Origin of the sequence: Klebsiella sp. GW_Kp182 (genome assembly GCF_040062275.1) — a bacterium.
GTDB lineage: Bacteria > Pseudomonadota > Gammaproteobacteria > Enterobacterales > Enterobacteriaceae > Klebsiella > Klebsiella michiganensis.
In genome coordinates, this window is sequence record NZ_JBEAFQ010000002.1 from 1 (window position 1) to 57,671 (window position 57,671).

The 57,671-nt window shown below is 59.4% G+C and carries 48 protein-coding genes, 1 pseudogene and 1 riboswitch (1 of these 50 running past the window's edge); of the genes and pseudogenes, 28 read left to right on the top strand and 21 right to left on the bottom strand.

Annotated features, from left to right (window positions below):
• Both ABLU88_RS02160 and ABLU88_RS02165 read right to left on the bottom strand, forming a co-directional pair.
• Window positions 1–157: pseudogene (locus ABLU88_RS02160) on the bottom strand (IS110 family transposase); the annotation flags it as partial.
• Between the two features lie 210 nt (window positions 158–367).
• Window positions 368–1,126 carry a MerR family transcriptional regulator gene (locus ABLU88_RS02165; RefSeq protein WP_047723253.1) on the bottom strand — a complete coding sequence of 253 codons (759 nt, stop codon included), beginning with the start codon at window positions 1,124–1,126 and terminating at the stop codon, window positions 368–370.
• Window positions 1,127–1,336: 210 nt separating this feature from the next.
• On the opposite strand from ABLU88_RS02165, the gene ABLU88_RS02170 reads away from it, so the two are divergent.
• Genes ABLU88_RS02170 through ABLU88_RS02180 form a run of 3 tightly spaced genes read left to right on the top strand, consistent with a single transcriptional unit; the run spans window position 1,337 to window position 4,259 of the window.
• Window positions 1,337–3,025, top strand: coding sequence for a sensor histidine kinase (locus ABLU88_RS02170; RefSeq protein ID WP_004852614.1), 1,689 nt, complete (start codon window positions 1,337–1,339; stop codon window positions 3,023–3,025).
• Window positions 3,019–3,738, top strand: coding sequence for a two-component system response regulator BtsR (gene btsR / locus ABLU88_RS02175; RefSeq protein ID WP_004852613.1), 720 nt, complete (start codon window positions 3,019–3,021; stop codon window positions 3,736–3,738). Before ABLU88_RS02170 ends, btsR begins: the two co-directional genes overlap by 7 nt.
• Window positions 3,739–3,791: 53 nt before the next feature.
• Window positions 3,792–4,259 carry a DUF1456 family protein gene (locus ABLU88_RS02180; RefSeq protein WP_049082656.1) on the top strand — a complete coding sequence of 156 codons (468 nt, stop codon included), beginning with the start codon at window positions 3,792–3,794 and terminating at the stop codon, window positions 4,257–4,259.
• A 98-nt stretch (window positions 4,260–4,357) separates the two neighbouring features.
• Here ABLU88_RS02180 and ABLU88_RS02185 read toward each other — a convergent pair whose 3' ends face one another.
• Together ABLU88_RS02185 and metG are read right to left on the bottom strand one after the other, a co-directional pair.
• On the bottom strand, window positions 4,358–4,825 hold the full coding sequence (locus ABLU88_RS02185) for a YehR family lipoprotein (protein WP_014230129.1): 468 nt from the start codon (window positions 4,823–4,825) through the stop codon (window positions 4,358–4,360).
• A 200-nt stretch (window positions 4,826–5,025) separates the two neighbouring features.
• Complete coding sequence (gene metG, locus ABLU88_RS02190) at window positions 5,026–7,059, bottom strand: methionine--tRNA ligase (RefSeq protein ID WP_348836140.1); 2,034 nt, start codon at window positions 7,057–7,059, stop codon at window positions 5,026–5,028.
• 151 nt (window positions 7,060–7,210) lie between these two features.
• Between metG and apbC the strand changes: the two genes are divergently transcribed.
• Both apbC and ABLU88_RS02200 read left to right on the top strand, forming a co-directional pair.
• Window positions 7,211–8,320: an iron-sulfur cluster carrier protein ApbC gene (gene apbC, locus ABLU88_RS02195; RefSeq protein ID WP_004103811.1), complete on the top strand. Its 1,110-nt coding sequence runs from the start codon at window positions 7,211–7,213 to the stop codon at window positions 8,318–8,320.
• 349 nt (window positions 8,321–8,669) lie between these two features.
• Window positions 8,670–8,999, top strand: coding sequence for a hypothetical protein (locus tag ABLU88_RS02200; RefSeq protein ID WP_004852607.1), 330 nt, complete (start codon window positions 8,670–8,672; stop codon window positions 8,997–8,999).
• 54 nt (window positions 9,000–9,053) lie between these two features.
• Here ABLU88_RS02200 and ABLU88_RS02205 read toward each other — a convergent pair whose 3' ends face one another.
• Window positions 9,054–9,371 (bottom strand): RcnB family protein, encoded by a 318-nt coding sequence (locus ABLU88_RS02205; RefSeq protein ID WP_004852605.1) that lies wholly within the window; start codon window positions 9,369–9,371, stop codon window positions 9,054–9,056.
• A gap of 169 nt (window positions 9,372–9,540) precedes the next feature.
• Between ABLU88_RS02205 and ABLU88_RS02210 the strand changes: the two genes are divergently transcribed.
• The gene (locus tag ABLU88_RS02210; RefSeq protein WP_014839036.1) at window positions 9,541–10,461 is read left to right on the top strand and encodes a LysR family transcriptional regulator; all 921 of its coding nucleotides are present in this window, start codon (window positions 9,541–9,543) and stop codon (window positions 10,459–10,461) included.
• A 137-nt stretch (window positions 10,462–10,598) separates the two neighbouring features.
• Here the strand turns inward: ABLU88_RS02210 and ABLU88_RS02215 are convergent, their stop codons facing one another.
• A complete protein-coding gene (locus ABLU88_RS02215) occupies window positions 10,599–11,942 on the bottom strand; it encodes an NCS2 family permease (RefSeq protein ID WP_047723259.1) in 1,344 nt (447 codons plus the stop codon).
• A gap of 2 nt (window positions 11,943–11,944) precedes the next feature.
• On the bottom strand, window positions 11,945–13,756 hold the full coding sequence (locus tag ABLU88_RS02220; RefSeq protein ID WP_275050790.1) for an adenine deaminase C-terminal domain-containing protein: 1,812 nt from the start codon (window positions 13,754–13,756) through the stop codon (window positions 11,945–11,947).
• 120 nt (window positions 13,757–13,876) lie between these two features.
• Between ABLU88_RS02220 and ABLU88_RS02225 the strand changes: the two genes are divergently transcribed.
• A complete protein-coding gene (locus ABLU88_RS02225) occupies window positions 13,877–14,791 on the top strand; it encodes a LysR family transcriptional regulator (RefSeq protein ID WP_162557628.1) in 915 nt (304 codons plus the stop codon).
• A 57-nt stretch (window positions 14,792–14,848) separates the two neighbouring features.
• On the opposite strand, the gene ABLU88_RS02230 is transcribed toward ABLU88_RS02225, so the two are convergent.
• Window positions 14,849–16,825 carry an alkyl sulfatase dimerization domain-containing protein gene (locus tag ABLU88_RS02230; RefSeq protein ID WP_014230122.1) on the bottom strand — a complete coding sequence of 659 codons (1,977 nt, stop codon included), beginning with the start codon at window positions 16,823–16,825 and terminating at the stop codon, window positions 14,849–14,851.
• A 232-nt stretch (window positions 16,826–17,057) separates the two neighbouring features.
• Window positions 17,058–17,154, top strand: a riboswitch (TPP riboswitch).
• A 34-nt stretch (window positions 17,155–17,188) separates the two neighbouring features.
• Here ABLU88_RS02230 and thiM point away from each other — a divergent pair.
• The 3 genes from thiM to fbaB all read left to right on the top strand — a co-directional run bounded on the left by thiM (window position 17,189) and on the right by fbaB (window position 19,960).
• Window positions 17,189–17,962, top strand: coding sequence for a hydroxyethylthiazole kinase (thiM, locus tag ABLU88_RS02235; protein ID WP_004852591.1), 774 nt, complete (start codon window positions 17,189–17,191; stop codon window positions 17,960–17,962).
• Entirely contained in the window at window positions 17,959–18,759 is an 801-nt protein-coding gene (thiD, locus tag ABLU88_RS02240; RefSeq protein ID WP_004852589.1) for a bifunctional hydroxymethylpyrimidine kinase/phosphomethylpyrimidine kinase, read from the top strand. Before thiM ends, thiD begins: the two co-directional genes overlap by 4 nt.
• Window positions 18,760–18,907: 148 nt before the next feature.
• Window positions 18,908–19,960, top strand: coding sequence for a class I fructose-bisphosphate aldolase (gene fbaB, locus ABLU88_RS02245; protein ID WP_004103793.1), 1,053 nt, complete (start codon window positions 18,908–18,910; stop codon window positions 19,958–19,960).
• Between the two features lie 94 nt (window positions 19,961–20,054).
• On the opposite strand, the gene ABLU88_RS02250 is transcribed toward fbaB, so the two are convergent.
• Together ABLU88_RS02250 and ABLU88_RS02255 are read right to left on the bottom strand one after the other, a co-directional pair.
• Window positions 20,055–21,662 carry an FGGY-family carbohydrate kinase gene (locus ABLU88_RS02250; RefSeq protein WP_046877539.1) on the bottom strand — a complete coding sequence of 536 codons (1,608 nt, stop codon included), beginning with the start codon at window positions 21,660–21,662 and terminating at the stop codon, window positions 20,055–20,057.
• Between the two features lie 30 nt (window positions 21,663–21,692).
• On the bottom strand, window positions 21,693–22,442 hold the full coding sequence (locus ABLU88_RS02255) for an SDR family oxidoreductase (protein ID WP_004852583.1): 750 nt from the start codon (window positions 22,440–22,442) through the stop codon (window positions 21,693–21,695).
• Window positions 22,443–22,700: 258 nt separating this feature from the next.
• Between ABLU88_RS02255 and ABLU88_RS02260 the strand changes: the two genes are divergently transcribed.
• On the top strand, window positions 22,701–23,702 hold the full coding sequence (locus ABLU88_RS02260) for a LacI family DNA-binding transcriptional regulator (RefSeq protein WP_025107794.1): 1,002 nt from the start codon (window positions 22,701–22,703) through the stop codon (window positions 23,700–23,702).
• 14 nt (window positions 23,703–23,716) lie between these two features.
• On the opposite strand, the gene ABLU88_RS02265 is transcribed toward ABLU88_RS02260, so the two are convergent.
• Window positions 23,717–24,658 (bottom strand): sugar-binding domain-containing protein, encoded by a 942-nt coding sequence (locus ABLU88_RS02265; protein ID WP_014839020.1) that lies wholly within the window; start codon window positions 24,656–24,658, stop codon window positions 23,717–23,719.
• 206 nt (window positions 24,659–24,864) lie between these two features.
• Here ABLU88_RS02265 and dalD point away from each other — a divergent pair, with 206 nt between their 5' ends.
• The 12 genes from dalD to ABLU88_RS02325 all read left to right on the top strand — a co-directional run bounded on the left by dalD (window position 24,865) and on the right by ABLU88_RS02325 (window position 38,188).
• A complete protein-coding gene (gene dalD, locus ABLU88_RS02270; RefSeq protein ID WP_032693709.1) occupies window positions 24,865–26,232 on the top strand; it encodes a D-arabinitol 4-dehydrogenase in 1,368 nt (455 codons plus the stop codon).
• 9 nt (window positions 26,233–26,241) lie between these two features.
• Complete coding sequence (xylB, locus tag ABLU88_RS02275) at window positions 26,242–27,705, top strand: xylulokinase (RefSeq protein ID WP_042945703.1); 1,464 nt, start codon at window positions 26,242–26,244, stop codon at window positions 27,703–27,705.
• A gap of 69 nt (window positions 27,706–27,774) precedes the next feature.
• Window positions 27,775–29,052 carry a D-arabinitol transporter gene (gene dalT, locus ABLU88_RS02280; protein WP_025107791.1) on the top strand — a complete coding sequence of 426 codons (1,278 nt, stop codon included), beginning with the start codon at window positions 27,775–27,777 and terminating at the stop codon, window positions 29,050–29,052.
• 48 nt (window positions 29,053–29,100) lie between these two features.
• Window positions 29,101–29,763, top strand: coding sequence for an HAD-IA family hydrolase (locus tag ABLU88_RS02285; RefSeq protein ID WP_316539936.1), 663 nt, complete (start codon window positions 29,101–29,103; stop codon window positions 29,761–29,763).
• Window positions 29,764–30,062: 299 nt separating this feature from the next.
• Complete coding sequence (locus ABLU88_RS02290; RefSeq protein ID WP_032693712.1) at window positions 30,063–31,217, top strand: mandelate racemase family protein; 1,155 nt, start codon at window positions 30,063–30,065, stop codon at window positions 31,215–31,217.
• 119 nt (window positions 31,218–31,336) lie between these two features.
• Window positions 31,337–32,959, top strand: a complete 1,623-nt coding sequence (locus ABLU88_RS02295) for an ABC transporter substrate-binding protein (RefSeq protein WP_128334766.1) — start codon at window positions 31,337–31,339, stop codon at window positions 32,957–32,959.
• On the top strand, window positions 32,956–33,993 hold the full coding sequence (locus ABLU88_RS02300; protein ID WP_032719862.1) for an ABC transporter permease: 1,038 nt from the start codon (window positions 32,956–32,958) through the stop codon (window positions 33,991–33,993). The genes ABLU88_RS02295 and ABLU88_RS02300 overlap by 4 nt, the downstream gene beginning before the upstream one ends.
• Window positions 33,990–34,895 (top strand): ABC transporter permease, encoded by a 906-nt coding sequence (locus ABLU88_RS02305; RefSeq protein ID WP_025107786.1) that lies wholly within the window; start codon window positions 33,990–33,992, stop codon window positions 34,893–34,895. Before ABLU88_RS02300 ends, ABLU88_RS02305 begins: the two co-directional genes overlap by 4 nt.
• A complete protein-coding gene (locus ABLU88_RS02310; protein ID WP_049102831.1) occupies window positions 34,867–35,730 on the top strand; it encodes an ABC transporter ATP-binding protein in 864 nt (287 codons plus the stop codon). The genes ABLU88_RS02305 and ABLU88_RS02310 overlap by 29 nt, the downstream gene beginning before the upstream one ends.
• A gap of 10 nt (window positions 35,731–35,740) precedes the next feature.
• A complete protein-coding gene (locus tag ABLU88_RS02315; protein WP_014230105.1) occupies window positions 35,741–36,514 on the top strand; it encodes an ABC transporter ATP-binding protein in 774 nt (257 codons plus the stop codon).
• Window positions 36,515–36,930: 416 nt separating this feature from the next.
• Window positions 36,931–37,731, top strand: a complete 801-nt coding sequence (locus ABLU88_RS02320) for a winged helix-turn-helix domain-containing protein (protein ID WP_032719859.1) — start codon at window positions 36,931–36,933, stop codon at window positions 37,729–37,731.
• Window positions 37,718–38,188 (top strand): hypothetical protein, encoded by a 471-nt coding sequence (locus tag ABLU88_RS02325; protein WP_016946930.1) that lies wholly within the window; start codon window positions 37,718–37,720, stop codon window positions 38,186–38,188. Before ABLU88_RS02320 ends, ABLU88_RS02325 begins: the two co-directional genes overlap by 14 nt.
• Here the strand turns inward: ABLU88_RS02325 and yegS are convergent, their stop codons facing one another.
• The 8 genes from yegS to ABLU88_RS02365 all read right to left on the bottom strand — a co-directional run bounded on the left by yegS (window position 38,189) and on the right by ABLU88_RS02365 (window position 52,138).
• Window positions 38,189–39,082 carry a lipid kinase YegS gene (yegS, locus tag ABLU88_RS02330; protein WP_009654032.1) on the bottom strand — a complete coding sequence of 298 codons (894 nt, stop codon included), beginning with the start codon at window positions 39,080–39,082 and terminating at the stop codon, window positions 38,189–38,191.
• 244 nt (window positions 39,083–39,326) lie between these two features.
• Window positions 39,327–40,688, bottom strand: a complete 1,362-nt coding sequence (gene yegQ, locus ABLU88_RS02335; protein ID WP_025107782.1) for a tRNA 5-hydroxyuridine modification protein YegQ — start codon at window positions 40,686–40,688, stop codon at window positions 39,327–39,329.
• A gap of 328 nt (window positions 40,689–41,016) precedes the next feature.
• Window positions 41,017–41,739: a two-component system response regulator BaeR gene (gene baeR / locus ABLU88_RS02340; RefSeq protein ID WP_014230101.1), complete on the bottom strand. Its 723-nt coding sequence runs from the start codon at window positions 41,737–41,739 to the stop codon at window positions 41,017–41,019.
• Entirely contained in the window at window positions 41,736–43,271 is a 1,536-nt protein-coding gene (baeS, locus tag ABLU88_RS02345; protein WP_016946933.1) for a two-component system sensor histidine kinase BaeS, read from the bottom strand. The genes baeR and baeS overlap by 4 nt, the downstream gene beginning before the upstream one ends.
• Window positions 43,268–44,683 (bottom strand): MFS transporter, encoded by a 1,416-nt coding sequence (locus tag ABLU88_RS02350; protein ID WP_014230099.1) that lies wholly within the window; start codon window positions 44,681–44,683, stop codon window positions 43,268–43,270. Before ABLU88_RS02350 ends, baeS begins: the two co-directional genes overlap by 4 nt.
• 1 nt (window position 44,684) lies before the next feature.
• Complete coding sequence (mdtC, locus tag ABLU88_RS02355) at window positions 44,685–47,762, bottom strand: multidrug efflux RND transporter permease subunit MdtC (protein WP_016946935.1); 3,078 nt, start codon at window positions 47,760–47,762, stop codon at window positions 44,685–44,687.
• Window positions 47,763–50,885: an MdtB/MuxB family multidrug efflux RND transporter permease subunit gene (locus ABLU88_RS02360; protein WP_014838976.1), complete on the bottom strand. Its 3,123-nt coding sequence runs from the start codon at window positions 50,883–50,885 to the stop codon at window positions 47,763–47,765.
• Window positions 50,885–52,138 carry an MdtA/MuxA family multidrug efflux RND transporter periplasmic adaptor subunit gene (locus ABLU88_RS02365; RefSeq protein WP_046877532.1) on the bottom strand — a complete coding sequence of 418 codons (1,254 nt, stop codon included), beginning with the start codon at window positions 52,136–52,138 and terminating at the stop codon, window positions 50,885–50,887. Before ABLU88_RS02365 ends, ABLU88_RS02360 begins: the two co-directional genes overlap by 1 nt.
• A gap of 383 nt (window positions 52,139–52,521) precedes the next feature.
• On the opposite strand from ABLU88_RS02365, the gene ABLU88_RS02370 reads away from it, so the two are divergent.
• From ABLU88_RS02370 to ABLU88_RS02385, 4 genes are all read left to right on the top strand, one after another.
• On the top strand, window positions 52,522–53,283 hold the full coding sequence (locus tag ABLU88_RS02370; protein ID WP_046877531.1) for an arginine deiminase family protein: 762 nt from the start codon (window positions 52,522–52,524) through the stop codon (window positions 53,281–53,283).
• A gap of 28 nt (window positions 53,284–53,311) precedes the next feature.
• Window positions 53,312–54,085, top strand: a complete 774-nt coding sequence (locus tag ABLU88_RS02375; protein WP_014838973.1) for an ABC transporter substrate-binding protein — start codon at window positions 53,312–53,314, stop codon at window positions 54,083–54,085.
• A gap of 64 nt (window positions 54,086–54,149) precedes the next feature.
• Window positions 54,150–54,842, top strand: a complete 693-nt coding sequence (locus ABLU88_RS02380; protein WP_016946939.1) for an ABC transporter permease subunit — start codon at window positions 54,150–54,152, stop codon at window positions 54,840–54,842.
• Window positions 54,839–55,564, top strand: a complete 726-nt coding sequence (locus tag ABLU88_RS02385) for an ABC transporter permease subunit (protein ID WP_014230092.1) — start codon at window positions 54,839–54,841, stop codon at window positions 55,562–55,564. Before ABLU88_RS02380 ends, ABLU88_RS02385 begins: the two co-directional genes overlap by 4 nt.
• Here ABLU88_RS02385 and ABLU88_RS02390 read toward each other — a convergent pair whose 3' ends face one another.
• Window positions 55,565–56,020 carry an Lrp/AsnC family transcriptional regulator gene (locus ABLU88_RS02390; protein WP_029505532.1) on the bottom strand — a complete coding sequence of 152 codons (456 nt, stop codon included), beginning with the start codon at window positions 56,018–56,020 and terminating at the stop codon, window positions 55,565–55,567. It abuts the gene before it with no gap.
• A gap of 14 nt (window positions 56,021–56,034) precedes the next feature.
• Here ABLU88_RS02390 and ABLU88_RS02395 point away from each other — a divergent pair, with 14 nt between their 5' ends.
• The gene (locus tag ABLU88_RS02395; protein ID WP_049082629.1) at window positions 56,035–57,153 is read left to right on the top strand and encodes a succinylglutamate desuccinylase/aspartoacylase family protein; all 1,119 of its coding nucleotides are present in this window, start codon (window positions 56,035–56,037) and stop codon (window positions 57,151–57,153) included.
• Window positions 57,154–57,160: 7 nt separating this feature from the next.
• Here the strand turns inward: ABLU88_RS02395 and ABLU88_RS02400 are convergent, their stop codons facing one another.
• Window positions 57,161–57,671 carry the 3' portion of a proline iminopeptidase-family hydrolase gene (locus ABLU88_RS02400; RefSeq protein ID WP_047723287.1) on the bottom strand. 386 nt of this gene lie beyond the right edge of the window, so 511 of the gene's 897 nt are visible here — the last part of the coding sequence; its start codon lies off the right edge, out of view — the gene reads right to left on this strand; the stop codon is at window positions 57,161–57,163.

Genomic DNA, 57,671 nt, shown 5'->3' on the forward strand with positions numbered 1-57,671 from the left:
TCACGTCATGGCCGCGAAGCCAGCGGACCAGCGCTTCGTGTCCGGAGAGGGTATTATCAAATTTTTTACAACGATGCCGGCCATCAGGGCGAAGAATATCGACATCCAGTTTAGCTTTGGCGACATCAATACCGATGAAGTGGAGTTCATTTTCCATAGTGAAACCAACCTTGCAAATACGGGTTACCGGTGAAAGCCGGTCCATGATACTGTCCGGTTTATCACATGAGAAAGAACGGCGGTCCGGTGCAAAGGATCTACGGAACAGGCGCGAAAGCCTAAGCCCGGACACGGCATCCGGACCGCCATCAGAGAGAACTGGCCGGTTCTTTCTGACGGAGTAATCATACAAGCCCGGACAGGCGCGTCAGGCGCCGCCTCCGGGAGACGTGGCGGTGGCGTGATTCAGCCAGATAATCTGGCCCTGCTGCTCCCAGAGGCGCATTTGATTGACCTGGGCGCTACAGGGCGCTTCTCCACACCAGACCATCAGCGTACTCTCCGGGAAAAGCTCCGGTCGGAGCTGGTTCAGCGAATGGGCGAGAATGTCCACCCGCCAGCCCTGTTCGCTGGCTATCCAGCCCTCCAGCCATAGCCGGGTGATATCATTCACATTCCAGCCGATAATCAGCGCATGGCTGCCGGGATATTTTGCCGTGGATGAAAGAGTGCGGGCGATATGATTAATCAGAATACCATCAAGGATGCCCCGCAGCGCCAGCAGCGTGGGCTGCGGGCTAAGCAGGCGCTGGCGTAATGGATTAATCAGATTCTTCACCAGAATTTGCGCTGACTCGCTGTGGTTGCGCTCCTTAAGCCACATACGCAGGCGATGATAGCTACCGTTTTGCAGATAACCGAGCAAAATTTCCTGCTGCTTGCGCCAGCCGTCGGCCACCTCCTGCTCATTATCCATCAGCAGCGTTTTCACTTTCCCCACCTGCACGCCGGAGTCAATCCAGCGTTTAATTTCGCGAATCCGGTCTATCTCATATTCGTTGAACAGGCGGTGGCCGCCGTCGGTACGCTGGGGTTTCAGTAATCCGTAGCGCCGCTGCCAGGCGCGTAACGTCACGGGATTGATATCGCAAAGCTGGGCCACTTCGCCGATTGTATAAAGCGCCATTTTCTCCTCCCGCTGTGTTCTCCTCCATTAACTGTAGAAGCTGTTTGCCGAAGCGGGAATTTTTGTCTGTTTTTTGTACAGATTTGAGCCGGCGAGACGCGAAGAAATGTGATCCTGAACATGAATTATCATTTTCATGTATTGCTTCAAAGAAAGTTATAAGCAAGCAGTGTATGTTACGCGCTTTCAAATGAAGTGTGGTCTGCGGGTATGTACGAGTTTGATCTGGTGTTGCTGCTGCTTCAGCAGATGTGCGTGTTTTTGGTCATTGCGTGGCTGATGAGCAAAACGCGGCTGTTCATCCCGTTAATGCAGGTCACCGTCCGGCTGCCGCATAAGCTCCTGTGCTACGTAACCTTCTCCATTTTCTGCATCCTCGGTACCTACTTCGGGCTGCATATCGAAGACTCGATCGCCAATACGCGCGCCATCGGCGCGGTGATGGGGGGCCTGCTGGGCGGGCCGGTGGTTGGCGGCCTGGTGGGGCTGACCGGCGGGCTTCACCGCTACTCGCTGGGCGGCATGACCGCGCTGAGCTGTATGGTATCAACCATCGTAGAAGGGCTACTCGGCGGGCTGGTACACAGTATTCTGGTCAAACGCGGGCGGCCGGACAAAGTCTTCAGCCCGCTCACCGCCGGCGCGATCACCTTTTTCGCCGAGATGGTGCAGATGCTGATTATTCTGCTTATCGCTCGCCCGTTCGAAGATGCCCTGCATCTGGTACAAAGCATCGCCGCGCCCATGATGGTCACCAACACCGTCGGGGCGGCGCTATTTATGCGCATCCTGCTGGATAAGCGAGCGATGTTTGAAAAATACACCTCGGCCTTTTCGGCTACGGCGCTGAAGGTCGCCGCTTCGACGGAGGGGATCCTGCGCCAGGGGTTCAACGAAGAGAACAGCATGAAGGTCGCGCAGGTGCTGATCCAGGAGCTGGATATCGGCGCGGTGGCGATAACCGATCGCGACAAGCTGCTGGCGTTTACCGGGATCGGCGACGATCACCACCTCCCGGGCAAACCCATCTCTTCGCTCTATACCCAAAAGGCGATCGATACCGGCGAAGTCGTTTACGCCGACGGCAACGAGGTGCCTTACCGCTGCTCGATTCATCCGAACTGCAAGCTGGGCTCGACGCTGGTTATCCCGCTGCGCGGCGAAAATCAGCGGGTCATCGGTACCATTAAACTCTATGAAGCGAAAAACCGCCTGTTTAGCTCCATCAACCGCACGCTGGGGGAGGGAATTGCGCAGCTGCTGTCGGCGCAGATCCTGGCCGGACAGTATGAGCGGCAAAAGGCGCTGCTGACGCAGTCGGAAATCAAGCTGCTGCACGCCCAGGTGAACCCGCACTTCCTGTTCAACGCGCTGAATACGCTAAAAGCGGTGATTCGCCGCGATAGCGACCAGGCCGGGCAGCTGGTGCAGTATCTGTCGACCTTTTTCCGCAAAAATCTGAAGCGGCCAGCGGAGATCGTGACCCTGGCCGATGAGATTGAACATGTGAACGCCTATTTGCAGATTGAGAAAGCGCGTTTTCAGACCAATTTGCAGATTCATATGCTGGTGCCCGAGGCGCTGGGGCAGCATCAGCTACCGGCGTTTACCCTGCAGCCAATCGTCGAAAACGCGATTAAACACGGGACTTCGCAGCACCTTGGGGTGGGCGAAATCACCATCCGCGCCAGTCAGCAAGAGCGCTGGCTGCAGCTGGATATTGAAGATAATGCCGGGCTGTATCAGGACAAACCCAGCGCCAGCGGGCTGGGCATGAACCTGGTCGACCGCAGACTGCGGGCGCGCTTTGGCACCGACTGCGGGATCACCGTAACCTGCGAGCCGGAATGTTTTACCCGCGTCACGCTGAGACTGCCTCTGGAGGAAAGCGCATGTTAAAAGTATTAATTGTCGACGACGAGCCGCTGGCGCGTGAAAACCTGCGTATTTTGCTGGAGACCCAGCCTGATATTGAGATCGTTGGCGAATGCGGGAATGCCGTCGAGGCGATTGGCGCGGTACATAAGCTGCGCCCGGACGTGCTGTTTCTGGATATCCAGATGCCGCGCATCAGCGGTCTGGAGATGGTCGGCATGCTCGATCCGCAGCATCGGCCCTATATCGTCTTCCTTACCGCGTTTGACGAGTACGCGGTGAAGGCCTTTGAAGAGCATGCGTTTGATTATTTACTGAAGCCGATTGAGTCCGCCCGGCTGGAAAAAACGCTGTTTCGCCTGCGCCAGGAGCGTAGCCTGCAGGATATGACCGTACTCGACGATACCCAGCAGGCGCTGAAGTATATTCCCTGCACCGGACACAGCCGGATCTGGCTACTGCAGATGGAAGACGTGGCCTTCGTCAGCAGCCGGATGAGCGGGATTTACGTGACCGACCGCGAAGGGAAAGAGGGCTTTACCGAGCTCACCCTGCGCACGCTCGAGAGCCGAACGCCGCTGCTGCGCTGCCATCGTCAGTACCTGGTCAACATGTCCCATCTCAAGGAGATCCGCTTTGAGGAGAACGGCCAGGCGGAGCTGCTGATGCGCGCCGGGCAAACGGTGCCGGTCAGCCGCCGCTACCTGAAGAGCCTGAAAGAGGCGATTGGGCTGTAAAACGGCGGAATCGTGATAGACTTAGCGGCAGATTTTTTCATCATGAAGGCAATATGATCAGTAACGATATTCTCCGTAGCCTGCGCTACACCCTGAAAACCAATAACAGCGGCCTGGTTCGTATTTTTGCCCTGGCGGATGCGCCGGTCAGCGCGGAACAGCTGGTTCCCTGGCTGAAAAAAGAAGACGAAGAGGGGTTTGCGCGCTGCCCGGATATCGTGCTGTCGAATTTCCTCAACGGCCTGATTTACGACAAACGCGGTAAAGATGCGTCCGCGCCGCCGCTGGCGGTCGAACGCCGGGTGAATAATAACATCGTGCTGAAAAAGCTGCGTATTGCCTTCTCCCTGAAGACGGATGATATTCTCGCTATCCTCACCCAGCAGAAATTCCGCGTCTCGATGCCGGAAATCACCGCCATGATGCGCGCCCCGGATCATAAAAACTTCCGCGAATGCGGCGACCAGTTCCTGCGCTACTTTTTGCGCGGACTGACCGAGCGCGAACACGCGAAATCCTGATATGCCTCCCCGGCTTGCGCTGCGCTGAGCCGGGCTACTGAATGCGCGGCTCCGTAGCCCGGCTCAGCGCAGCGCAAGCCGGGAGTAGTCCGCACCAGTCAGGGCTGTTTCACTTCTTTAAAACCCTGCGATTTCAGCAATTTCTCCGACTCGCTCAGCGAAATGAACTTTTGTGAACAGTCGGAAAAACTGGCCCCCGGCAAGTGACACAGCTCGCTGATTTTAGCCTGATTAAAGTCGATGGAGAGGTGTTCCTGCGCGACGTTCTCTTTATAGTCGACGCTGTGGGTAACGCCTTTGATTTTGCTGTAGGCCGCGCCGATAGGGTCGATGACCTTGCGCGCCTGCTCTTCGTTACTTACCCCGAGTGATTGATAGGGGATAGTATTCTCAGCGTCCTGGCGGGTGACGACATCGCCTTTGTAGTGATAGATGTAGGTCAGATCAACGCCGTTGATCGTATTGTTAAACGTTTTGACCTCATCTTTGTTATTATCGCAGCCGACAAGCGCAGCCATCAATAGCGTGGCGCCCAGAGCGGCGGTCATCCTGCGGTTAAATTTCATTATCATTCCTTGTTAATCAATCATCATCTCTAATTGTATACAGCATTGGGCGATGGTGCCGGGCGTATCCTCGGACGTCGCCGTTTCGCGCTTATGCCAGCGTTTTCTTCTTTCTGCGCCAGCACCCGGCGGGCGATGTCGTCGACAATATCGTGGCGCTCTAAAAAAAAAGCGCTGCCGGAGCAGCGCTTTATACAGCCTTACTTGACCTGCTGGCCCGGCTGAGCCCCGCTGTCCGGGCTGAGCAGGAAGATATCTTTCCCACCAGGACCTGCGGCCATCACCATGCCTTCAGAGATGCCGAAGCGCATTTTGCGCGGCGCCAGGTTAGCGACCATCACCGTCAGGCGGCCAATCAGCGCCTGCGGATCAGGGTAGGCGGAGCGGATGCCGGAGAAGACGTTACGCTTCTCGCCGCCGAGATCCAGCGTCAGGCGCAGCAGCTTATCGGAACCGTCGACTAACTCGGCGTTTTCAATCAGCGCGATGCGCATATCCACTTTGGCGAAATCGTCAAAGGTGATAGTTTCCTGAATCGGATCGTCCGCCAGCGGACCGGTGACCGGCGCTGACAGCGCCTTCACTTCTTCTTTCGACGCTTCGACCAGCGCCTCAACCTGCTTCATTTCGATGCGGTTATACAGCGCTTTAAAGGCGTTAACCTTGTGACCGAGCAGCGGCTGCTGGATAGCATCCCAGCTCAGTTCGCCGTTGAGGAACGCTTCGGCGCGGGCGGCCAACTGCGGCAGAACCGGCTTCAGCCAGGTCATCAGCACGCGGAACATATTCAGGCCCATGGTGCAGATGGCCTGCAGATCGGCGTCGCGGCCTTCCTGTTTGGCGACCACCCACGGCGCCTGCTCGTCAACGTAGCGGTTTGCCACGTCGGCCAGCGCCATGATTTCGCGGATGGCTTTCCCGAACTCGCGGCTGTCCCACGCATCGCCAATGCTTGCTGCCGCATCGGTGAAGGTTTTATACAGCTGAGGATCGGCCAGCTCGGCGGACAGCATACCGTCGAAACGCTTGTTGATGAAACCGGCGTTACGCGAGGCAAGGTTAACCACCTTGTTGACGATATCGGCGTTGACGCGCTGCACGAAGTCTTCCAGGTTCAGGTCGATATCATCGATACGTGACGAGAGCTTGGCGGTGTAGTAGTAGCGCAGGCTGTCGGCGTCAAAATGATTCAGCCAGGTGCTGGCCTTAATAAAGGTACCGCGCGACTTGGACATCTTGGCGCCGTTGACCGTCACGTAGCCGTGAACGAACAGGTTGGTCGGTTTGCGGAAGCTGCTGCCTTCCAGCATCGCCGGCCAGAACAGGCTGTGGAAGTAAACGATGTCTTTGCCGATAAAGTGGTACAGCTCGGCAGTAGAGTCTTTCTTCCAGTACTCTTCGAAGCTGGTGGCGTCGCCGCGCTTGTTGCACAGGTTCTTAAAGGAGCCCATGTAACCGATCGGCGCATCCAGCCAGACGTAGAAGTATTTACCCGGCGCGTTCGGGATTTCGAAGCCGAAGTACGGGGCATCGCGGGAGATATCCCACTGCTGCAGGCCGGACTCGAACCACTCCTGCATTTTATTCGCCACCTGCTCCTGCAGCGCGCCGCTGCGGGTCCACGCCTGAAGCATTTCGCTGAACGACGGCAGGTCGAAGAAGAAGTGCTCGGACTCGCGCATCACCGGCGTCGCGCCGGATACCACCGATTTCGGCTCGATAAGCTCGGTCGGGCTGTAGGTCGCGCCGCACACTTCGCAGTTATCGCCGTACTGATCCGGTGATTTACACTTCGGACAGGTGCCTTTCACAAAGCGGTCCGGCAGGAACATGCCTTTTTCCGGATCGTAAAGCTGAGAGATGGTACGGTTTTTGATAAAACCGTTCTCTTTCAGGCGCGTGTAGATGAGCTCCGACAGCTCGCGGTTTTCATCGCTGTGCGTGGAGTGGTAGTTGTCGTAGCTGATGTCGAAGCCAGCAAAATCGGTCTGATGCTCCTGACTCATTTCGCCAATCATCTGCTCCGGAGTAATTCCGAGCTGCTGCGCTTTCAGCATGATCGGGGTGCCGTGGGCGTCGTCGGCGCAGATGAAGTTGACTTCGTGGCCGCGCATTCGCTGGTAACGGACCCAGACATCAGCCTGGATGTGCTCCAGCATGTGGCCGAGGTGGATTGAGCCGTTTGCGTACGGCAGCGCGCACGTTACCAGAATTTTCTTCGCGACTTGAGTCATAGTGGGCATTACATCTTCTATTGTAAAAAGGGGTTTTGATGTTACCGCAAAGGCAATAATTTGGTAAGCCCAAAGCTTATGGTGGGGGAATTATTCCCTTTAAGGTAAACTTAACGCACAAGATTCAACTCACAATAACAAAGGAGTCGGGATGAGTTCGCAATCCCAGGCCAAATCCCCCGAGCGTCTGCGCGCGATGGTCGCCGGGACCCTGGCTAATTTCCAGCACCCAACCCTGAAACATAACCTCACTACGCTGAAGGCGCTGCATCACGTCGCCTGGCTGGACGAGACCGTGCACATTGAAATTCAGATGCCGTTCGTCTGGAACAGCGCGTTTGAAGCGCTGAAGGAGCAGTGCAGCGCCGAGCTGCTGCGCATTACCGGCGCCAAAGCCATTGACTGGAAGCTGACGCACAGCATCGCCACGCTTCAGCGGGTAAAAAATCAGCCGGGCATCAACGGCGTGAAAAACATTATCGCCATCAGCTCCGGCAAGGGCGGGGTGGGTAAATCGTCGACGGCGGTCAACCTCGCGCTGGCGCTGGCGGCGGAAGGTGCGAAAGTCGGCATTCTGGATGCCGATATTTACGGGCCGTCGATTCCGACCATGCTCGGCGCGGAAGATCAGCGTCCGACTTCGCCGGACGGCACCCATATGGCGCCGATTATGAAATTCGGTCTCGCTACCAACTCCATCGGTTATCTGGTGACCGACGACAACGCCATGGTGTGGCGCGGCCCGATGGCCAGCAAGGCGCTGATGCAGATGCTGCAGGAAACGCTGTGGCCGGATCTCGATTATCTGGTACTGGATATGCCGCCGGGCACCGGTGATATTCAGCTGACGCTGGCGCAAAACATTCCGGTCACCGGCGCGGTCGTCGTCACCACGCCGCAGGATATTGCCCTGATCGACGCCAAAAAAGGCATCGTGATGTTTGAAAAAGTCGAGGTACCGGTGCTAGGTATCGTGGAAAACATGAGCATGCATATCTGCAGCAACTGCGGACACCACGAGCCGATTTTCGGTACCGGCGGCGCGCAGAAGCTGGCGGAGAAATATCATACCCAGCTGCTGGGCCAGCTGCCGCTGCATATCACTCTGCGCGAAGACCTCGACAAAGGGACGCCGACGGTGGTTGCGCGTCCGGAAAGCGAGTTTACCGAGACCTACCGCCAGCTGGCCGACCGCGTCGCGGCGCAGCTGTACTGGCAGGGGGAAGTCATTCCCGGAGAGATAGCCTTCCGCGCGGTCTAATCTCCTCACTATCCTGAGCCGCCCGGCGTTTTTCGCCGTGCGGTTTTTTATTTTTTCCGTCCCCGGTTTTCTACCGAGGAGATAATCACCGCGCGAATAATATTGCTGTTAAATATTATTTATTTTTATTCACATTTAGCGATATTGAGATTAATCAATAAAACATATTGCTAACATTGTTTTCCTCTGGCGGTTGTGCGAGCTTTAATAGCAAAGAAGTAACGATTTTAATTCGCCGTGATGAGATTTAATTTTGGCTTTTTATTTGGCGAAACGTGGATGTTATCAGTAATACGTATATAAAAACGATGGAAGGAAAGTATAGCCGTACACATTTCCGGAGTGCATGATGAATAATATTGCTCTAATCGTTAAGTTACGAGAACTACTGGTTATTTTTATGCATACGCGCTCGCTGCCGGAGAAAGCAGCAGACGCGTTGCGTTATTGCCAGGAGCATCTCCCGATAGCTGAGATTCCGATTGGCGCTTATGGTGAGTACAGTGATATTTTTGAACAGATTGTTTTTTTATCGGATGACAAGAGTCGTACGGCCCCGGATGATTTACTGCGTAGCGGCGGCGATCTGATATTAAGTATTTTAATGCTCTATGAGCAGGTTGCTTCATATATTGCCGTCGAGGAATTTATGCAAAAACAGAACCGCTTTAACGAATAGCGCTTTGCCACAAAAAAACGCCAGCGGCAGGGAGAGCGCGCTGGCGTTCAGCTTTTAGCGATGGTAGAAAATCTCGCCATCATAAATTTTGAGGATTTTCCCCTCGGTTTCGGTAATCAGCACGTAGCTTCCGCCCATATAGGTCCAGCGGGTCCCGGCATCCGGCGCAGGCAAATTGCGCTGCTGCCACTGCTTGATGTTGTATTCTGGCGTGAGGTAAAGCGGCGGGACGGTATCGCCGATGTGAAATTGTTTGAAGTCCGCGGTGACCCCATCCAGCTCATATTTCTGTATACCTTCGCCGGTCGCCGCCCACGCGCCGCTGGCGCAGGCCAACAGTACGCCCAGAAGCATCATTTTTGTTTTACGCATAATTTCCCCATTATTATCCTGGACACAAAATCGCAGCCTCGTATGATTCCTGATACGTCAAGGGATTGGCAAGCGTTGGTTTGGTTAAAAGTGTAAGCAAACGGTGATGCAGCGCCGTTTTTCATCGGCGCGCGCCTGTTTTGAGAATAATCCGGGTTGAGGAGTGTGTATGTTCCGGCTGGAAGATCTGGCATTGTTTGTCCGCGCTGCGGCGTTAAGCAGCTTCAGCGATGCGGCGCGAGAGGCCGGGCTGCAGCCCGCGCAGGTGAGCGCGGCGATCAAGCGTCTGGAAACGACGCTGAATATCCGTCTTTTTGCCCGTTCGACGCGGAGTTTACGCCTGACGCCGGAAGGCGAAACCTGGCTGCCCTATGCCACGCAGATGCTTGATACGCTGCACGCGGGGCTGCAAAAAATCAGCACGCCGGATGACGAAGTACGCGGTACGTTACAAATTGCCGTTCCGTCCGACCTGGGGCGCAACTTGCTTCTGCGCGTGTTTCGCGCTTTTCGCCAGCGCCATCCCGCGCTGCGCCTGCGGATACTGTTTTCCGATCATCGGACCGATGTATTTAAAGATCCGGTGGACGTGGCGTTTCGCTACGGCGATAACGACGATGCCTCGTTTATTTCCCTGCCCGTCGCGCCGGAGAACCGCCGGATGCTGGTGGCCTCGCCCGGCTGGATAGCCGAACACGGCGAACCGAAGACGCTGGAAGATTTGGCCCGGCACAATGCGCTGACCTACGTGCTGCGCGGCAGGGCGTTCGATCGCTGGCCGCTGAGCCTGGACGGGAAGGTCCATTACGTGCAGGTTGCCGGCGCTATCGTGAGCGATGATGCGGAGGTGATTCGCCGCCTGGCGGTTGCCGGGGAGGGGATCGCGTTCAAATCTGAACTCGACGTCGGGGATGATATCCGTGAAGGGCGGCTCCAGGTGCTGTTGCCGAAGTATCAGGGCGACGTGGTGCCGCTGAATATGATTTGCCCGCACCGCAAGCAGCTTTCGCCTGCGGTACGGTTGCTGTATGAGGCGGTGAAAGAGGCGTGCGAAGCGGTTCATTCCCGCGCGCCCTCTGCGGGCCGCTAGCGCCGACTCGGGAATGGTACTGGGGTGATAAATCGGCGTGGCTTGTTCCCGGCTCGCGCTGCGCTTAGCCGGGCTACGGATTGGTAGCCCGGACAGGTGCGCCAGCGCCGCCTCCGGGAGAACGATCGGTGCGAAGCTTAATGCTTCACCAGCGTGGCAAAGTAGTAGACCAGCGGAATCGCAAGGATCCACAGCCCGATGGGGATTTCCCGCCATTTGCCGGCAATCGTTTTAATCACCACATAAAACAGCAGCCCGCCGGCAATCCCGGTCCCGAAGCTATTGGCAATCAGCGTAATCATCACCATCATCAGCACCGGCAGGCCGTCGGTGAAGTTTGCCAGGTCCACTTTGCGCAGGCCGCTGAACATATTCAGGCCAATGAGGATCAGCGCAGGCGCGGTCGCCTCTTTCGGGATCATCAGCGCCACCGGGGTAAACAGCAGCATCAGGAGGAACATCACCGCCGCCGACAGCGCGGTTAACCCGGTTTTGCCGCCGGCTTCCGCTGCCGCTGAGGATTCAATCAGCGCGGTCGCCGCCGGAATGCCCAGCCAGGGGCCAACGGCCGCGGCGATCGAGTCAACCATAAACGGGCGATTGATATGCGGCATATTGCCTTCCTCATCCAGCAGACCCGCTTCGCCGCCTACCGCCAGCGTGGTGCCCATCGTGGAAAAGAACTCTGAGGCGAAAAAGACGAACAGGAACGGCAGGAAGGCGATATTCAGCGCGCCCAGCATATCGATTTGCCCCAGCACCGGCGTCAGCGAATGCGGCATATCGATAAAGCTGCCCGGGAGTCTGGTGACGCCCATCGGAATGCCGACCAGGGTGGCAAAGAGAATCGCCCACAGAATTGAGCCGGGGATTTTTCTCGCCTGCAGGGCAATGGCCAGAAACAGCCCGCAGAGCGCCACCAGCGCCCCCGGTGAGAGAAAATCGCCGAGCATCAGGGCGTTGGTTTTGGCGTTAGCCAGCACCAGCCCGGCGTTACGGAAACCCAGCACCGCGACAAACAGCCCAATGGAGGCCGTCAGGCCGAGCTTGATCGACTGCGGCACCGAACGGGTCACCACTTCACGCAGGCCGAACCTGGTTAGCAGGAAAAACAGAATCCCCGACCAGCAGGCGATCCCAAGACCAATCTGCCAGCCAATGCCTTCGCTGCCCGCCAGCGTGACGCCGACCAGCACCGAGCCGCCGATGCCCGGCCCGACGATAAACGGCAGGTTGGCATAAAACGCCATCAGCAGCGTGCCGCCGACGAACACCAGAATCGTGCCGGTGGTTGCCGCGCCTTTATCCATCCCGCCAACCGCCAGCAGGCCGGGGATAACCACCAGCAGGTAGGCGGCGGCGAGAAAGCCGGTGATGCCCGCGAGGCATTCGGTGCGCAGCGTGCTGCCGCGGGAATACAAGGCAAAACGGCGCTCCAGCCAGCTTCCTTGCGTGGATGAATGAAGGGTATTGTCGGCCATGCTCAGGCTCCCTGATGATTATTGTTGTGTTCTGTGTGTTCCGGGATTTCCCGGCAGTCTATCAGCGGCTCGACGATCTGGCGGGTGCTGCCGTCGGTCAAACCTAAATCGGTCAAATGCGGCCCGGCGTTACAGGCAAGGCAGGTGCCTTCGATAGCCTTAAATACGCGATAGGGCGGCTCCCAGTCGGCGACCTCCGCGCTCAGGTCGCGAAGCTGGCGGAACTGTCTGGCCAGCTCCGGAGCGGGCAAGTCGGAAAGCATTCCGGCAATCGGCATCGCCACGTGGGCAAGGATTTTTCCCTGCTGAGACAGCGCCATACCGCCGCCGGAGGCGATCAGGCGGTTTGCCGCCAGCGCCATCTCGTCGGCATCGCGGCCGAGCACCACCAGGTTGTGGGAATCGTGGGAGTAGCTGGTGGCGATGGCGCCGCGCAGCTCGCCCCAGCCTTCCAGCAGCGCAATTTGCGGCGTCGCCTGGTGACGACCGTGGCGGTGCTTAACCCAAATCAGGCTAAACCCGTCCGGGATTTGCACCCGGCCATCGCGGACCTGCACCTCAACCTCTCCCCACTGGGTAAAGCGCGCGCCGCGAATATGCCGCAGGCGGGCGACGCCGTGGCGAATCGCGCCGACGCGGAGGATAAAATCGTCAGGGCTGAGCGGCGGCATCTGCAGGGTATCGCGCGGCGGGGTAATACCCGGCGCCGGCGGAATCGACCCAAGCAGGGCGCCCTCGCGGGCAATCAGCTTCCCGGCGACGTACACCTCCCGCGCGTCGAGCTTTTCTAATGAATCAAAAACCACCAGATCGGCGCGGCGTCCGGCGGCAATCAGCCCCAGATCGTTACGCTGCAGACGGATCGCCGCGTTTAAGGTGGCGAAGCGCAGGACGTCGGTGGCCGGCAGTCCGTGCTCAATCAGCAGGTTGAGCAGGGCGATAATGCCGCCTTTTTCCAGCAGCATATCCGGCGGCACATCGTCGGTGCAGACGGTGATTTGCGAGGAGAGATGCGGCAGCGTTTTCAGCGCGGTAACGATATCCGGCAGCAGGTAAGGGTGCGAGCCGCGAATTTCGATAGTCAGCCCGGCGCGCAGTTTTTCCAGCGCATCGTCCGCCGAGGTGAGCTCGTGATCGGAGGTGACCCCAGCTGCAAGGTAGGCCTGCAGATCCGCGCCGCGCAAACCGCGGGCGTGGCCTTCGATCAGCTTGCCGCTGTTGAGACCGGCCTGGATAATCTCCTGCATCCGCTCGCTGCCGTGCAGCACGCCGTGCATATCCATCACTTCGGCGACGCCGCAAACTTCCGGCCAGGCCAGCATGGTTTCCATCTCCGCACCGGCAAAATCGGCGCCGGACATCTCCAGTCCCGGCGTCGACGGCACGCTGGAAGGCGCCGCGACCATCACCTGCAGCGGCAGATGGCGGCTGGCGGCGACGGCGTAGCGCACGCCTTCGACGCCCAGCACGTTGGCCAGCTCGTGCGGGTCCCAGAATACCGCCGTGGTACCCTGAGCCAGGACGATTTCGGCATAGCGTTCAGGCGGCAGGTGGGAGCTTTCAAGGTGGACGTGCGTGTCCATCAGCCCCGGCGACAGGAAATATCCCGCCAGCGAGCGGCGTTCGTGGGCATCGGAGCGGCTGCCGCGCGGGTGCACGCTGGCGATGGTTTCGCCGACGATCCCGACGTCGGCCTCGCGGATCTCTCCGGTGGCCATATCGACAATCTGCGCGTCGGTTAATAAGAGATCGAACGGGGATTCGCCGCGTGCGGCCTGCACGGCGCGGCGGCGGGTTTCAGCACTGCTGGACATAACAACTCCGGCACAAGGATAATGGGGATACTCTAGGGGCAGAGCAAACGTTTGCCCAGATGAATAAATTTATCGCCCGATAACCTCGGGTTATTCTGCATGCTCACCATTGATGAAAACATGATGACTGAACCCTGGCAGCGTCTGCCCGCGCTCTCCCTTAAGCAGATCCAGTACTTTGTGACCCTGGCCCAGCTACGCCACTTCACCGACACCGCTAACCGGCTGGCTATCAGCCAGCCGGCGCTAAGCAGCGCGCTGCGGCAAATCGAGACGGTGCTCGGCGGCAAGCTGGTCAACCGTACCGCCTCGGCGGTGACCTTAACCGAGCTGGGGGCGGCGATTTTGCCCCACGCCCGGCGGGTGCTGAGCGTGGCGCAGCTGGCGTTTCAGGATATGCAGCAGATAGTCGAGGCCGGCGGCGACGGTACGGTGCGTATCGGGCTGGTGCCCTCGGTGAGCTCGCTGCTGTTTCCGCTGCTGCCGCAAACGCTGGCCCAGGCGTTTCCGCGCCTGAGGGTGGAGTTTCACGATCAGACCAACGACGCCCTGTTTTGCGAGCTGCAGTCGGGAAAGATAGATTTTGCCGTTGGCGCAATAGACAGTTCGTTACCGCCTGAGCTGCAGGTTTATCCTCTGCGCGACGATCCGTTTGTGGCGGTGCTGCACTGCGACGATCCGCTGGCCGGGCAGCCGCATCTGCCGTGGAAGCTGCTCGCGGGGCGCGATATCGCGGTGTTCTCAAAGGGCAATATTCAGCGTCTGGTCGGCGCGCTGGCGGAGAGCCATCGCCTCACGCTGAATACGCGTTATCAGGTTGACTATATTGAAACGCTTTACGGCCTGGTGCGTTCCCGGCTGGCGGTGGCGATTCTGCCTGAGCTGTATACTACCCACCTTCAGGATCCGGCGTTAAAGGTGGCGCAGCTTCAGCAGCCCGCGCTGACGCGAACCGTGGCGCTGATGCGCGGGCCGCAGCCTTTGCCGCCGCTGATTGAGGAATGTTTCGCATTATTACTAAGTTCGCTGCGCTGACCGACGCGCGTCGACTCCGGGAGGGGAACCCCGCAGCTGGCCGCCGCGGGAGCTTATTTACGGCGTCACGATATTGAACCAGAACTCAAATTTATCCATATAGCCCAGCATCTCGTCCAGCTTCGCGCCGTCGCCGGTCACTTTGACTTCACCCTTATCCTCCGCCTGTTTTAGCGTTTCCTCTTTCAGGATGATTTTGTTCAGCGTGGCGCGATCCAGCGCGATGGTAGCGTCGGCGTCTTTGGCTTCGGCATCGGCGGTGTGGTTGAGCACGCCGTTTTCCAGCTCTAGCTTATATTTACCGCCATCGTTACCAAGGTCGATATTGAATACCGCTTTGGCGGTTCCGGCTTTTTCGCCGTTGATGTGGACCGCAAGATAGTCGAAAAACATTTCCGGGGTCATGGCCCGCACGGTATCCGGGCTGGCGGTATTCGGCGTCGGGCCTTTCACGACGCCGTTGCGTAGCTCCTGCGCGCCGGTCAGGTAGAAATTACGCCACGGTCCTGATTCCGCCTGATAGCCCAGCTGCTCCAGGGCATCGGCTTCCAGATTGCGCGCCTCCAGATTACCGGGATCGGCGAAGACAATTTTGCTGACTACCTGAGCTACCCAGCGATAGTTGCCCTGGTTGTAATCTTCTTTGGCTTTCTTGAGGATAGCGTCGGCGCCGCCCATATAATCAACGAACTTCTTCGCCGCTTCTTCCGGCGGCAGCTCGTCCAGCGTAGCCGGGTTGCCATCGAACCAGCCGAGATAGAGGACGTAGGTAGCCTTCACGTCATGGCTGACGGAGCCGTAGTAGCCGCGGTTGGCCCAGGTATTGGCCAGGCTGTCCGGCAGCTTGAATTTGGCGGCGATCTCATCGCGGGTCAGGCCCTCGTTGGCCATGCGCAGAGTCTGGTCATTAATGTACCGATACAGGTCGCGCTGGCTCTTCAGCAGGTTAACCACGTTCTCATTACCCCAGGTCGGCCAGTGGTGCTGGGCCATAATGATTTCAGCCTTGTCGCCCCAGCGCACAATGGCGGCGTTGATATATTTCGACCACGGTAGCGGTTCACGAATTTTCGCCCCGCGCAGCGAGTAGGTGTTATGCAGGGTATGGGTGACATCTTCGGCGGATTCAATGAGCTTCTTCTCTTCAATATACCACAGCATTTCCGACGGTGCTTCCGAGCCCGGCGCCAGCATAAAATCGTAGGTCAGGCCGTCGATGGTCTCTTTCTGGCCATCTTTCTCGATGATATTGGTGGGAGCAATCAGCGTGACGGTGCCGGCAGAGGTCGTGGTGCCGAGACCTGCGCCAACCTGGCCGGTGGCATCCGGTTTGAGCAGGTTGCCGTACATATAGCTGGCGCGACGGCTCATCACGTTACCGGCCATAATATTTTCAGCAACGGCGGCTTCCATAAAACCGGAAGGCGCGTAGATTTTGACTTTGCCGGATTTGACATCGGCTTCATCGACCACGCCGCGCACGCCGCCGTAATGATCAACGTGGCTGTGGGTGTAGATCACCGCAACAACCGGCTTATTGCCGCGATTTTTGTAATACAGATCCATTCCGACCTTTGCGGTCTCCGCTGATACCAGTGGATCCACAACCGTGATGCCCTCTTTACCTTCAATGATGGTCATATTGGAGAGATCGAGGTTGCGGATCTGGTACACGCCTTCGGTCACTTCAAACAGGCCGCTGATATTGATGAGCTGGGATTGACGCCAGAGGCTGGGGTTGACCGTATCCGGCGCCTTTTCCCCCTCTTTGATAAAGGCGTACTGCTGCGGGTTCCAGATAACGTTGCCCTGTTCACCTTTAATCACCTCCGTAGGGAGCGCGGCAATAAAACCTTTATGCGCGTTGGTAAAATCGGTGTTGTCGGAGAAGGGGAGCTGTTTATACAGCGCATCGTTTGCCTGTTTGGTCGCCGCAGCGGCTTCTTTCGGCGACGTTTCGGCCCAGCTGGTCACAGGGAGAGTCGAGATAATTCCTGCCAGAGCCAGACTTTTCATAATCGGTGTTAATTTCATCGGAATCCTCATGGGTTTACGCTGATTCACTCGTTAATTTCGATATGACGTCGGGTTACATCCTGTAACGCCTCCTAAACTATAAACACGTATCTGCAAAAGTGTTTATTTTGTTAATTATTTGAATGCTTATTGTTAATTTTGAATTGCCTTGCGCTTGTATACCTACGCCGGGCCGGCTTGCGTTGTCCCGCGACTTACCGTAACCTGCCCGCTGAGAACGTTTTTATCTCTCAATGACTCGGGGTGCCCTTCTTTGTGAAGGCTGAGAAAAACCCGTACCACCTGATCTGGATAATGCCAGCGTAGGGAAGTCAGAGACCGCAGGGTCGTCGCTTCTTCATCGCCTGGCGGGAGCAAACGATGTCTGACCTGCTGAACCCCGCGCATATTGCCCATCTGCGGCACCTTTTTCACCGCCATTCTCCTCTTGTTCACTGCATGACCAACGACGTGGTGCAGACCTTTACCGCCAACGTCCTGTTAGCGATTGGCGCATCCCCGGCGATGGTTATCGACCCGGACGAAGCCAGCCAGTTTGCCGCCATTGCCGATGCGCTGCTGATTAATGTCGGTACGCTGACCGTCGAACGCGCGGCGGCGATGCGTGCGGCGGCGCGCAGCGCGCAGCAGGCGGGTAAACCATGGGCGCTGGACCCGGTGGCGGTCGGCGCGCTGACCTTACGGACAGAATTTTGCCGGGAGCTGCTGGCGCTGCAGCCTGCCGCCGTTCGCGGTAATGCGTCGGAAATTATGGCCCTGGCCGGAATGAGCGGCGGCGGGCGCGGCGTCGATACGACCGATACCGCCGCCGCAGCGCTGCCCGCGGCCCAGGCGCTGGCCCGCCAGCTGAATACCGTTGTCGCGGTAACCGGCGAGGTCGATTACGTGACCGACGGCCAGCGCACGCGCGCGGTCACCGGCGGCGATCCGCTGATGACCCGGGTAGTCGGCACCGGCTGCGCGCTATCGGCGGTGGTTGCCGCCGCTGCGGCGATGCCCGGCGATCGGCTGGAGAACGTGGCCGCGGCCTGCGGTCTGATGAAGCTCGCGGGGGGAAAAGCGGCGCTGCAGGGCGGCCCCGGCAGCTTTACTCCCGCCTTCCTCGATGCGCTCTATGCGGGAGGCGATCTGTGAAACGAATTAATGCGCTAACCATCGCCGGCACCGACCCGAGCGGCGGCGCGGGGATCCAGGCGGATCTCAAAACCTTCTCGGCGCTGGGCGCCTACGGCTGCTCGGTCATCACCGCGCTGGTGGCGCAAAACACCCGCGGCGTCCAGTCGGTGTACCGGATAGAGCCTGATTTTGTCGCCGCACAGCTCGATTCCGTTTTCAGCGATGTGCGCATCGATACCACCAAAATCGGGATGCTGGCGGAAACCGATATCGTCGAGGCGGTGGCGGAACGGCTGGCGCGTTATCAGATTAAAAATGTGGTGCTCGATACCGTCATGCTGGCGAAAAGCGGCGATCCGCTGCTCTCAGCCTCGGCGGTGGAGACGCTGCGCCAGCGCCTGCTGCCGCAGGTCTCGCTGATTACCCCGAACCTGCCGGAAGCGGCGGCGCTGCTGGATGCGCCGCATGCCAGAACGGAACAGGAGATGCTGGAGCAGGGCAGAGCGCTGCTGGGAATGGGCTGCGGAGCGGTATTAATGAAAGGCGGCCATCTCGATGATGCGGAAAGCCCGGACTGGCTCTTTACCCGCGACGGGGAGCAGCGCTTTACCGCGCCGAGAGTCCAGACCAAAAACACCCACGGTACCGGCTGTACGCTGTCGGCGGCGCTGGCGGCCCTGCGTCCGCGTTACGAGGATTGGGGGCGAACCGTGGCGGAAGCCAAGGGCTGGCTCTCGGCGGCGCTGGCGCAGGCGGATTCGCTGGAAGTGGGGCACGGCATCGGTCCGGTCCACCATTTCCACGCCTGGTGGTAAACGGCAAGACAACGTGTCAGCAGACTATGCTGAAAAAATAGGCTCCCGGCTGGAAAATCTGCTGAGTCGGTACCAGGCTTAACCTGCCCAAAATAATTGGGTTGGGAAAACGCATGCCGGTTTTGACCGGCACTTACGGGAGATCGCTATGACTGATATTACGCAGTTGCTTGGCAAAGATGCCGACACGCTTTTACAGCACCGCTGTATGACGATTCCAGCCGACCAGCTCTATTTGCCGGGGGCGGATTACGTCGATCGGGTGATGGTTGATAACAACCGTCCGCCGGCGGTGCTGCGTAATATGCAAACCCTGTATAACACCGGCCGCCTGGCGGGAACCGGCTATCTGTCGATCCTGCCGGTCGACCAGGGCGTAGAGCATTCTGCTGGCGCCTCTTTTGCCGCCAACCCGCTGTACTTTGATCCGAAAAATATCGTCGAACTGGCCATTGAAGCCGGTTGTAACTGCGTGGCCTCCACCTATGGCGTGCTGGCCTCGGTGTCGCGCCGCTATGCGCACCGCATCCCCTTCCTGGTCAAGCTGAACCATAACGAAACGCTGAGCTACCCGACCGAATACGATCAGACGCTGTACGCCAGCGTTGAGCAGGCGTTCAATATGGGGGCCGTGGCGGTCGGGGCGACGATCTATTTCGGTTCCGAACAGTCTCGTCGTCAAATCGAAGAAATCTCCGCTGCGTTTGAGCGCGCGCACGAACTGGGCCTGGTGACCGTGCTGTGGGCCTATCTGCGTAATTCGGCGTTTAAGAAAGATGGCGTCGACTACCACGTTTCCGCTGACTTAACCGGCCAGGCTAACCATCTGGCGGCGACCATCGGCGCGGATATCGTGAAGCAGAAAATGGCGGAAAATAACGGCGGCTATAAAGCGGTGAACTTCGGCTATACCGATGACCGGGTTTACAGCAAGCTCACCAGCGATAATCCGATCGATCTGGTGCGTTACCAGCTGGCGAACTGCTATATGGGCCGCGCCGGGCTGATTAACTCCGGCGGCGCCGCGGGCGGGGAAACCGATCTCTCCGATGCCGTGCGCACCGCGGTTATCAATAAGCGCGCGGGCGGCATGGGGCTGATTCTGGGCCGTAAGGCGTTTAAAAAATCGATGGCCGACGGCGTGAAGCTGATCAATGCCGTGCAGGATGTCTATCTGGACGGCAAAGTCACCATCGCTTAAGCATTCGTGTGGCGGCGCTACGCCTGGCCGGGCTACGGTTTCGTGCGGTCTGGTAGCCCGGGTAGGGCGTTTACGCCGCAGCCCGGGATCTTGCTTACTCGCGAATCAGCCGCGCCGTGTGCTGTAGCGTTTTATACGCTTCATAGCGCCGCTGATGATCGGCGCTATACTGGGCAACGCAGCGGTAGGTTTTATCCACCCGGGTAAACTGCTTCATCGCTTCCGGCAGGGACGGGGCGATCTGGCCGGCCACCGCGCCGAGAATCGCCGAACCTAACAGCACCGGTTCGCTGGATTCGGTACTCACCACGCTCACTCCGCAGGCGTCCGCCAGCAGCTGGCGCACCAGCGGATGCTGCCCGGCTCCGCCGCTGATGACGATATGCTCGCTGTGGATGCCGCACGCTTTCTGGGCGTCAATAATCTGCCGCAGGCCGTAGCCGATGCCGCACAATCCGGCGACGTAGAGCGCCATCAGGTTGTCCAGATCCCGCTCCATCCCCAGCCCGGCGATAATCGCTTTCGCGTGCGGGTCGGCCAGCGGCGCCCGATTACCTAAAAATTCAGGCACCACGTGCAGCCCGGCGGCGAGTTTGACCGCGGCAGAAGGACGTTCCACTTTCGCCAGCACGCTATCGGCAAGATAAACCGGCAGCGGGACGCCGCGCGCCCTGGCCAGCGCCTTAGCCTCGGCGGCGGCGGGATGGAAGCTCAGCAGCTGGTCGATGGCCGCTCCGGCCGCGCTCTGCCCGCCTTCGCTCAGCCAGAACCCCGGCACCATCGCCGAGTAATATGGCCCCCAGACGCCGGGCACGAACACCGCTTCCTGAGTGGTGGTCATGGTGCAGGAGGAGGTGCCGAAGACGTAGGCCATATTGTTAACCGCGCCGTTAAGCACGCCGACGGTGCCGATACCGCCCGCGTGGGCATCGATCATCCCGACCGCCACCGGAGTACCGACCGGCAGGCCCATCTCCTCTGCCGCCGTGGCGCAAAGGCCGTCGCCGCAGGGGGTTCCCGGATCGACAATCCGCTGGCCGATGCGGACAAAATCTTCATCCGCCAGCTCTTCGAGGCCAATCTGGCGGAAGTAGCTGGCATCCCAGCGTTGTTCATGCGCCAGGTAGGTCCATTTACAGGTCACGGTACAGACCGAGCGGGCTAAATCGCCGGTCGAGCGCCAGGTGAGATAATCGGCGAGGTCGAAGAAGTGGCGCGCCTGCTGATAAATGTGCGGGCGGTTCTCCTTCAGCCAGAGAATTTTCGGCGTTTCCATCTCCGGCGAGATTTTACCGCCGACGTACTGCAGCACCGCGTGGCCCGTGGCGTTGATCTTTTCCGCCTGCCCGGTGGCGCGGTGATCCATCCAGACGATAATGTTGCGCTCCGCATCTTCCGAAGGCCCGACCGCCAGCGGGGCGTCGTTATCGCCAATCACCACCAGCGAGCAGGTGGCATCGAAGCCGATTCCGGCAATCGATGACGGCGCGACCCCGGCGCTGGCCACCGCCGTTTTAATGCAGTAACACACCGCCTGCCAGATCTCGCGGCTCGACTGTTCGACCACGCTTCCGGCGCTGCGAAACAGGGTAATTTCCCGGGTCGCGTGGGCGAGAAGCTCGCCCCGCAGATTGAACACCCCGGCGCGAACGCTGCCCGAACCGACATCGACGCCAATAATATGTTGCGTATCGATTTGCATAACATCCTCTCACACAGTCTGGTTGAACGGTCAGAGATCCACGCTGTTCGGCAGGATCACAATGTCGCGCACGGTGACGTTTTTCGAGCGCGTCACCATAAACAGCACCGACTCGGCCACCTCAATCGGCTGCATCAGGCTGCCGTTGGCCAGCGCTTCGTCCATTTTGGCTTTCGGCCAGTCGTCCAGCAGGGCGGTGACCACCGGGCCCGGCAGCACGGCGCCGACGCGCACGCCGTACTGCGAAACCTGGCGGCGAGTAGTATGAACAAACGCCTGGACGGCAAATTTCGACGCGGTATAGATAGGCTCCCAGATCACCGGCACCACCCCCGCGATAGAGCTGGTGAAGATAATGTCCCCGGACTTTTGCGCGATAAGATGCGGCAGGACGCTACGCACGCAGCGGAAGGCGGCGTTGGTGTTGAGGTGCAGCACGCGGTCCCAGACGTCCGGATCGCCCTCGGCCACCGGCCCGCCGATGTAAGCTCCGGCGTTGGCGTGGAAAATATCGAGACGCCCGGTGAGCTGCAAAATACCCTGCAGAATATTATCGACCTGATCCGCCTGCATCAGGTCAACCTGCAGGGCGAAGGCGTTTTCGCCGAGTTCGGCGACAAGTTTGTTGAGCTTCTCGCCTTCACGGTCGATAAGCACCACTTTTGCGCCAGCGCCCAGCAGGGTCCTGGCGCATTCGAGGCCGATACCGGACGCCGCGCCGGTAATGGCGGCGACTTTACCGCTAAGGGAAGTATTCATAGAGGAGACAGAGTGGTTCATTTTATAATCCTTTACAGAGTCTGGTTGGAACTATCGAACGCGAGGGCATCGCGTTCGACGCTGGAGACGAAAACTTGTTAAGGTATTGAATATGAGCGTCATTTTTTTGATGTTCGCTGGCGTATTCACGCTTAATGCGTTAATACTTCGGGAAGTAAAATGGAAGCTCAATCGATGAAGCTCATGTTGCGCTAGCTTCATCGATTGAGCAAGTGGGGAAATTAACAGCGAAATGATTTTGTGACGCAAGTTGGGAAAATGAAGAAAATCACGATTTACGACCTGGCGGAACTGTCCGGCGTTTCGGCGAGCGCGGTGAGCGCTATCCTCAACGGCAACTGGAAAAAGCGCCGCATCAGCGCGAAGCTTGCCGAAAAGGTGACGCGGATTGCCGAGGAGCAGGGCTATGCGATTAACCGCCAGGCCAGCATGCTGCGCAGCAAAAAATCGCGCGTCATCGGTATGATTATCCCCAAATACGATAACCGCTATTTCGGTTCGGTGGCGGAGCGCTTTGAGGAGATGGCCCGCGAGCGCGGCCTGCTGCCGATTATCACCTGTACGCGCCGGAGGCCGGAGCTGGAGATCGAAGCGGTAAAAGCGATGCTCTCCTGGCAGGTTGACTGGGTGGTGGCCACCGGGGCAACCAATCCGGACAAAATTACCGCCCTGTGCCAGCAGGCAGGCGTGCCCACGGTCAATCTCGACCTGCCGGGCTCTGTCGCCCCGTCGGTGATATCGGATAACTACGGCGGCGCGAAGGCGCTGACCCACAAAATCCTCGCCAACAGCGCTCGCCGCCGGGGAGCGCTGGCGCCGCTGACCTTTATCGGCGGGCGCAGCAGCGACCATAACACCCGCGAGCGTTTACGCGGCTTCCACGATGCGCATCGGGAGCAGGGGCTGGTCGTGCCGCAGGAAAATATCCTGGCGCCCGGCTATTCAAAAGGCAAAGTTGAGGCCTGCCTGCAGGAGCGGTTTGCTACCGCGAAGACCCCATTGCCGGGGCTATTTGTCAACTCGACAATATCGCTGGAAGGGGTGGTGCGTTGGCTGTCGCAGGCGGGACTTACCGGCAGCGAGCAGCCGCCGATGGGCTGCTTCGACTGGGACCCGTTTGTCTATCTGCTGGGGCACGATATCGACATGGTGCAGCAGGACGTGCCGGCGATGCTGGAAGCGGTGTTCACGATTATTGACGCCGGCGAGGCCGGGCAGCAGCGGATTGAAATCCCGCCGCTGTTGATGAGCAGCCGCTGATCCGGCTGCCGCCGTTAGCGCGTCAGCAGCCAGCGGGCGGTGTGCTCGTCGGTCACCAGGCCGTTGATCCAGCCGCCTTTAAGCGCCGCCAGAATCGCCGGGCGTTTGTACTCGCCGCACGCCACCGCGATGCGCGGGCACTGGTTCTGGCGGATATCGTAGCTGGTGATCATTCTGTTGATTTCGCTCTCCACCACGCCACCTTCGGCATCGATAAAGCGTCCCATGATCTCGCCGATGCCGCCGCGTGCGGTCAGCTCATCCATCTGCGCCTGATTGATAAAGCCATCTTTGAAGATGGGGCTTTGGGTACCTAATGGCCCAATGCCGACAAAAATAACGTCCGCCCGGCGGGCGACGGCGGAAACGCTGCGAAACAGCCGGCTGGTACACCACATGTCGTACTCGTCCTGGGTCTGCGCGTAGCGCGGCGCGGGCCACTGATAGTACTTGGCCTTAATTTTGCTGGTCAGCAGCAGCGGGACGTCATCGTAATAGTTACATTGACCGTCGGCGTCCATGGCGCTGATCAGGGCGACGCAGCGGGTGTTCAGACTGTCGAAGTCGATGCGCTGCAGCGCTTTTTTCAGGGTCAGGCCGGAACCCAGGCCGATGATTTTCTCTTTATCATCCTGCAGATAGCGGGCCATCAGCTGATAGCAGCCGAAGGAGACGCTATCCAGGGTGCTTTCTTCGTTAAAGGCGGGGACGATATTGCACTCGATAAGCCGGTACTTCTCCTGCAGCAGCTGCGCATAGTCGAGGCAGTTCGCTACCGGGTGGTGCAGGCTAATCGACACAATCCCTTCTTCTTTCGCGGCGGCGATCAGCCGCTGTACCACTGGCCGCGACGTGCCAAGCTGGCTGGCGATCTCGCTCTGATTCTGCCCGGCGATGTAGTACATCCACGCGGCGCGGACCTTTTGATCCAGCCGGATATCATCTTCTTTGCTCATGCTTTCCTGCCCTAAGTGTCGGGCCGCGGCGATAATTTCGCCCGGCGAATACCCGCATTCTCGCCGTGGTCGGGAAAACTGGCAAGCTTTTGCTCTTTTTTGGTCAATTGTAATTTTATTGGGTAATTGTTCTTTTGTGATCCGTGGCTCTTATTTTGGTCAATTGATCATTTACAGTGAGGCCATCAACTCAAGGAGAGCGGAACATGAACAATCAATTCACATGGCTTCACATTGGTCTGGGTTCTTTTCATCGCGCGCATCAGGCGTGGTATCTGCATCGTCTGATCGCTTCCGGAGATAAACGCTGGCACATCGCGGCGGGGAATATCCGCAACGACGCCGAACAGGTGGTTCAGGCGCTGGCGGCGCAGGGCGGGCGCTATGTGCTGGAAACCGTCAGCCCGGAAGGGGAACGTGAATATGAAGAGATCACCTCCATTCAGAAACTGCTGCCGTGGCAGGCCGGGCTGCAGCCGCTGATTAACGAAGGGGCAAACCCGCAGACCAAAGTCATCGCCTTCACCGTGACGGAAGGTGGCTACTACCTGAATACCCGCCATAAGCTGGAAACCAGCAACCCCGATTTGCAGGCCGATCTGGCAGGGGAGTGCAAAACGATTTACGGCACTATCGCGCGGATTCTGGAAAAGCGTATGGCGGACAACGCCGGGCCGCTGACTCTGCTGAACTGCGATAACGTGCGCCATAACGGCGAACGCTTCCACGACGGTATGGTTGAGTTCCTGCAGCTAACCGGCAAGCAGGCGGTGATTGACTGGATGGCCGCCAACACCACCTGTCCGAACACCATGGTCGACCGCATCACCCCGCGCCCGGCGGCGGACCTGCCCGCGCGCATCAAAGCGCAGACCGGCATTGACGATAAAGCGCCGGTGATGGGCGAGACCTTTATCCAGTGGGTGGTGGAAAACAACTTCCGCGATGAACGCCCGAACCTGGAAGCGGTCGGGGTTGAGATGGTGGCGTCGGTGATTCCTTACGAAGAGGCGAAAATTCGCATTCTGAACTCGTCGCACAGCTGCATTGCGTGGGCGGGAACGTTAATTGGCCAGCAGTACATTCATGAAAGCACGCTAACGGATTTCATCTACGCCATTGCCGACCGCTACGTTACGGAAGATGTGATCCCATGCCTCGGCGATAACGGCATTGACCTGCCGGCCTATCGCGACGTGGTGCTCAAACGCTTTACCAACCCATATATCCAGGACACCAACCAGCGCGTCGCCGCCGATGGCTTCTCGAAAATTCCGGCGATGATCGCCCCAACCCTGCAGGAGTGCTACCAGCGCGGCGTTCGCCCGCAAGCCACCGCCATGCTGCCCGCGCTGTTCTTCGTCTTTATGGAGCAGTGGCACAAGGGCACCCTGCCGTATGAGTACCAGGACGGCATCCTCGACGCCGAGGGGGTACATCAGATGTTTGAAGCCAACGATCCGCTGGCCCTGTACGCCCGCGATAAAGCGCTGTTTGGCGAACTGGCCGAAAACGCCGATTTCCTCGCGCTGATGCGCGAAAAAGTGGCGGCCGTTTATACGCTGATTAACTAAGAGGTGGCTATGTATCTGGGTATCGATCTCGGCACATCGGAAGTCAAAGCGCTGGTCATTGATGAGAACAATGAGGTTATCGCCAGCCATAGCGCGCCGCTGAGCATTCAGCGGCCCCATCCGCACTGGTCAGAACAGTCGCCGCAGTCATGGTGGGAGGCGACGGAGTATCTGATGACCACGCTGCGGGAAAAATGCGCCCAGCACTGGCCGGCCATTAAGGCCATTGGCCTGTCCGGGCAGATGCACGGCGCGGTTCTGCTGGATGCCGACGGGGAGGCGATCCGCCCGGCAATCCTGTGGAACGACACCCGCTGCGCCGCGGAGTGCGCGGAGCTGGAGGAGAGGGCGCCGGAGCTGCATCAGGTGGCGGGAAACCTGGCGATGCCCGGCTTTACCGCGCCGAAGCTGCTGTGGGTGCGTCGCCATGAGCCGGAAAACTTTCAGCGCACCGCCACGGTGCTGCTGCCGAAGGATTATCTGCGCTACCGGATGACCGGTAAAAAAGTCTCCGATATGTCCGACGCCGCCGGGACGCTGTGGCTGGACGTGGCGAAGCGCGACTGGTCCGACGCTCTGCTGGATAAATGCGGCCTGGCGCGCAGCCAGATGCCGACCCTGGTTGAAGGCTGCGAGGTTTCCGCCACCCTTGACCCGCAAGTGGCCGAACGCTGGGGGCTGAACGCCTCGGTAGCGGTAGCCGGAGGCGGCGGCGATAACGCGGTCAGCGCCATAGGCGTCGGCGCGGTTTCGCCCGGGGATGCGTTCATTTCGCTTGGCACCTCCGGGGTGCTGTTTGTGGTGACCGACGCCTATCGTCCGGCTCCGCAGTCGGCGGTCCATGCGTTTTGTCACGTGCTGCCGAATCTGTGGCATCAGATGAGCGTGATGCTCAGCGCCGCCAGCTGTTTGCAGTGGTTCTGCCGCCTGACCGGCACCACGGAAGTGGCGCTGCTGGAGGAGATTGCCGAACTTAGCGAAGAGGAGAAGTCCCACGCGCCGTTCTTCTTACCCTATCTCTCCGGCGAACGTACGCCGCACAACGATCCTGACGCGCGCGGCATGTTCTGGGGCATGACCCACTCCAGCCTGCGCGCCCAGCTCGGCTACGCGGTGCTGGAAGGGGTGAGCTTCGGCATCAGCGACGGTCTGCAGGTACTGAAAGAGAGCGGTACGCAGATCGAACAATGTTCGCTGGTTGGCGGCGGCGCCCGCAGCCCGTTCTGGGCGCAGCTATTGGCCGATATCCTCGATATGCCGGTGGTGACCCACAAAGGCGGTGAGACCGGCGGCGCGCTGGGCGCGGCGCGGCTGGCCTGCCTGGCGGCGGGCAAACCGATTACCGAAGTCTGTGAAAAACCGGAGATCTGGCAGACCTGGCGCGCGGACCCGGTACGCCATCAAACCCTGATGCGGCGCTATGCGCAGTTTAAGGCCCTGTATTTAAACGATCTGAACTATCGGCAGCATTAATTTTTATCACCATAACCGTTCCGGTGAACTGACCGGAGCGGCCTCCTGTACCCTAAAAACGAGGTCATTATGTCCATCAATAATAAACAGTGGCTCGGTTTACCCCTGAACCTGCTCTGGGGATACATCGCCATTGCCGTATTTATGACCGGCGACGGTTTTGAACTGGCATTCCTGTCGCACTACATCAAAGAGCTCGGGTTCTCCCCGGCGCAGGCATCGTTCGCCTTTACCCTCTACGGCCTGGCCGCCGCGCTGTCGGCGTGGATCTCCGGCGTGGTGGCGGAAATCATCACGCCGCTGAAGACCATGATGATTGGCTTCGTGCTGTGGTGCGTGTTCCACGTGCTGTTCCTCGTTTTCGGCCTCGGTCACGCGAACTATGCCCTGATCCTGGTTTTCTACGGCATCCGCGGTTTCGCGTATCCGCTGTTCCTTTACTCGTTTATCGTCGCCATTATCCACAACGTGAAAAGCGATAACGCCAGCTCGGCGATCGGCTGGTTCTGGGCGGTTTACTCGATCGGCATCGGCGTGTTCGGCAGCTATATTCCGAGCTTTACCATCCCGCATATCGGCGAGCTGGGGACCTTGTGGCTGGCGCTGGCTTTCTGCGTCACCGGCGGCATCATTGCGCTGGCTTCCCTGCGCCATATTAAAACGCCGCACCATATGCAGAACCTGACCACCCGCGAGAAGTTTGCCGAACTGGGCCGCGCGGCGACGCTGCTCTATACCAACCGCAATATTCTGCTGTCGAGCATGGTGAGAATTATCAACACCCTGTCGCTGTTCGGCTTTGCGGTGATTATGCCGATGATGTTCGTCGATGAGCTGGGCTTTACTACCTCGGAATGGCTGCAGGTGTGGGCGGTCTTCTTCTTCACCACCATTTTTTCGAACGTGCTATGGGGCATTCTGGGCGAAAAACTGGGCTGGATGAAGGTGGTGCGCTGGTTCGGCTGCATCGGCATGGCGCTCTCCAGCCTGGCGTTTTATTACATTCCGCAGCACTTCGGACATAACTTCGCGATGGCGCTGCTTCCGGCTATCGCCCTGGGGATCTTTGTCGCCGCGTTCGTACCGCTGGCGGCCGTTTTCCCGGCGCTGGAGCCGAAGCACAAAGGCGCGGCCATTTCGGTATATAACCTGTCGGCGGGGATGTCGAACTTTCTCGCGCCGGCCATTGCAGTAATTTTGCTACCGTTCTTCAGCACCATCGGAGTGGTGATCGCCTATACCGCGCTGTACGTGGCGGCTTTTTTCCTCTGTGCGTTTATTCGCGTCGAGCAGCCGGGTTTTACCCACAAGGAAGCGCCGGCCAGCGAGCAGGTGGAGTTCTCTTAAGGTGATGCGGCCGGCATGCCAGGCATGCCGGCCTTAATGAGGTGGATGATGAGTATTCAGGCAGTGATTTTTGACATGGATGGCGTAATTATTGATTCCGAAGCCCTGTGGCGGCAGGCGCAAATCGACGCCCTCGCGCAGTGGGGGGCAACGGCGAGCGTCGAGGAGTGCGAAACCCTGACCAAAGGCAAACGTCTCGATGATATTGCCCGCACCTGGTGCCGCTATTGCCAGCTTGAGCTTGCCCCGCAGCGGCTTGAGGCCGCGATATTGCAGCGTATTACCGGCCTGATCGCCGCCGAAGGCGAGCCGATGCGCGGCGTGCATGAGGCGTTACGCTATTTTCGCCATACCGGTTATAAAATTGCCCTCGCCACCTCCTCGTCCCGGCAGGTTATCACCGCCGTGCTGAACAAGCTCTCGCTCTGGCACTATTTTGATGTGATTTGCAGCGCGGACGATGAAGCGCAGGGCAAACCGCATCCGGCGGTGTATCTGACGACGTTGGATAAGCTGAATCTCGACGCCAGCCGGTGCCTGGTGATCGAAGACAGCTTCAACGGCTTTAGCGCCGCCCGGGCGGCGGGGATTGCCACGATAGTGATTGCCGAAGATAGCCAGCATGCGCGTTTTCAGGGCGCCGCTGGCCGCTATCGGGCGCTGCCTGAACTGCTGGAAGCCCTCACCGCCGAGCCAGAGGCGGTCGAATAACTCACCCTTTCGTGAGCGCAGAAAATCCCGGGATGTACACGGTCGGTTACTCTCTTTTCTGCGCTCACGCCCCCCTTTTTCACCATGCCGATCCGCCTCACATTTCGCTTATCTTTTGTGAAAACAGTCACGCCTTGTTGTGCCAATGCCCAAATTTATTGCCTTGCTTAGCGGTGTTTGTCCGAGGCACTGCTGCGTAATTGTGCTTAGATTAGATATTGAAACATATTTTCAATAATGTGAAACCACTTTGCCGATTTGCTTCTATCGATCGGATTTGGCCGTGATAAGGACCGAGCATGAAAATTGAATCTGTAAATGTCACCGTTTTCCAGTATCCCACGCGTCGGGTTTCCGACAGCGCCGGGCACTCCCATCCGGGGGCTGAAAGCATGGCCAAAATGGCGATGCTGACCATCACCGCCGATGATGGCGCGCAGGGCTTTTCGTTTGCGCCTCCGGAAGTGGTGCGCCCGTTCGTGGTGAATACCTTTTTCCGCAAGGTGCTGGTGGGGCAGGACCCGTTTAACCGCGAGCGTATCTGGCAGGATCTTAACCACTGGCAGCGCGGCAGCGCTCACCAGCTGACCGAGCGCGCGCTGTCGTTTATTGAACAGGCGCTGTGGGACCTGATAGGCCGCAGCCTTAAGATGCCGGTTTACAAGCTGCTCGGCGGCTATCGCGACACCGTCCCGGCTTACGGCAGCACGATGTGCGGTGACGATCTGCCGGGTGGTCTGTCGACCCCGGAAGAGTATGCCGCCTTTGCCGAAAAGCTGGTCGCCCGCGGCTACAAGGCCATCAAGCTGCACACCTGGATGCCGCCAATCTCTTTTGCGCCCAATCCCAAAATGGACATTAAAGCCTGCGCGGCGGTGCGCGAAGCGGTGGGGCCGGATATTGACCTGATGATTGACGGCTATCACTGGTACAGCCGCGCCGAGGCGCTGTGGATCGGCAAAGAGCTGGAAAAACTCAACTTCGCCTGGTTTGAGGAGCCGATGGAGGAGGATTCGATGTCCTCCTACGCGTGGCTGGCGGAAAACCTGTCGATCCCCATCGTCGGGCCGGAGAGCTTCGGCGGTAAGCACCGCATGCGCGCCGAATGGGTGAAAGCCGGAGCCTGCGACATTCTGCGCGCCGGCGCTAACGGCGTGGGCGGTATTACCCCGACCATGAAGGTCGCGGCGCTGGCGGAATCTTTCGGCATGGATTGCGAAGTCCACGGCAACGGCGCGGCAAGCCTGGCGGTGGTCGGGGCGATCCGCAACTGCCGCTGGTACGAGCGCGGCCTGCTGCATCCGTTCCTCGACTACGATGAACCGGCGGCTTATCTCAACAGCCTTGTCGACCCCATGGATGACCAGGGCTTTGTGCATCTGTCACAACGTCCGGGCCTCGGCGAAGACATTAATTTTGCGTATATCGAAGCCAATACCGTTAGCCACGACTGATTCAAAAAAATAAATGCCCGATGGCGCTGCGCTTATCGGGTCTGCGGCCCGGTAGACCGGATAAGGCGAAAATGCCGTCATCCGGCAACATGTACCCTACAGTACAGGCAAACAGAGATATGAAAAAAACCTCCCGACTGGCAGCGTGCTTGCTCGCGCTCGCCGTGTCGATGGGGAGCGGGGCGGCGATGGCGAAAACGCCGCCCGACCAGCTCATCATCGGTATGAATATGAATAACCTGCTCACCCTGGACCCGGCGGCGATGACCGGTAATGAAGTGGTGGGGATCGTGGTCAACCTCTACGACTCGCTGGTGGAGCTTGACCCTGAGCAGCTCACCAACGTTAAGCCCGCGCTGGCGAAATCCTGGGATATCAGCCCCGACGGCAAAACCCTGACCTTTCATCTGCGCGACGACGTGAAATTTCACTCCGGCAATCCGCTGACCGCCGCCGACGTGGTGTGGTCGATGCGGCGCATCCTGCACCTCAACCTGGCGCAGGCCTCGGTATGGAAATCCTACGGCTTCAGTCAGAAAAACATCGACAGCCAGGTCAGCGCGCCGGACCGCTTCACGGTGCAAATCGAGTTACCCAAAGATAACGATCCGCAGCTGGTGATTTACTCGCTGGCGGCGCTGGGCAACCTCGGGGTGCTCGACAGCAAAACGGTGCAAAGCCACCAGCAGGATAACGACTGGGGTAACCGCTGGCTGACCACCCATGAAGCCGGCTCCGGGCCGTTCACGCTGGAAACCTGGCAGGCGAAAGATGTGCTGCGCATGAAGCGCAATCCTGACTACTGGCGCGGCGAGGCGAAAATGAGCCGCGTGGTGCTGCGCCATTTCCAGGAGTCGCAAACCCTGCGCCTGATGATCGAAAAAGGCGACCTCGATATTGCCAACAATATGGCGGTTTCCGACATCAACGCCCTGCGCAGCGACCCCCAGCTGACCGTCGACGCGGTGCAGCGCGGCACCATGTACTACGTGGCGATGAGCATGAAAGAGGCGCACTTCGCCCATCCGAAAGTGCGTGAAGCGGTGCGCTATCTGATTGACTACCAGGGCATCAATAAAGCGCTGATGCCGGGCTACGGGGTGCTGCACCAGCGGCCGATTAAGGCGGGCATGCCGTCAACGCTGCCCGACCCGGGCTATAAGCTGGACGTGGCGCGGGCGAAAAAGCTGCTGGCGGAAGCAGGCTATCCCAACGGCTTTGATACCACGCTGCGGGTCCTCTCGGATCAGCCGTTCCTGAACATTGCTATCGCCGTGCAGTCGACGCTGATGCAGGCGGGGATTAACGCCAAAATTATCACCGGCACCGGTAACCAGATCTACGGCGCGATGCGCGAGCGTAAATTTGACCTGCTGGTAGGACGCGGCGGCAGCGGAATGGAGCCGCACCCGCACTCCAGCCTGCGCGCGCTGGTCTATAACCCGGATAACAGCGATGAGGCGCGCCTGACCAACTTCCAGGGCTGGCGCACCGGCTTTTACGACCCACAGCTCAACGCGATGATTGACCGCGCCCTGCTGGAACGCGATCCGCAAAAACAGGTGGCCGACTACCAGGCCATCCAGACGCGCTACGACCAGCTGGTCCCGGCCCTCATTCCGCTTTCGCAGATGGTCGATTCCGTGGTGGTGCGTAACGAGGTGCGGCAGTATCAGCCGCACCCCTCTGCCACCACTTTTCTGCGTGACGTCGATAAAGTCCGCGAAGGAGAGAAAGGATGAGTATCGCAATCCTTGCGCCCGGCTCACGCGGCCGGCGCTTATCAAAACGGCTGCTGCAGGTGGTGATTACGCTGTTCGGCCTGCTGCTGTTGACCTTCACTATTGGCCGCGTCATGCCCATCGACCCGGTGCTGGCGATTGTTGGCCCGGACGCTGACCAGAGTACCTACCAGCAGGTTTACCATCAGCTGGGGTTTGATAAATCGCTGACCACCCAGTTTGGCATCTATTTCGTCAACCTGCTGCACGGCGATCTGGGCAACGCGCTGCTGACCGGGAAACCGGTGGTGGACGACATTATCCGCGTCTTTCCGGCCACCATGGAGCTGGCGACGATGGCGATTCTCGTCGGCGCGGGCCTCGGTATTCCGCTGGGCGTGCTGGCGGCGGCGCGGCGCAATAGTGTCTCCGATTATGTTGTGCGCATTATCAGCCTGGCGGGCTACTCGACGCCGATTTTCTGGGTCGGGATGATGGGGCTTTTAGTCTTCTACGCCTGGCTCGGCTGGGTGGGCGGCGCCGGACGGGTGGACCTTGGTCTGGACGGTATGGTGCCGCGCCGCACGGGGCTGATGACCGTTGATGCGCTGCTGGCGGGCAACGGTCAGGTCTTCTGGAACGCAATTAATCACCTGATTCTGCCCGCCTCGCTGCTGGGCTTTCACTCGCTGGCCTACATCAGCCGCATGACCCGCAGCTTTATGCTGGCCCAGCTGTCGCAGGAGTTCATTATTACCGCGCGGGTGAAGGGGCTGACCGAGCGTCAGGTCATCTGGAACCATGCGTTTCGCAATATCCTCGTACAGCTGCTGACGGTGGTGGCGCTGGCCTACGGCGCGCTGCTGGAAGGCGCGGTGCTGATTGAAACCGTCTTCTCGTGGCCGGGTTTCGGCTCCTACCTCACCGGTAGCCTGCTGCTGGGCGATATGAATGCGGTAATGGGCTGCGTGCTGCTGGTGGGGGCGATCTTCGTGATGCTCAACCTGCTCTCCGACATGCTGTATCAATTCTTTGACCCGAGGACAAAATCATGACCGTTTCTCTGGATTCGCCGCTTTCGGGCGGCACGGGCGAAGGCCGTCAGCGGCTGCAACGCGCGGCGGCGCGGGCCGTCGGGTTTATCGGCAAAATGGCGCGCAACCCGCTAACGGCCATCGGCGGCGGAATTATCTTTCTGCTGCTGGTGGTGGCGATTTTCGCGCCGCTGATTGCTCCGTATAACCCGCTGGTGCAGGACCTCAACAGCGCGCTGGTCGCGCCGAACGCGCAGCACTGGTTCGGCACCGATGAGTTTGGCCGGGATATCTTTAGCCGCCTGGTGTACGGCTCGCGCATCACGCTCTATATCGTGCTGCTGGTCTCGGTGACCGTCGGTCCGCTCGGGCTGCTGCTCGGCGTCAGCGCCGGCTATTTTGGCGGTAAGGTCGATATGGTGCTGATGCGCGTCACCGATATTTTCATCTCCTTCCCGAGTCTGGTCCTGGCGCTGGCGTTTGTCGCCGCCTTAGGTCCGGGGCTGGAGCACGTGGTTATCGCCATCACGCTCACCGCCTGGCCGCCGATAGCCCGCCTGGCGCGCGCCGAAACGCTCTCTCTGCGCCAGGCCGATTTTATCTCCGCCGTACGTCTGCAGGGCGCATCATCGGCCCGCGTCCTCTGGCGCCATATCGTGCCGCTGTGTCTGCCCTCGGTCATTATCCGTATCACCATGAATATGGCCGGGATCATTCTGACCGCGGCCGGTCTGGGCTTTCTCGGGCTCGGCGCGCAGCCGCCGGAGCCGGAGTGGGGGGCGATGATCTCCAGCGGGCGCACTTACATGATGGAGTGCTGGTGGGTGGTTACGATTCCGGGGCTGGCGATTCTGATCAACAGCTTAGCGTTTAACTTCTTAGGAGATGGCCTACGTGACATCCTCGATCCCCGCAGCGAATAATGCTCCGCTGCTCGATGTGCGCGATCTGTGCGTCGACTTTGTTAACGGCAGCGCGGTGACCCATGCCGTGCGCGGCGTCTCCTTCCAGCTGGGGCGCGAAAAGCTGGCCATTGTCGGCGAGTCCGGTTCAGGTAAATCCACCGTTGGGCGCGCCCTGCTGCAGCTGCATCCGAAAAAGGCCCGCGTCAGCGCCAGCCGGATGCAGTTTGCCAACCTCGATCTGCTGCATCTTACTGAAGTGCAGATGCGCGGCGTGCGCGGCAAACGTATCTCCATGATTATGCAGGACCCGAAATATTCGCTTAATCCGGTGGTCTGCGTCGGTAAGCAAATCGCCGAGGCCTGGCTGACCCATCATCCGGGACGCAAAGATGAGGCGAAGGCAAAGGCGCTGGAGATGCTGGAGGTGGTGCGTATTCGCCAGCCGGAGCGCGTTTATCAGCTTTATCCGCATGAGATATCCGGCGGACAGGGGCAGCGCATCATGATTGCCATGATGCTGATTACCGACCCGGAGCTGGTGATTGCCGATGAGCCGACCTCCGCGCTGGACGTGTCGGTGCGCCTGCAGGTACTGGGCCTGCTGGATGATCTGGTTCAGTCGCGCGGGCTGGGGCTGATTTTTATTAGCCACGACATCAACCTGGTGCGCAGCTTTTGCGACCGCGTGCTGGTGATGTACGCCGGACGGGTGGTGGAGTCTATTGCCGCCTGCGATCTCGATAACGCCCGCCATCCCTATACTCAGGGGCTGATTAACTCGCTGCCGGATATGCAGCATCGTCGCCCGATACTGCCGGTGCTGCAGCGCCAGGCCAGCTGGTTAACGGAATAAGGAGTGGATGATGATTGAAGTTCAACGTCTCAACCTCGCGTTTGGCGAAGGGGAGAAGCGTAACCAGGTGCTGTACGACGTTAATTTCCACGTTAAGCCCGGCGAGATCTACGGTCTGGTGGGGGAGTCCGGCTCCGGCAAAACCACGGTGCTGAAGTGCCTGGCGGGGCTGTTTACCCACTGGCAGGGGGAGTTAACCATTGACGGGCAGCGCTTAGGGCATGAGATTAGCCGCGAGCGCTGCCGTCAGGTGCAGATGGTATTTCAGGACCCGTACGGATCGCTGCATCCCCGTCACACCATTGGCGATATCCTTGAAGAGCCGCTGCAGATTCATCGCATTCACGATCGCGACCGGCGGATTCATGCGCTGCTGGACAAAGTGGGCCTCAATCGTGCGTTTCGCGAACGCTATCCGCATCAGCTTTCCGGTGGCCAGCGGCAGCGCGTGGCGATTGCCAGAGCGCTGATCCTTGAGCCGCAGGTGCTGCTGCTGGATGAGCCGACGTCGGCGCTGGATGTGTCGGTGCAGGCCGAGATCCTCAACCTGCTGGCAGAATTGCAGCAGGAGGCTAAACTCACTTACCTGATGGTGACCCACGATTTGGGCGTCATTGCCCATTTATGCCAGAAGGTGGCGGTAATGCAGTACGGGAAAATCCTTGAAACCCTGACGGTCGATGCGCTGGTCAACGGCGAGGCGCAAACGGCCTATACGCAGATGCTGGTTAACGCCAGCCGGCAATATACGCGCGAAATGGCGCGCGAGGTGGCGGCATACTAAGCGATATGGCGCATTGTCTCGCGGACAATGCGCCCTGTTTTTGGATAAAACTTTGAAATGATATGTATTAATAGTTATAAATATCGTCTATTAATGTAAAAGTGGTGTTTAGATCTAAAATGAAAGTATCTGTTGTATGAATGAAAATATATGGAATCATAACTTGTGTTTATTATTCATTTTGAAATAAATAACCAGATTTTCTTCAAATCTCAAAATATTCCATGCTGTAAATTCATTTAAACCTTGTTAATTGCAAGGAAAAACTGCGCATTACGCCTCCAGATCCGCTGAGTAATAGAGTAAACTCGCCTGCGAATAATCTTAAGTTATCAGCTGCGTCATAAAGGATTACCGTATTTAGAGTAGGGTACCCATGCCGCTTATCCACTTGATTACTATTCTCAGGGAACAGGATGGAAAAAACATATACGATTAATGGAATAATTACATTTATTCCTCAACGTGGTGCTCTAATACTCATTGCTGACGAGACGAAAACGGTTTCATTAAATATGCCGGCCAGCCGTTGTTTATTGCTGCTTATTCAGCAGGATGGCAAAACCGTTGCCCGCGAAACCTTTTTCGAGGAAGTGTGGATAAAGCATGGCTCCCAGGTAACCAGCAACGGTTTCTACCAGAATATTTCTCTGCTGCGCCGGGCATTTAAAGAGCTGGGCATGGAGGGCGATATTATTATTACGCTGCCGAGGGTTGGCGTCAGGCTGGATGCGACAATATCGGTGACGGAGTCTCAGCCGTGCGAGATGGAGAAGGCGCCGGAGCCACAGGTGCCCGTAGATGGGCCCGTGCACGAGGAGGTCGCGGCTGCGAGTGTGCCTGAAAAAAAGCGGTTAAGGCCGCGATGCTCTCTGTTATGGGGGCTTGCGGCGCTGCTGAGCTGTCTGGTCGGCGGTTTTGTTGCGTGGCAAACAGAATTCGACTCTTATTTGCAAACTTATTCGCCCATAATTGCTAAACTTTCGCAACAATGTCATTTCTTTGCCAATAATGATGTGGTTGATCACGTTCGTCATGTCAATTTTATCAAGCGCAGCAAATTTGAATGTGAAGAATACTCGTGGATTTATTTGACGCTTTATCCCGGGCAAGCGCGGGTGTCGGTGATTCGCTGCCGTCAGCCATTTAGTCAATGGCGTGATAATCAATGCCTCACCAAATATTACATTAAGGAGGTAGCCAATGCGCCCGCGTGAAATTAAATGGTTAATCGCTATCGTATTTATCGGGGTGCTTAGCGGAATAATGATAAAATCCTGGCAATACTGGCAGCGCAATCATTTCCAGTGCAGCGGCGAGATGCGGCTAATTAACGCAGGCTACCAGGGCGATATTTCCTTACGCTACGTATTTGATAGTAATCGCGGGCTGGCGATGGTCCGGGGGGAAATTACGCCGCCGCAGGGCGCTGCGTTTACCATTAATCAGAACATCTGGTTTAGCTTTACCCGCGACGGCCAGCACTACTTCCTGCGTTCGGAAACCGTCTCAGCCAGCATCGGCGAGACCGAGCAGGAGGAGCATGTAAAGCGTATCCTGCCAGCGTTTTTCCTCCAGCCGCAGGTGCCGTTTTACCTTAACATCCAGCGGCTCAACGAACGTACCCGGCTGCTGTATACCAGCCGGGCGCCGTCTTTGCTTTGCGAAACCTGATTAACGTAGCAGCGGGCAGTCCGGCGGCAGTCGGCAGCGTAGCGCGGCCGGTAACAGCTCCATACGGAAGGTTTTGCCGGTTAGCGGTTCACCATCGAGATTAAACGTCATCTCGTGGGGAGCGGTGATCTCGAACCACGATGAGACGCCGTCGATAATATTCGGCGAGGTTTCCGGATTGGCCAGGGTGCTGAACAGCGCGGGGATTAGCTCTTCGCCGGTGAAAATGCGCAGATGCAGCAGGCCGTCGTTGATTAACGCTTCCGGGCACAGCTGCTGGCCGCCGCCGGCCTGGCGCCCGTTGCCGATGCCGATGACCAGCGCGTCGCCATGCCAGTGAAAGTTCTCGCCGCGGATTTCGCAGCGGTCCGGCTTAAGCGTATCCATGCGCATCAGGCCGTGGATTAAATAAGAGACGCCGCCCAGCGCGGCCTTGAGCTTCTCCGGGGTTTCGGTCGTGATTCGGGTGCCGAAACCGCCGGTGGCCATATTAATAAAACCGGTCTTATCGTTAACCCGTGCAACATCTATCGCCACATCGCGGCCAACGATGGCCAGCTTCAGGGCGCTGGCCAGATCCTGAGGGATGCCGACGCTGGTGGCGAAGTCGTTCGCCGTGCCCAGCGGTAAAATCCCCAGCGCCAGATTGCCGTCGCGCTCCACCAGCGCCGTCGCCACCTCATTGATGGTGCCATCGCCGCCGCCGGCAATCACCGTTTCGACGTTCAGCGTCAGGGCTTCATCGATAAACCGAACGGCATCGCCCTTTTCCCAGGTGACGCGGACGTGAATATCGATACCTTCGTCGCGTAACAGTTTAACCGCCTCTCGCAGGGACGGTTCATTGGCGCCTTTACCATTCAGAATCAGTAAGCTGGCTGGAAACGTGGACATTATCAGGGGACCTTTGTTGCTCAATGATGCATAAAGTGTACCGCATGCGGAAAGGGAAGGCCGGGAGAGTGATAAAAAAATAAGCCCGCGTAAGGGAGATTACGCAGGCTAAGGAGGTGGTTCCTGGTACAGCTAGCATTTATGGGTTATGTTTTTCAGCGAAATGGATGATATCTGCTTTGAACGAACCGGTATGTGATCCGTTTCTAATATCTTTACATCGTGAAAAAATAACCCAAATTAACTAGTTACTGTGCGGGTTTCGGGTCGTCTGACCAGTAAAATTACGCATCAGCAGCGCATACTGCAGCGCCATATCTTCCGGAACAGGCAACCATACTGTGTGGCCATCGCCCGGCGCCACCGGCATGCGTTCGCCTTTGCCGTTTTCCATATGCTCGAGGGTAAAGTTAACGTTGCCCTGCGGGGTCATCAGCTCAAGGCTGTCGCCGACGGAAAATTTGTTTTTCACCGCCACCGCCGCCAGCTGGCCGTTGCGCTCGCCGGTAAATTCGCCGACGAACTGCTGGCGTTCGGAAACGGAGTAGCCGTGCTCGTAGTTCTGGTAGTCATCGTGCGTGTGGCGACGCAGGAAGCCTTCGGTATAGCCACGGTGCGCGAGGTTTTCCAGGGTATCCAGCAGGGAGGTGTCGAACGGTTTGCCAGCGGCAGCATCGTCAATAGCCTTGCGGTAGACCTGAGCGGTACGGGCGCAATAGTAATGTGATTTGGTGCGGCCTTCGATTTTCAGCGAGTGGACGCCCATCTGGGTCAGGCGCTCAACGTGGGCAATCGCGCGCAGATCCTTCGAGTTCATGATGTAGGTGCCGTGTTCGTCTTCGAAAGCGGTCATGTATTCGCCCGGACGTTTGGCCTCTTCAATCATAAACACCTGGTCAGTCGGCGCGCCGATGCCCAGCGTCGGCTCGACGTTCTGCACCGGGATCGGTTCGTGCTTATGCACGATATTACCGACGTCGTCTTCTTTACCTTCCTGCACGTTATACTCCCAGCGGCAGGCGTTGGTGCAGGTCCCCTGGTTTGGGTCGCGTTTGTTGATATAGCCAGAGAGCAGGCAGCGGCCGGAGTAGGCCATGCACAGCGCGCCGTGGACGAAAATTTCGATCTCCATTTCCGGCACCTGGCTGCGAATTTCGGCGATTTCATCCAGCGACAGCTCGCGGGAGAGAATAACGCGGGTGAGTCCCATTTGCTGCCAGAACTTGACCGTCGCCCAGTTGACGGCGTTGGCCTGTACCGACAGGTGAATATCCATATGCGGGAAATTTTCGCGCACCAGCATGATCAACCCCGGGTCGGACATGATCAGCGCGTCCGGCCCCATTTCCACCACCGGCTTCAGATCGCGAATAAACGTTTTTAGCTTGGCGTTATGCGGGGCAATGTTGACCACCACATAGAATTTTTTACCCAGCGCGTGGGCTTCGTTGATGCCGAGCTGCAGATTTTCGTGATTGAATTCGTTATTACGCACGCGCAGGGAGTAGCGCGGTTGGCCCGCGTAAACGGCATCTGCGCCATAAGCGAAAGCGTAACGCATATTTTTCAGCGTTCCCGCCGGGGAAAGGAGTTCCGGTTTAAACATGATTTTCTCGTTCTGATGACAGGTCAGATTCGCCGCACCCGGTACGGCGAGTTGGGGAGTGCCCCCACATTAAGGGCGGGCATTGTAGCGCCGTCGGGGAGGGGAGTAAATATCAGTCGGGTATCTTTGGCGATAAGCGGACGGCAAATCAGTTCCGGGTAGGCATCAAGCTGCCGCTATCTGCCGCTATCTGCCGGTTTCAGCCGCTGCTTTTTCCCCGGAGGCGGCGCTTGACGCGCCTGTCCGGGCTACCCGGCCCGCAGACGGCGGTGAGCCAGTAGCCCGGCTAAGCGCAGCGCGAGCCGGGGAAAAGTCGGGCAGGGGCTAATTATGCCAGCCGGCAGGCGTCGGCTTCCCAGCGGTACCCTACGCCGTAAACGGCGCGGATAAACGACTGCTCGGCGTCCAGCGACTCCAGCTTACGCCGCAGGTTTTTGATATGGCTATCGATCGTTCGGTCGGTCACCACGCGGTAATCATCGTATAGATGATTCAGCAGTTGTTCGCGCGAGAAGACTTTACCCGGTTCCTGGGAGAGGGTTTTCAGCAGGCGGAACTCGGCGGGCGTGAGGTCCAGCAGCTTGTCGCGCCAGGAAGCCTGAAAACGACCTTCGTCGACAATCAGCGGGCTTTCCGCATCCAGCGCCTGCAGATCGCGCTGCGGTTTGCAGCGGCGAAGAATGGTCTTCACGCGGGCCACCACCTCGCGCGGGCTGTAGGGCTTACAGATATAGTCATCGGCGCCGATTTCTAACCCCAGCAGGCGGTCGATCTCCTCGATTTTGGCGGTGACCATCACCACCGGTACCTCAGAGAAACGGCGGATTTCCCGACACAGGGTCAGACCGTCGGTGCCGGGCAGCATCAGATCCAGCAGGATCAGATGCGGCGGCGTCTGGCGAACGTACGGGAGAACCCGATCGCCGTGATTAATCAGCGTCGGCGCATAGCCCGCCGCCTGAAGATAATCGATCAGCAGCTGACCCAGCTTGGGCTCATCTTCCACGATAAGAATGCGTGGCGTGTTTTCATCAACAGGTAATTCAGTCATACGTCTCTCGATAAATTACGTTCCAGAGGTAGTTCTACTTTAATGCTAACCCCGCCCAAAGGCGAATGGCCGGCACGCAAAGTGCCACCGTGGGCCGCGACAATGTTAAGGCAAATCGCCAGCCCTAAACCAGAGCCGCCGCTGGCACGATTGCGCGACCCCTCAGTACGATAAAAACGCTCAACCAACCGCTCCAGCTGTTCATCGGTGACGCCGGGGGCGCTATCGGCAAAATCGAGAACCAGCATATCCCCGCTCTGGCTGGCGCTAATCTGCAGGCCGCCGCCGCTATCGGTATAGCGCAGGCTGTTTTCCAGCAGGTTATTAAACAGCTGCATCAGGCGATCCCGGTCGCCGAAAATCGTCGCGCTTTCCGGCAGCGAAACGCCGATCGACAGCCCGCGGCTGGCGAAGCGCTCGCGAAACGCGCCGGCGGCGACCTCCAGCAGATTGATGATATCCACCGAGGTTTTCTGGTAGGAGAGGGCGCCTTCATCGGACATCGACAGCTGGTGTAAGTCATCGACCAGTTTGGTGAGGGTGGCGACTTCCGCCTGCAGGGAGGCGATGGAGTCCGGGGTAAATTTGCGGATCCCATCCTGAATCGCCTCCAGCTCGCCGCGCAGCACCGCCAGCGGCGTGCGCAGCTCGTGGGAAATATCGGCCATCAGGTCCCGGCGCATCTGCTGGTTGCGTTCCAGAGTGCTGGCCAGCTGGTTAAAATCTTTGGCCAGACGCCCCAGCTCATCGCTGCTGGTGGCGGCGACGCGGGTGGAGAAATCTCCGGCCGCCAGACGGTGGGTCCCCTCAACCAGGCGTTTAACCGGCGCGAGCAGGCCGCGCGCCAGCGGGAAGGTGGCCAGCGCCGCCAGCAGCGTGGCGAGGGCGACAATCAGCCAGCTGGTACGTTTCTGCTGGCGGTCAAAGTTGATATCGGTGTTGCGCGTCAGGCGTTCAACCGGCGAGGCGATGACCGCGCCAACCTCAACGCCGTCGACCATAATACTGCGCCGGGTACCGTCCTTCGGCACGCGTTCGCGCGGGCCCACCAGTACGCGTCCTTTTTGATCGACCACCCAGAACATGGTGCGCCAGCCGTGCGGAGGCATATCGGGGCCGGGACCGCGGTCGCCACGATCGCCGCGTGGACCGTCGAGCGGCCGGTCCGGCGCGGCGTCCGGCGGCATCTCTTCCGGGCCGGGGCCACCGTGCGGCTCATCCATCGGACCGTGGCCCATACCGCGGCCCGGCGGCGAGCGGTCATCGTTGTCGCGCTCAAAGGTTTTCAGCAGCTGGAAAATAAAGCGGTCGTTGTTGCGCAGGAACGTCCAGCTGCCGTGCTGGGCATACTGCTCGCTCAGGGCATCGCCGAGCATGGTCAGGCGCTGTTCGTTGCCGCGCTTGATATAGTCAATAAAGCCGCGTTCAAAGCTGATACGCACCGCCCAGTGCATACTGATCAGCAGCACGATGCAGGTGGCGAGGATCGCGATAAACAGCTTGCCGGTAATGCCGGGACGCCAGAACTTCAAGACTCACTCCTTTTACGGCGACGAATCACGGTATTGGTCGTGGTGTCATCCGGTACGCGGGAAAAAAGCAGCGCCGGCAGCGCGATAATCACCGCCATGCTTAAGTAGGTATAGAGAAAGACCTGATGAGCGATCGCCGCATCGGCGCTGATATGCTGCTGGCCGTAGAGACCGAGCAGCATCCCGGCGATAGTGACGCCGATACTCATCGACAGCTGCATGACCATCGACAGCAAGCTGTTGCCGCTGCTGGCCAGATCGTCGGGCAGGTCTTTCAGGGTCAGCGTATTCATTGAAGAAAAGCGGCTGGAGTTAATCATCCCCTGCAGGAACAGCACCACCGGCAGCAGCCAGTACCAGCCGGCGAGCGCAACGGCCATAAACAGCAGGCTGACCAGCGCGAGGCCAATCGTCGAGGTCACCAGTACCCGGCGATAGCCGAAGCGGTTGACCACCTGGACCACAATGCGCTTCATCCCCATGCTGCCGAGCACCATCGGGATCATCATCAGCCCGGCGTGGAACGGCGTAAAGCCGAGGCCGATCTGTAAAAACACCGGCGTCATAAACGGCAGCATGCCGCTGCCGATACGCCCGGCGAAGCTGCCGCCAAGGCCAAGAGAAAAGGTGCGGTTGGTAAACAGCTTCAGGCTAAACAGCGCGTTGCGGTTGCCGCGCGCGTGCCACAGATAGCACAGCATTGACGCCGCGCCGATGGCCACCAGCGCCGTCAGCCACAGGGGGGAGAGCCCGAGCCCTTTTTTACCGTCGAGCGCCAGGGTCAGCGTCGCCATGCCGGCGGCCAGCAGAATAAAGCCGAAGATATCAAAGCGCCGGGTTTGCAGGGTGTAGTTGGGCATCAGGCACAGCGTGGCGATGGCGCCGACGATGCCGACCGGAATGTTGATCAGGAAGATCCAGTGCCAGGAGGCGTACTCCACCAGCATCCCGCCGAGCGCCGGGCCGAGCAGCGGACCCACCTGGCCGGGCAGGGTGACGAAGGTCATCGCCGCCATGTATTGACTGCGCGGGACGATTTTCATCACCGTCAGGCGGCCAACCGGCACCATCATCGCGCCGCCGACGCCCTGCAGCACGCGGGCGAGTATCAGCTGATCGAGCGTGGCGGCCTGCGCGCAGAACAGGGAGCCGGCGGTAAACAGCACGATGGCGCTAAAAAAGATATTCCGCACCCCGACCCGATCCGCCAGCCAGCCGCTGGCGGGCAGCATCACCGCCACCGTCAGCACATAGGAGACAATAACCATATGCATATGCAGCGGGCTCTCCCCGAGGCTCTGCGCCATGGAGGGGAGGGCGGTGTTAACGATAGTGGTATCCAGCGCCTGCATAAAAAAGCCGAAGGCCACTATCCACAGCTGCCAGCGCACGCTGGAGGGAAGATCTGTCATGTTATTCGCTTACCGGTTGAGGGACTTTTCGCGAAAAACGCAGCCGCAGACGGTCGAAGAACAGATAGACCACCGGCGTGGTGTACAGGGTCAACAGCTGACTCATCACCAGGCCGCCGACAATGGTAATCCCCAGCGGCTGGCGCAGCTCGGAGCCATCGCCGCCGGAGATAACCAGCGGCAGCGCGCCGAACAGCGCCGCCAGGGTGGTCATCATTATCGGCCGGAAGCGCAGCAGACAGGCCTGGAAGATCGCTTCTTCCGGCGGCAGGTTGCCGTTGCGCTGCGCCTCAAGGGCGAAATCGACCATCATGATGGCGTTTTTCTTCACGATGCCAATTAATAGCATAATCCCGATAAGCGCGATTAGGCTGAACGGGGCATCGAAAAGCTCCAGCGCCAGCAGCGCGCCGACGCCGGCGGACGGAATGGTCGACAGAATGGTCAGCGGATGAACGTAGCTCTCATAGAGGATCCCCAGCACGATGTAGACCGTGGCGATGGCCGCCAGAATCAGGATCACCTGCGAGTTCATGGTCTCCTGGAACACCTGCGCGGTCCCGGCGAACGACCCGCGGACGCTGGACGGCACGCCAATCTGGGTCATCGCCCGGTTGATGGCGTCGCTGGCTTCCGACAACGACTTGCCGGTAGGCAGGTTAAAGGAGATGGTCGACGCCGCCGACAGCCCCTGGTGGTTCACCGACAGCGGCGCGTTAGCCGGCTGCCATTTGGCGAAATAGGAGAGCGGAATCGGCTTGTCTTCGCTGTTGATCACAAACATCTTATCGAGGGCGCTGACGTCCTGGGTGTAGACCGGGTCGACCTGCATCACCACTTTATACTGGTTCAGCGGCTGGTAGATGGTTGAGATCTGCCGCTGACCGAAGGCGTTGTTCAGCAGATTGTTGGCGTCCTGCACGCTGATGCCGAGCCGCGACATGGTATCGCGATCGTAGATCAGATCCATCTCAGCGCCGTTATTCTGGCTGTCGGAGTTGACGTCCGCCAGCTCCGGCAGCGCCGCCAGCGTTTTGCGGATTTTCGGCTCCCATTCCCGCAGCGCCGCAAGGTCGTCCGACAGCAGCGTATACTGGTAGCTGGCGTTGGCCTGACGGCCGCCGACGCGGATATCCTGTACCGCCATCAGGAACAGGTTGGCCCCCGGCTCTTTGGCCAGCTTCTTCCGCAGCCGATCGATAATCTGCTGCGCCGTTTCATGGCGCTCATCGCGCGACTTGAGGGTGATAAACATCATTCCGCTGTTGACCCGCGAGCCGCCGGTAAAACCGGTGACGTTGTCCACCGCCGGATCTTCACGAATGATCTTCATAAAGTCCTCCAGCTTGCCGCGCATCGCCTGGAACGAGATGCTCTGGTCCGCCTGGATACCGCCCATCAGCACCCCGGTGTCCTGCTCCGGGAAGAAGGTTTTGGGAATTGAGATATAGAGCCAGACGCTCAGCGCGATGGTGCCAAGCAGCACCAGGCCGGTTAAGCGGCTGTGCTTCAGCACCCACTTCAGCGATTTGCCGTATCCGCCCTGAATCGCCACCAGCAGGCGGCCAACCCCGCGCTTGCGCGTCGGCTCGTGGGGCTTGCCGCTTTTCAGCAGCCAGCCGCACATCATCGGCGTCAGGGTCAGAGAGACCGCCAGCGAAATGCCAATCGCCACCGACAGGGTAACGGCGAATTCGCGCAGCAGCCTTCCCGGCAGGCCGCCCATCAGCAGCAGCGGCAGGAACACCGCCACCAGCGACAGGCTCATCGACAGCACGGTAAAACCGACTTCCCGGCTCCCCTGCAGCGCCGCCTGCAGCGGCTTCATGCCGGCTTCCAGATGGCGGGAAATATTTTCCAGCACCACGATGGCGTCATCGACCACGAAGCCGGTAGCGATGGTCAGCGCCATCAGCGACAGGTTGTTAAGGCTGAAGCCGCACAGGTACATGGCGGCAAAGGTGCCGATCAGCGAAACCGGAACCGCCACCGCCGGGATCAGCGTCGCGCGCCCCGAGCGGAGGAAGAGGAAGACCACGAGGATCACCAGCGCCACCGAGATGACCAGCGTTTGCTCCACTTCCTCCAGCGAGGCGCGGATGGTCGGCGAGCGGTCCTGGGCGATTTGCAGATCGACAGAGGCCGGGATGGTGCGCTGCAGCTCCGGCAGGCGGGCGCGAATGCTGTCCACCGTCTCGATGATATTGGCTTCCGGCAGCTTGCGGATCATCAGCAAAATCGCCGGTTTGGCGTTAGTCATCCCGGCGTTGCGCACGTCCTGCACCGAATCGGTGACGTTGGCGACGTCGCCGAGGCGCACCGCCGCGCCGTTGTTATAGTGCACGATCAGCGGCTGGTATTCGGCGGCGGTCTTCAGCTCGTCGTTGGTCGCCACCTGCCAGCGGTGGGTGGCATCTTCCAGCGCCCCCTGCGGTTTACGTACGTTGGCGTTGCTGATGGCGGTGCGCACCGCGTCCAGCGATACGCCTTGGTTAAACAGCGCCTGCGGGTTGAGGTCGACGCGCACCGCGGGCAGCGAACTGCCGCCGACGTCCACGTCGCCGACGCCGTCAATCTGGGCAATGGTCTGCGCCAGCTGGGTAGAGGCGAAGTCGTACAGTTCACCCTGGGACCAGGTATCCGAGGTGAGGGTGAGGATCATGATCGGCGCGTCTGACGGGTTGGCTTTGCGGTAGGTCGGACGGCTCGGCATGCCGCTCGGCAGCAGGCTTTGCGCGGCGTTAATCGCCGCCTGCACGTCGCGGGCCGCGCCGTTGATATCGCGGTCAAAGTTGAACTCAAGAATGATTCGCGTACTGCCGAGCGAGCTGGAGGAGGTCATCTCATTGACCCCGGCAATCCGCCCCAAAGAGCGCTCCAGCGGCGTCGCCACCGAAGAGGCCATGGTCTCCGGCGACGCGCCGGGCAGCGAGGCGCTAATCATGATGACCGGGAAATCCACCTGCGGCAGCGGCGCCACCGGCAGCAGGCGGAAACCGAGGATGCCGCACAGGGTAATGGCGAGCGAAATCAGAATCGTCGCCACCGGACGGTAAATGAAGAGGGCGAAAAACTTCACCTACGCCTCCTCCTCACGCCGCGGGAACCGGCTCTTCATATACAGCGACAGCCGGTCGAACAGCAGATAGATAACCGGAGTCGTGAACAGCGTCAGCACCTGGCTGAGCATCAGACCGCCGACCATGCCAATCCCCAGCGGACGCCGCAGCTCCGCGCCGACGCCGGTACTGAGCATCAGCGGCAGCGCGCCCAGCAGGGCGGCGAGGGTGGTCATCAGGATCGGACGGAAGCGCAGCAGGCAGGCCTGGTAGATCGCCTCGCGCGGCGGCATGCCCTGCTCGCGTTCGGCGGCCAGCGCGAAGTCGATCATCATGATGGCGTTTTTCTTGACGATGCCGATCAGCAGAATGATGCCGATAATCGCGATAACGTCCAGTTCGCTCCCCGCCAGCCATAGCGCCAGCAGCGCGCCGACGCCCGCCGTCGGCAGGGTGGAGAGAATCGTTATCGGATGAATAAAGCTTTCATACAGTACCCCGAGGACGATATACATCGCCACCACCGCGGCAACCACCAGCCAGACGGTGCTGCCGAGCGCCGACTGGAAGGCCAGAGAGCTGCCCTGGAACTGGGTACGGATATCGCTCGGGAACGCCAGCGCCTGTTCGGCGCCAAGAATCGCTTCGACCGCATCGCCCAGCGAATAGTTGTCCGGCACGTTAAACGAGATGGTGGTAACCGGGAACTGATCGAGATGGTTTATGGATAGCGGGGCAAAGCGCTCCTCGACGCTGGCGATGGATTTCAGCGGCACAATCCCGCCGTCGCTGCTGGTCAGGCGAATATTATCCAGCGCCGCCAGCCCCGGCGTGGCCTGGGTATCATGCTCCAGCACCACGCGGTACTGATTCGCCTGGGTATAAATGGTGGAGATTAAGCGCTGACCGAAGGCGTTATACAGCGCGTTATCGACGTCCGCCATGCTGATGCCGAGACGGCTGGCGCTATCGCGATCAACGTTGATATACGCCGCCAGGCCCTTATCCTGCCAGTCGCTGCTGACGTCGGAGAGCTGCGGCAGCGCCTGCAGCCGGGCCAGCAGCTGCGGGACCCAGTTGCTGAGCGCGTCCAGCGAGTTGGCCTGCAGGGTGAACTGGTACTGGGTGCGGCTGACGGTGGTGTCAATGGTCAGATCCTGCGTCGGCTGGAGGTAAAGCTCAATGCCGGGAATGCCGCTCACCGCGTTCTGCAGGCGGCCGATCACCGTCTGCACGCGATCGTCGCGCTCGTCCAGCGGCTTAAGGTTGATTTGCAGGCGGGCGCTGTTGAGCGCCGGGTTGGTACCGTCGACGCCGACGTAGGAGGTAAGGCTTTCCACCGCCGGATCGTTAAGTATCGCCGCCGACACCTGCTGCTGGCGCTCGGCCATATTGGCGAACGACGCCGACTGCGGCGCCTGCAGCGTCCCCTGGATAATGCCGTTGTCCTGAATCGGGAAGAAGCCCTTCGGAATAAACACCCACAGCATAATCGACAGCACCAGGGTACCGAGGGCCACGCTCAGGGTCAGCCACGGATGATTCAGCACCCGGCTCAGCCAGCGGCCATAGACGGCGATCACCCGCTCAAAGAAACGCTCGCTGGCGCGCGAGAAGCGGTTCTGCTTGCGCAGCGACTCGTGGCTCAGCATGCGGGCGCACATCATCGGCGTCAGGGTCAGCGACACCACCGCGGAAATCAGGATCGCCACCGCCAGGGTAATGGCGAACTCGCGGAACAGACGGCCCACGATATCGCCCATAAACAGCAGCGGGATCAGCACCGCAATCAGCGAGAAGGTCAGCGAGATAATGGTAAAGCCAATCTCTCCGGCCCCTTTCAGGGCTGCGGCCAGCGGCTTTTCGCCTTTCTCGATATAGCGCGAGATGTTTTCAATCACCACGATGGCGTCATCGACCACAAAGCCGGTGGCGATGGTCAGGGCCATCAGCGTCAGGTTGTTAATTGAAAAATCGAGAAACACCATCACCGCAAAGGTGCCGACCAGCGATAGCGGTACGGCGATGCCGGGAATAATCGTCGCCGGGACGTTGCGCAGAAAGACGTAGATAATCATCACCACCAGGGCGATGGCCAGCATCAGCTCGAACTGGGTGTCGCTGACCGAGGCGCGGATATTGGTGGTGCGGTCGGAAAGCACCTGAACTTTAACCGATTTCGGCAGGCTTTCGGTGAGCTGCGGCAGCATCTGGCGGATGCTGTCGGCGGTCGAGATAATGTTGGCCCCCGGCTGGCGCTGGACGTTCATGACGATCGCCCGCTGATTGTTCGCCCATGCCCCAAGCCAGCTGTTTTCCGCGCCCTGTTCCACGGTGGCGACGTCGCCGAGGCGAATCGGCGCGCCGTTCTGATAAGCGATAATCAGCCGGCGGTAATCTTCCGCCGACTGCATCTGATCGTTGGCGGAGAGGGTCACCGCCCGCGACGGGCCGTCAAGGCTCCCCTTCGCCGAGTTGACGTTGGCGCTGGTTATCGCGGTGCGCACCGTTTCGCTGGTCAGCCCGAGGGCGGCGATGGCCTGGGCGTTGAGCTTGACGCGTACCGCCGGGCGCTGGCCGCCCGCGAGGGTGACCAGCCCGACGCCGGAAACCTGGGAGATTTTCTGCGCCACGCGGGTCTCCACCATATCCTCGACCTGGGTCATCGGCACGGCGGAAGAGGTGACCGCAAGGGTCATAATCGGCGGATCGGCGGGGTTAACTTTGCTGTAGACCGGAGGGTTAGGCAGGTCCGAGGGCAGCAGGTTGGTGGCGGCGTTGATGGCTGCCTGTACTTCCTGTTCCGCGACGTCCAGCGGCAGCGTGAGCTGGAACTGGAGCGTGACCACCGACGCGCCGCCGGAGCTCTGGGAAGACATCTGCTTGAGGCCGGACATCTGGCCAAACTGGCGCTCCAGCGGGGCGGTCACCGACGAGGTCATCACGTCCGGGCTGGCGCCGGGATAGAGGGTTACCACCTGAATCGTCGGGTAGTCCACTTCCGGCAGCGCCGAAACCGGCAGGAAACGATAGCCGATAATTCCGGCCAGCATAATGGCCACCATTAACAGCGTCGTGGCGACCGGGCGCATGATAAACAGACGGGAAGGGCCACCCGTGCTGCTCGGCGGTAACACTTGCATCAGGAGCGCGCTCCTTTTTTACCGTATTCGCGGCTGGTGGCTTTTTCCGGCTCGGCGGCGGTTGCCGCATCGTGGGCTTCGACGACCTCAACTTTTGCGCCTTCGGTCAGACGGTCGATACCGTCGGTTACGACGCGATCGCCGGCGGAAAGCCCGGCGTTGATCACCACTTTCAGGCTGTCCTGAATACCCGGCGTGACGGTGTGCTTGCTGACCTTGTTCTCATCGTTCAGTACCCAGACGAAATGGCCTTCGTTACCCATTTGCAGCGCGGCGGTTGGGATCACCACCGCGTTCTGCTCGGTATCGACCAGCATACGGGCGTTGACGAACTGATTCGGGAACAGGGCATCGTCCAGGTTAGTAAAGCGCGCTTTCAGCTTGATGGTGCCGGTGGTGGCGTCAATCTGGTTATCGAGGCTCAGCAGTGAGCCTTCGCTGATTTTCTGTTTATTGGTGCGGTCCCAGGCTTCGACAGCCAGCTTTTTCCCCGCCTTCTGCGCCTGTACCACCGTGGCGATTTGGTTTTCCGGCAGCGTAAAGACCACGTCGATCGGGTGGGTTTGCGTCAGCACCACAATCCCGGTGGTGTCGCCGCTGGCGATCTGGTTGCCGATATCCACCTGTTTTAAGCCGACCCGGCCGTCGATTGGCGCGGTGATGCGGCTCCAGTCCAGCTGCAGCTGGGCGCTGGCGACGGCGGCTTCGTCCGCTTTGATCGTACCCTGGGTTTCGCTGACCAGCGACTGCTGGGTGTCCAGTTCCTGCCGGGAAACCAGATTGGTTTTGACCAGCTGCTGGTAGCGCGCCAGATCGCGACGGGCGTTGGCGAGGGTCGCACGATCTTTGGCCAGCTGGCCTTCGGCCTGGGCGAGGGCGACTTTAAACTGGCTGGGGTCGATTTCCGCGAGCAGATCGCCCGCTTTGACCTGCTGGCCTTCGGTAAAGTGGATGGCCAGCAGCTGGCCGTCGACGCGGCTGCGGACGGTGACGGTATTCGCCGCCGTCACGGTGCCGAGGCCGGAAAGGTAGCGGGGTACCGCTTCGCTGGTGGCGGTGGCCGCCTGTACCGGCGCGAGGGCGGCGCCAAAACGACCGGGGCGTCCGCCTCCGGGGCCCTGCTGACGCGCGCCTGATGCCGTCGGCGCGCCGCTGTTTGCCGCTTCGCGACCCTGCCAGAACCAGTACGCGGTGCCCGCGACGATCGCGACCACCAGCACCGCAGCCCAACGGCTTTTATTGCTACCTTTCATTAATTTGCTATCTCATCCTGAAACGTTTCACGGAATGATACTAGTTTAGCCAGCGAACGCTGCTTAAAAATGGAGGAATTATGAAAAGACTGTCCAGATATGTCTGTAAAAAACGCTTTTCGCAGAGCCGGTTACGGTGAATAGTTAGGCGTAAAATTCGCTTAATGATTTTGCTTAGCCGGGCGATGAATCCGGTTAGTTATTGCCCGTCATCCGCTGTTTCTTAAGGGTCACAGCGGAATACGTCGAATCTGAACTGATATACAGCGTGAATAAGCGGCCCCGGAAAGTGATTCAGCCTGATTGGCGGCGGCATCTGTTTGATAATCAAATTCACTCACGATTTTGCCTTAAGCAATGCGACCACTACCAGAGGGTTCTTTATGCATTTTACCCAAGCTATCGCCCGTCTTCCGGCCGCCACCTGCGGCGCAGGACAAACTACCGCCCGGCTGGGCGCGCCGGATATCGCCACCACCACCCGCCAGTTTCTCGCCTATGTAGAAACCCTGCTGCAGCTTGGCCTGAAGGTCACCGTACTGCCCGCGGCGGCGGATTATCCTGATGCGCACTTTGTTGAAGATACCGCGGTGGTGATGCCGGAACTGGCGGTGATCACCCATCCGGGCGCGCCGAGCCGTCAGGGCGAGGTCGATACCATTGCGCCGGTGCTGGCGGGGTTCCGTCCGCTGGCGCGGATGAGCGAGCGCGGGCATATGGACGGCGGCGACGTGCTGTTAGTGGATAAGCAGTTTTTTATCGGCCTGACGGCGCGCACCGATGAGCAGGGGATCCGCGAGTTTGCCGCCGCCGTTGAGCCGCACGGCTATCAGGTCGCGGCGATTGAAGTGAGCGCCGGTCTGCATCTGAAATCGATCGTCAACTATGTGGGCCGCAATACGCTGCTGCTGACGGAAGGCTACGTTAACCATCCGGCGTTTAGCGGCTTCAACAGCATCGTGATCCCGGAAGAGGAGGCCTACGCCGGAAATACGCTGTGGATCAACGATACCTTAATTACGCCGCAGGGCTACCCCTATACCCTGGGCGAAATCAGCAAGCTGGGAATGCCTATCGTGCAGCTCGACACCAGCGAATTTAAGAAAATGGATGGCGGCCTGACCTGCCTCTCACTGCGTTTTTAATCACCGCGCCAACACCGGGGAGATCGAAATGAAAATACGCCTTGCCGCACTACTGGCCTGCATGGCGCTCAGCGCGCCGCTGGCCGCCCAGCAGTTTGACACCATCAGCTTTGGCGTCGATGGCGGCTATCCGCCGTTTGACGTGCTGGCGCCCAGCGGTGAAATTACCGGCTTTGATATTGATATCGCCAATGCGCTGTGCACCCAGCTAAAAGCCAAATGCGTTTTCGTGAAGCAGCCGTTCGAAAGCATGATTGCCGCCCTCAACGCGCATAAGTTCGATGCCATTATCGCTTCGCTCAATATTACCGATGAGCGTAAAAAGGAAGTGGATTTCACCGACCGCTACTACCGCAGCGCGGCGCAGCTGGTGGCGCGCAAAGGCAGCCCGCTGCTGCCTGACGTCGCCAGCCTGAAAGGCAAAACCGTCGGCGTCCAGACCGGCTCCACCCATGAAGCGTTTGCGAAGGCCAACTGGGCCAATCATGGCGTGAAAATTGTCGGTTACGCTAACCAGGATAACGTCTACCTCGACCTGCTCTCCGGGCGCATCGACGCCGCGTTGCAGGATAATATCCAGGCGGCGACCGGCTTTATTGATACTCCGCGCGGGCAGAAATTCGCCTTTGCCGGTCCGGTTATCCAGGACGGCGGCATCTCCTCCGACGTGGGGATTGCGGTGAATAAAGACAACCCGGCGCTGCGCGATGCGCTGAACGGCGCCATAAAGGCAATCCGCGCCGACGGCACCTACGACGCGATCCAGAAAAAATACTTTAGCTTTGATATTTATGGCAAATAAGTCGTGAAGATGCGGGCGCGGGCGATGGCCTGCGCCCCTTTACGACCTCCGCGGAAGGCTGAATATGGTCGCAGACTATTTACCCCTGTTGTTACGCGGCGCGGCGCTTTCGCTGTGCGTGATGCTCTCTTCATTACTGGTCGCTCTGCTGCTGGGGCTGATTAACTCGCTGATTAAGCTCTTTGGCCCGCCGTGGCTGCGCCTGTTTTCCACCGCTTACACTACGCTGGTACGCGGTATCCCGGAGCTGGTGATTATGCTGCTGCTGTTTTTCGGCGGCGAGATGCTGGTGAACCTGCTGCTGGGTCTGGTGGGGCTCGGGCCGGTGCGCTTCAATACCTTTATCTCCGGCGTGCTGGCGATCGGCTTTGTTTTCGGCGCCTATTACACCGAGACCTTTCGCGGCGCCTTTCTGACCGTCGATCGCGGGCAAACCGAAGCCGCGCAGGCCTACGGGATGCGGCCGTGGACGGTGTTCCGCCGGGTGATGCTGCCGCAGATGCTGAGCTTCGCGATCCCGGGCATCAACAACAACTGGCTGGGGCTGATGAAAGCATCGGCGCTGGTGTCGATCCTGGGTCTTGAGGATATGGTATGGCTGGCCGAACAGGCCGGGCGCGCCACGCAAAAGCCGTTCCTCTTCTATTTTCTGGTCTCGCTGATTTACATGGTGATTACCGCGCTCTCCAGCTGGCTGTTCAGCCGCCTGGCGAAGCGTTACGCGCTGCGCTCTTCCACGGCGGGGACGGCCTTATGAATCTGCAAACCTTTCTCGATGCGATCCCGAGCTTTTTGTGGAGCGACGGTAACGGCGCCGCCAGCGGGCTGGCGGTCACGGCGGAGCTGTTTTTGCTCTCCATCGTTCCCGGGATGGCGCTGGCGATAGCGATGGCGGTGGGGCAGGTGTATGGACCGCGCGCGCTGGCGCTGCCCATCCGTGGTTTTACGTATTTTTTCCGCAGCACGCCGCTCTATCTCCAGCTGATGCTGATTTACTACGGCCTGTCGCAGTTCGATATCGTGCAGACGGGCTGGATGAACGACCAGCCGTTCTGGCTGCTGTTCCGCGATGCGACCTTCTGCGCCACGCTGGCGCTGGTCCTCAACACTGCCGCGTACGTCGCGGAGCTGCTGGCGGGGATGATGGTGACCTTTCCGCGCCAGGAGTGGGTCGCCGGGGAGGCCTACGGGATGGGGAAATGGCAGATTATTCGTCGTCTGGTGCTGCCCGCGACGCTCAGACGCGGGATCCCGGCGCTGAATAATGAAATGGTCTTTTTACTGCACGCCACGTCGCTGGCCAGCACCGTCACCCTGCTGGATATTACCGGCGTGGCCCGCGCGTTCTACGCCATGACCTATTCGCCGTTTATTCCGTTTCTGATGGCCGCGGCGCTGTATCTGCTCTGCACCTTTATGCTGATTTTCGCCTTTTCCCGCGCCGAGCGGCGCTGGCTGGCGTTTATCCGGCGCGGCTAGTCAGGAGCGCTTAATGGCCTGCAGTTCGGTCAGGGTGACGATTTTATCGACGTGAAACTTTTTACTGGTCAGCCAGCTATCCGCCAGCTGGCAGTAGTGCGCCATGCTGCGGCAGCCGATGCGTACCAGAAAGTCGAAGCTGCCGCTGACCAGCCAGCAGTCCAGCACTTCGGGCGTCTGGCGCATCTCCTGTTCAAACATCGGCTGCGAGCGCCCGTGGTCGGCCAGCGCGATTTGCGCCTGTACCACAAACGCGTGCTCCGGATCGGGCAGTTCTACAATGGCGCTGTAGCCGCGAATAATGCCGTCGCGCTCGAGGCCGCGCACCCGTTCCAGGCACGGACGGGCGGTGAGGTTTACCTGCTCCGAGAGCTTCTGATAAGAAATGCGGCCATCCCGGCGCAGAATTTCAAGGATCTTATGATCGATACGGTCAAGCCGGGCTTTCTTTTCCACAACCAGGACGTCCAATGAAAATTAAACACTATACATTACCTGAACATGCACTCGGTGGGCAGCGGCAATTAAGCCATTTTCATTTCGGCGCGCCCGGCACGGGAGAGAAGGTCTATCTGCAGGCGGGGCTGCACGCCGATGAAATCCCGGGCATGCTGGTTCTGCACTATCTTAAAAGATTACTTAGCCAGGCGGAACGGCGCGGCGAACTGCGCGGCGAAATCATTCTTGTGCCGGTAGCCAACCCGCCGGGGCTGGCCCAGGTGCTGCTCAGCAGCGGTATTGGCCGTTTCGATCTGGCGAGCGGGCGCAATTTTAACCGCGATTTTCCCGATCTGGCGGCGCTGGCGCAGGCCGGTTTACCGGCGGATTTGCCCGGTACGCGACCCGAGTATCTGCAGCGGGTGCGCGCGGCGATGCGGGAGGCGCTGGCGGCGCTTCCCGCCGTGAGCGAGGCGCAGGCCCTGCGCCACCATCTGCTGAGCCTCGCCTGCGATGCCGATCTGGTGCTCGATCTGCACTGCGATGACCAGGCGATTTTGCACCTTTACGCCGACCCGGCCTGGCAACGCGAGGCGAAAGTTCTGGCGGCTTTCCTCGGTATTGGCGCCGTGCTGCTGTCGCAGGAGAGCGGGGGCAACTCGTTTGATGAAGCCTGCGGCCTGCCGTGGCAGCGTCTTTGCGCGAGGAATCCGTCGTGGCGCCAGCAGCAGCCCGGCTGCATGGCGGTGACCGTCGAGCTGCGCGGCCAGCAGGAGGTGAATCACGCCACCGCCTGCGACGACGCCGAACGTATTTACCGTTACCTGCAGTACCGCGGCGTGCTGGCCGGCGCCAGGCCCGAGGTTCCGCAGCAGGAAACGGTGATGCTGCCGTTTGCCGCCGGGGAGATTGTCACCGCGCCGGCGACCGGCATCCTGGTGCTGCTAAAACATCCCGGCGAGTGGGTCAGCGCCGACGATGTCGTCGCGGAAATCATCGATCCGCTGACCGATATGGTCAAAGCGGTGCGGCCGACATCGGGCGGCCTGATTTATGCCAGCCGTCGGGCGCCGTTTGTCACTTTAGGGGCTGAAGTGATGAAAATCGCCGGCGAGCGGCCCTTCAGCGGCGGAGGCGGACTGGCGCTGTAAGCGGCTTTTATGATATCGCTCGGCCTAAAAAGTCGTTTACCGTCTTCATGCACAGCTCGCGCTCTTCGACGTGCGGCATATGGCTCGAAGCTTCGAAAATGACCCACTCGGCGCCGGAGATATGGTCCATAAAGGGTTGTACCACTTCCGGCGTGGCTTCATCGTAGCGCCCGGAAATCAGCAGAACCGGAACCGTAATGCGCGCGAGGCGGTCGATAATCGTCCACGCTTTCATGCTGCCGATAACGTGGAATTCGGTGGGGCCATTCATGGCGTGATAAACCGTCGGGTCGGCATCCATGGCATCGAAGGTGCGCCGCACTTCCGCCGGCAAGGGATCGAGCCGACAGACGTGGCGTTGATAAAATACTGCGCTTGCCGCCTTATATTCCGCGCTGTCCAGCGTTCCTGCCGCCTCATGGTCCAGCAACGTCTGCTGAACGTCGGCGGGCAGCTGCGCCCGCAGCTTTGCCGCACCCTGCAGCCACAGCGCCATCGATGCCGGGGAGTTGGCGATA

Coding starts and splice junctions, on each gene's coding strand:
- ABLU88_RS02165 (WP_047723253.1), bottom strand. CDS start 1,126: ATGGCGCTTTATACAATCGGCGAAGTGGCCCAGCTTTGCGATATCAAT.
- ABLU88_RS02170 (WP_004852614.1), top strand. CDS start 1,337: ATGTACGAGTTTGATCTGGTGTTGCTGCTGCTTCAGCAGATGTGCGTG.
- btsR (WP_004852613.1), top strand. CDS start 3,019: ATGTTAAAAGTATTAATTGTCGACGACGAGCCGCTGGCGCGTGAAAAC.
- ABLU88_RS02180 (WP_049082656.1), top strand. CDS start 3,792: ATGATCAGTAACGATATTCTCCGTAGCCTGCGCTACACCCTGAAAACC.
- ABLU88_RS02185 (WP_014230129.1), bottom strand. CDS start 4,825: ATGAAATTTAACCGCAGGATGACCGCCGCTCTGGGCGCCACGCTATTG.
- metG (WP_348836140.1), bottom strand. CDS start 7,059: ATGACTCAAGTCGCGAAGAAAATTCTGGTAACGTGCGCGCTGCCGTAC.
- apbC (WP_004103811.1), top strand. CDS start 7,211: ATGAGTTCGCAATCCCAGGCCAAATCCCCCGAGCGTCTGCGCGCGATG.
- ABLU88_RS02200 (WP_004852607.1), top strand. CDS start 8,670: ATGAATAATATTGCTCTAATCGTTAAGTTACGAGAACTACTGGTTATT.
- ABLU88_RS02205 (WP_004852605.1), bottom strand. CDS start 9,371: ATGCGTAAAACAAAAATGATGCTTCTGGGCGTACTGTTGGCCTGCGCC.
- ABLU88_RS02210 (WP_014839036.1), top strand. CDS start 9,541: ATGTTCCGGCTGGAAGATCTGGCATTGTTTGTCCGCGCTGCGGCGTTA.
- ABLU88_RS02215 (WP_047723259.1), bottom strand. CDS start 11,942: ATGGCCGACAATACCCTTCATTCATCCACGCAAGGAAGCTGGCTGGAG.
- ABLU88_RS02220 (WP_275050790.1), bottom strand. CDS start 13,756: ATGTCCAGCAGTGCTGAAACCCGCCGCCGCGCCGTGCAGGCCGCACGC.
- ABLU88_RS02225 (WP_162557628.1), top strand. CDS start 13,877: ATGATGACTGAACCCTGGCAGCGTCTGCCCGCGCTCTCCCTTAAGCAG.
- ABLU88_RS02230 (WP_014230122.1), bottom strand. CDS start 16,825: ATGAAATTAACACCGATTATGAAAAGTCTGGCTCTGGCAGGAATTATC.
- thiM (WP_004852591.1), top strand. CDS start 17,189: ATGTCTGACCTGCTGAACCCCGCGCATATTGCCCATCTGCGGCACCTT.
- fbaB (WP_004103793.1), top strand. CDS start 18,908: ATGACTGATATTACGCAGTTGCTTGGCAAAGATGCCGACACGCTTTTA.
- ABLU88_RS02250 (WP_046877539.1), bottom strand. CDS start 21,662: ATGCAAATCGATACGCAACATATTATTGGCGTCGATGTCGGTTCGGGC.
- ABLU88_RS02255 (WP_004852583.1), bottom strand. CDS start 22,442: ATGAACCACTCTGTCTCCTCTATGAATACTTCCCTTAGCGGTAAAGTC.
- ABLU88_RS02260 (WP_025107794.1), top strand. CDS start 22,701: ATGAAGAAAATCACGATTTACGACCTGGCGGAACTGTCCGGCGTTTCG.
- ABLU88_RS02265 (WP_014839020.1), bottom strand. CDS start 24,658: ATGAGCAAAGAAGATGATATCCGGCTGGATCAAAAGGTCCGCGCCGCG.
- dalD (WP_032693709.1), top strand. CDS start 24,865: ATGAACAATCAATTCACATGGCTTCACATTGGTCTGGGTTCTTTTCAT.
- xylB (WP_042945703.1), top strand. CDS start 26,242: ATGTATCTGGGTATCGATCTCGGCACATCGGAAGTCAAAGCGCTGGTC.
- dalT (WP_025107791.1), top strand. CDS start 27,775: ATGTCCATCAATAATAAACAGTGGCTCGGTTTACCCCTGAACCTGCTC.
- ABLU88_RS02285 (WP_316539936.1), top strand. CDS start 29,101: ATGAGTATTCAGGCAGTGATTTTTGACATGGATGGCGTAATTATTGAT.
- ABLU88_RS02290 (WP_032693712.1), top strand. CDS start 30,063: ATGAAAATTGAATCTGTAAATGTCACCGTTTTCCAGTATCCCACGCGT.
- ABLU88_RS02295 (WP_128334766.1), top strand. CDS start 31,337: ATGAAAAAAACCTCCCGACTGGCAGCGTGCTTGCTCGCGCTCGCCGTG.
- ABLU88_RS02300 (WP_032719862.1), top strand. CDS start 32,956: ATGAGTATCGCAATCCTTGCGCCCGGCTCACGCGGCCGGCGCTTATCA.
- ABLU88_RS02305 (WP_025107786.1), top strand. CDS start 33,990: ATGACCGTTTCTCTGGATTCGCCGCTTTCGGGCGGCACGGGCGAAGGC.
- ABLU88_RS02315 (WP_014230105.1), top strand. CDS start 35,741: ATGATTGAAGTTCAACGTCTCAACCTCGCGTTTGGCGAAGGGGAGAAG.
- ABLU88_RS02320 (WP_032719859.1), top strand. CDS start 36,931: ATGGAAAAAACATATACGATTAATGGAATAATTACATTTATTCCTCAA.
- ABLU88_RS02325 (WP_016946930.1), top strand. CDS start 37,718: ATGCGCCCGCGTGAAATTAAATGGTTAATCGCTATCGTATTTATCGGG.
- yegS (WP_009654032.1), bottom strand. CDS start 39,082: ATGTCCACGTTTCCAGCCAGCTTACTGATTCTGAATGGTAAAGGCGCC.
- yegQ (WP_025107782.1), bottom strand. CDS start 40,688: ATGTTTAAACCGGAACTCCTTTCCCCGGCGGGAACGCTGAAAAATATG.
- baeR (WP_014230101.1), bottom strand. CDS start 41,739: ATGACTGAATTACCTGTTGATGAAAACACGCCACGCATTCTTATCGTG.
- ABLU88_RS02350 (WP_014230099.1), bottom strand. CDS start 44,683: ATGACAGATCTTCCCTCCAGCGTGCGCTGGCAGCTGTGGATAGTGGCC.
- ABLU88_RS02360 (WP_014838976.1), bottom strand. CDS start 50,885: ATGCAAGTGTTACCGCCGAGCAGCACGGGTGGCCCTTCCCGTCTGTTT.
- ABLU88_RS02365 (WP_046877532.1), bottom strand. CDS start 52,138: ATGAAAGGTAGCAATAAAAGCCGTTGGGCTGCGGTGCTGGTGGTCGCG.
- ABLU88_RS02370 (WP_046877531.1), top strand. CDS start 52,522: ATGCATTTTACCCAAGCTATCGCCCGTCTTCCGGCCGCCACCTGCGGC.
- ABLU88_RS02375 (WP_014838973.1), top strand. CDS start 53,312: ATGAAAATACGCCTTGCCGCACTACTGGCCTGCATGGCGCTCAGCGCG.
- ABLU88_RS02380 (WP_016946939.1), top strand. CDS start 54,150: ATGGTCGCAGACTATTTACCCCTGTTGTTACGCGGCGCGGCGCTTTCG.
- ABLU88_RS02385 (WP_014230092.1), top strand. CDS start 54,839: ATGAATCTGCAAACCTTTCTCGATGCGATCCCGAGCTTTTTGTGGAGC.
- ABLU88_RS02395 (WP_049082629.1), top strand. CDS start 56,035: ATGAAAATTAAACACTATACATTACCTGAACATGCACTCGGTGGGCAG.